The organism is Bacillus sp. CZDM1, from assembly GCF_055502545.1.
The window spans coordinates 1-55543 of the sequence record NZ_JBUESO010000022.1 but is presented as its reverse complement, the minus strand read 5'-3'; the positions used below and the strand labels follow the sequence as shown (position 1 = coordinate 55543).

The 55543-nt window shown below is 36.5% G+C and carries 65 protein-coding genes and 1 riboswitch; of the genes, 24 read left to right on the top strand and 41 right to left on the bottom strand.

Annotation, left to right across the window (positions count from 1 at the left end):
- Positions 1-47 precede the first annotated feature (47 nt).
- Entirely contained in the window at positions 48-494 is a 447-nt protein-coding gene (locus ACY3XC_RS27150) for a hypothetical protein (protein ID WP_179160212.1), read from the bottom strand.
- A gap of 70 nt (positions 495-564) precedes the next feature.
- Here ACY3XC_RS27150 and ACY3XC_RS27145 point away from each other — a divergent pair, with 70 nt between their 5' ends.
- The 3 genes from ACY3XC_RS27145 to ACY3XC_RS27135 all read left to right on the top strand — a co-directional run bounded on the left by ACY3XC_RS27145 (position 565) and on the right by ACY3XC_RS27135 (position 3567).
- The gene (locus ACY3XC_RS27145) at positions 565-1359 is read left to right on the top strand and encodes a nucleotidyltransferase domain-containing protein (RefSeq protein WP_464871341.1); all 795 of its coding nucleotides are present in this window, start codon (positions 565-567) and stop codon (positions 1357-1359) included.
- Positions 1360-1510: 151 nt separating this feature from the next.
- The gene (locus ACY3XC_RS27140) at positions 1511-2812 is read left to right on the top strand and encodes an NCS2 family permease (protein WP_464871340.1); all 1302 of its coding nucleotides are present in this window, start codon (positions 1511-1513) and stop codon (positions 2810-2812) included.
- Between the two features lie 455 nt (positions 2813-3267).
- Positions 3268-3567 carry a YfjL-like protein gene (locus tag ACY3XC_RS27135; protein WP_464871339.1) on the top strand — a complete coding sequence of 100 codons (300 nt, stop codon included), beginning with the start codon at positions 3268-3270 and terminating at the stop codon, positions 3565-3567.
- Positions 3568-3609: 42 nt separating this feature from the next.
- Here ACY3XC_RS27135 and ACY3XC_RS27130 read toward each other — a convergent pair whose 3' ends face one another.
- Entirely contained in the window at positions 3610-4653 is a 1044-nt protein-coding gene (locus ACY3XC_RS27130) for a GGDEF domain-containing protein (protein WP_464871338.1), read from the bottom strand.
- 198 nt (positions 4654-4851) lie between these two features.
- Here ACY3XC_RS27130 and ACY3XC_RS27125 point away from each other — a divergent pair, with 198 nt between their 5' ends.
- Positions 4852-5322 carry a hypothetical protein gene (locus ACY3XC_RS27125; RefSeq protein WP_464871337.1) on the top strand — a complete coding sequence of 157 codons (471 nt, stop codon included), beginning with the start codon at positions 4852-4854 and terminating at the stop codon, positions 5320-5322.
- 440 nt (positions 5323-5762) lie between these two features.
- On the opposite strand, the gene ACY3XC_RS27120 is transcribed toward ACY3XC_RS27125, so the two are convergent.
- Both ACY3XC_RS27120 and ACY3XC_RS27115 read right to left on the bottom strand, forming a co-directional pair.
- Complete coding sequence (locus tag ACY3XC_RS27120) at positions 5763-6440, bottom strand: AlkZ-related protein (RefSeq protein WP_464871336.1); 678 nt, start codon at positions 6438-6440, stop codon at positions 5763-5765.
- 1 nt (position 6441) lies between these two features.
- Positions 6442-7017: an HD domain-containing protein gene (locus ACY3XC_RS27115; RefSeq protein WP_464871335.1), complete on the bottom strand. Its 576-nt coding sequence runs from the start codon at positions 7015-7017 to the stop codon at positions 6442-6444.
- Between the two features lie 151 nt (positions 7018-7168).
- Here ACY3XC_RS27115 and ACY3XC_RS27110 point away from each other — a divergent pair, with 151 nt between their 5' ends.
- On the top strand, positions 7169-7354 hold the full coding sequence (locus ACY3XC_RS27110; protein WP_179160217.1) for a hypothetical protein: 186 nt from the start codon (positions 7169-7171) through the stop codon (positions 7352-7354).
- A gap of 139 nt (positions 7355-7493) precedes the next feature.
- The gene (locus ACY3XC_RS27105; RefSeq protein WP_464871334.1) at positions 7494-8270 is read left to right on the top strand and encodes an alpha/beta hydrolase; all 777 of its coding nucleotides are present in this window, start codon (positions 7494-7496) and stop codon (positions 8268-8270) included.
- A gap of 40 nt (positions 8271-8310) precedes the next feature.
- Here the strand turns inward: ACY3XC_RS27105 and ACY3XC_RS27100 are convergent, their stop codons facing one another.
- Positions 8311-8766, bottom strand: a complete 456-nt coding sequence (locus ACY3XC_RS27100; RefSeq protein ID WP_464871333.1) for a DUF2269 family protein — start codon at positions 8764-8766, stop codon at positions 8311-8313.
- Between the two features lie 147 nt (positions 8767-8913).
- Here ACY3XC_RS27100 and ACY3XC_RS27095 point away from each other — a divergent pair, with 147 nt between their 5' ends.
- Positions 8914-9303 (top strand): DUF454 family protein, encoded by a 390-nt coding sequence (locus tag ACY3XC_RS27095; RefSeq protein WP_464871332.1) that lies wholly within the window; start codon positions 8914-8916, stop codon positions 9301-9303.
- A 42-nt stretch (positions 9304-9345) separates the two neighbouring features.
- On the opposite strand, the gene ACY3XC_RS27090 is transcribed toward ACY3XC_RS27095, so the two are convergent.
- The 8 genes from ACY3XC_RS27090 to ACY3XC_RS27055 all read right to left on the bottom strand — a co-directional run bounded on the left by ACY3XC_RS27090 (position 9346) and on the right by ACY3XC_RS27055 (position 15174).
- On the bottom strand, positions 9346-10665 hold the full coding sequence (locus ACY3XC_RS27090; RefSeq protein ID WP_464871331.1) for an amino acid permease: 1320 nt from the start codon (positions 10663-10665) through the stop codon (positions 9346-9348).
- Between the two features lie 145 nt (positions 10666-10810).
- A complete protein-coding gene (locus tag ACY3XC_RS27085; protein WP_464871330.1) occupies positions 10811-11314 on the bottom strand; it encodes a GNAT family N-acetyltransferase in 504 nt (167 codons plus the stop codon).
- A 16-nt stretch (positions 11315-11330) separates the two neighbouring features.
- Complete coding sequence (locus ACY3XC_RS27080; protein WP_464871329.1) at positions 11331-12332, bottom strand: glutathione S-transferase family protein; 1002 nt, start codon at positions 12330-12332, stop codon at positions 11331-11333.
- 61 nt (positions 12333-12393) lie between these two features.
- On the bottom strand, positions 12394-12900 hold the full coding sequence (locus ACY3XC_RS27075; RefSeq protein WP_464871328.1) for an N-acetyltransferase family protein: 507 nt from the start codon (positions 12898-12900) through the stop codon (positions 12394-12396).
- A gap of 326 nt (positions 12901-13226) precedes the next feature.
- Positions 13227-13358, bottom strand: coding sequence for a hypothetical protein (locus ACY3XC_RS27070; protein ID WP_464871327.1), 132 nt, complete (start codon positions 13356-13358; stop codon positions 13227-13229).
- A gap of 55 nt (positions 13359-13413) precedes the next feature.
- Positions 13414-13851 carry an N-acetyltransferase family protein gene (locus ACY3XC_RS27065; RefSeq protein ID WP_464871326.1) on the bottom strand — a complete coding sequence of 146 codons (438 nt, stop codon included), beginning with the start codon at positions 13849-13851 and terminating at the stop codon, positions 13414-13416.
- 22 nt (positions 13852-13873) lie between these two features.
- The gene (locus tag ACY3XC_RS27060; protein WP_464871325.1) at positions 13874-14743 is read right to left on the bottom strand and encodes an NAD-dependent epimerase/dehydratase family protein; all 870 of its coding nucleotides are present in this window, start codon (positions 14741-14743) and stop codon (positions 13874-13876) included.
- Between the two features lie 161 nt (positions 14744-14904).
- The gene (locus tag ACY3XC_RS27055; protein ID WP_179160338.1) at positions 14905-15174 is read right to left on the bottom strand and encodes a YggT family protein; all 270 of its coding nucleotides are present in this window, start codon (positions 15172-15174) and stop codon (positions 14905-14907) included.
- Between the two features lie 351 nt (positions 15175-15525).
- Here ACY3XC_RS27055 and ACY3XC_RS27050 point away from each other — a divergent pair, with 351 nt between their 5' ends.
- The 3 genes from ACY3XC_RS27050 to ACY3XC_RS27040 are packed head-to-tail and all read left to right on the top strand — an operon-like array spanning position 15526 to position 19072.
- Positions 15526-16275, top strand: coding sequence for a DeoR/GlpR family DNA-binding transcription regulator (locus ACY3XC_RS27050; protein WP_464871324.1), 750 nt, complete (start codon positions 15526-15528; stop codon positions 16273-16275).
- Positions 16272-17198, top strand: coding sequence for a 1-phosphofructokinase (gene pfkB / locus ACY3XC_RS27045; RefSeq protein WP_464871323.1), 927 nt, complete (start codon positions 16272-16274; stop codon positions 17196-17198). The genes ACY3XC_RS27050 and pfkB overlap by 4 nt, the downstream gene beginning before the upstream one ends.
- A gap of 2 nt (positions 17199-17200) precedes the next feature.
- Entirely contained in the window at positions 17201-19072 is a 1872-nt protein-coding gene (locus tag ACY3XC_RS27040; RefSeq protein WP_464871322.1) for a PTS fructose transporter subunit IIABC, read from the top strand.
- Positions 19073-19120: 48 nt separating this feature from the next.
- On the opposite strand, the gene ACY3XC_RS27035 is transcribed toward ACY3XC_RS27040, so the two are convergent.
- Entirely contained in the window at positions 19121-19939 is an 819-nt protein-coding gene (locus ACY3XC_RS27035) for an HAD family hydrolase (protein WP_464871321.1), read from the bottom strand.
- A 97-nt stretch (positions 19940-20036) separates the two neighbouring features.
- Positions 20037-20480, bottom strand: coding sequence for a hypothetical protein (locus ACY3XC_RS27030; RefSeq protein ID WP_464871320.1), 444 nt, complete (start codon positions 20478-20480; stop codon positions 20037-20039).
- A 180-nt stretch (positions 20481-20660) separates the two neighbouring features.
- Here ACY3XC_RS27030 and ACY3XC_RS27025 point away from each other — a divergent pair, with 180 nt between their 5' ends.
- A complete protein-coding gene (locus tag ACY3XC_RS27025) occupies positions 20661-22478 on the top strand; it encodes a dihydroorotate dehydrogenase (protein ID WP_464871319.1) in 1818 nt (605 codons plus the stop codon).
- Between the two features lie 304 nt (positions 22479-22782).
- Here the strand turns inward: ACY3XC_RS27025 and ACY3XC_RS27020 are convergent, their stop codons facing one another.
- Positions 22783-22971, bottom strand: a complete 189-nt coding sequence (locus ACY3XC_RS27020) for a hypothetical protein (RefSeq protein ID WP_095248951.1) — start codon at positions 22969-22971, stop codon at positions 22783-22785.
- Between the two features lie 137 nt (positions 22972-23108).
- Between ACY3XC_RS27020 and ACY3XC_RS27015 the strand changes: the two genes are divergently transcribed.
- Positions 23109-23315: a zinc ribbon domain-containing protein gene (locus ACY3XC_RS27015; protein WP_179160232.1), complete on the top strand. Its 207-nt coding sequence runs from the start codon at positions 23109-23111 to the stop codon at positions 23313-23315.
- Positions 23316-23340: 25 nt separating this feature from the next.
- Positions 23341-23610 (top strand): DUF3949 domain-containing protein, encoded by a 270-nt coding sequence (locus ACY3XC_RS27010; RefSeq protein ID WP_464871318.1) that lies wholly within the window; start codon positions 23341-23343, stop codon positions 23608-23610.
- Between the two features lie 265 nt (positions 23611-23875).
- Here ACY3XC_RS27010 and ACY3XC_RS27005 read toward each other — a convergent pair whose 3' ends face one another.
- From ACY3XC_RS27005 to ACY3XC_RS26985, 5 genes are all read right to left on the bottom strand, one after another.
- The gene (locus ACY3XC_RS27005) at positions 23876-24277 is read right to left on the bottom strand and encodes a hypothetical protein (RefSeq protein WP_464871317.1); all 402 of its coding nucleotides are present in this window, start codon (positions 24275-24277) and stop codon (positions 23876-23878) included.
- A 3-nt stretch (positions 24278-24280) separates the two neighbouring features.
- The gene (locus ACY3XC_RS27000; RefSeq protein ID WP_464871316.1) at positions 24281-25678 is read right to left on the bottom strand and encodes a sensor histidine kinase; all 1398 of its coding nucleotides are present in this window, start codon (positions 25676-25678) and stop codon (positions 24281-24283) included.
- Positions 25675-26346, bottom strand: a complete 672-nt coding sequence (locus tag ACY3XC_RS26995; RefSeq protein ID WP_464871315.1) for a response regulator transcription factor — start codon at positions 26344-26346, stop codon at positions 25675-25677. The genes ACY3XC_RS27000 and ACY3XC_RS26995 overlap by 4 nt, the downstream gene beginning before the upstream one ends.
- A 90-nt stretch (positions 26347-26436) precedes the next feature.
- Positions 26437-26682 carry a hypothetical protein gene (locus ACY3XC_RS26990; protein WP_464871314.1) on the bottom strand — a complete coding sequence of 82 codons (246 nt, stop codon included), beginning with the start codon at positions 26680-26682 and terminating at the stop codon, positions 26437-26439.
- A gap of 293 nt (positions 26683-26975) precedes the next feature.
- On the bottom strand, positions 26976-27383 hold the full coding sequence (locus ACY3XC_RS26985; protein ID WP_464871313.1) for an NUDIX hydrolase: 408 nt from the start codon (positions 27381-27383) through the stop codon (positions 26976-26978).
- An 87-nt stretch (positions 27384-27470) separates the two neighbouring features.
- Between ACY3XC_RS26985 and ACY3XC_RS26980 the strand changes: the two genes are divergently transcribed.
- The 4 genes from ACY3XC_RS26980 (at position 27471) to ACY3XC_RS26965 (ending at position 30533) form a co-directional block, all read left to right on the top strand.
- Positions 27471-27620: a hypothetical protein gene (locus ACY3XC_RS26980; protein ID WP_464871312.1), complete on the top strand. Its 150-nt coding sequence runs from the start codon at positions 27471-27473 to the stop codon at positions 27618-27620.
- Positions 27621-27809: 189 nt separating this feature from the next.
- A complete protein-coding gene (locus ACY3XC_RS26975) occupies positions 27810-29063 on the top strand; it encodes a dicarboxylate/amino acid:cation symporter (protein ID WP_179160240.1) in 1254 nt (417 codons plus the stop codon).
- A 275-nt stretch (positions 29064-29338) separates the two neighbouring features.
- On the top strand, positions 29339-29971 hold the full coding sequence (locus tag ACY3XC_RS26970) for a chromate transporter (RefSeq protein ID WP_464871310.1): 633 nt from the start codon (positions 29339-29341) through the stop codon (positions 29969-29971).
- A gap of 19 nt (positions 29972-29990) precedes the next feature.
- Positions 29991-30533, top strand: coding sequence for a chromate transporter (locus tag ACY3XC_RS26965; protein ID WP_464871309.1), 543 nt, complete (start codon positions 29991-29993; stop codon positions 30531-30533).
- Positions 30534-30796: 263 nt separating this feature from the next.
- On the opposite strand, the gene ACY3XC_RS26960 is transcribed toward ACY3XC_RS26965, so the two are convergent.
- The 4 genes from ACY3XC_RS26960 to dcuS form a co-directional block, all read right to left on the bottom strand.
- Positions 30797-31360, bottom strand: a complete 564-nt coding sequence (locus tag ACY3XC_RS26960; protein ID WP_464871308.1) for a CBO0543 family protein — start codon at positions 31358-31360, stop codon at positions 30797-30799.
- Positions 31361-31521: 161 nt separating this feature from the next.
- The gene (locus ACY3XC_RS26955) at positions 31522-31782 is read right to left on the bottom strand and encodes a hypothetical protein (protein ID WP_464871307.1); all 261 of its coding nucleotides are present in this window, start codon (positions 31780-31782) and stop codon (positions 31522-31524) included.
- A gap of 96 nt (positions 31783-31878) precedes the next feature.
- Positions 31879-32592: a response regulator gene (locus ACY3XC_RS26950; protein ID WP_464871306.1), complete on the bottom strand. Its 714-nt coding sequence runs from the start codon at positions 32590-32592 to the stop codon at positions 31879-31881.
- Positions 32585-34195: a DcuS/MalK family sensor histidine kinase gene (gene dcuS / locus ACY3XC_RS26945; protein WP_464871305.1), complete on the bottom strand. Its 1611-nt coding sequence runs from the start codon at positions 34193-34195 to the stop codon at positions 32585-32587. The genes ACY3XC_RS26950 and dcuS overlap by 8 nt, the downstream gene beginning before the upstream one ends.
- 230 nt (positions 34196-34425) lie before the next feature.
- Between dcuS and ACY3XC_RS26940 the strand changes: the two genes are divergently transcribed.
- Entirely contained in the window at positions 34426-34932 is a 507-nt protein-coding gene (locus ACY3XC_RS26940; protein WP_464871304.1) for a DUF2269 family protein, read from the top strand.
- Between the two features lie 138 nt (positions 34933-35070).
- Here ACY3XC_RS26940 and ACY3XC_RS26935 read toward each other — a convergent pair whose 3' ends face one another.
- The 7 genes from ACY3XC_RS26935 to ACY3XC_RS26905 all read right to left on the bottom strand — a co-directional run bounded on the left by ACY3XC_RS26935 (position 35071) and on the right by ACY3XC_RS26905 (position 40347).
- Positions 35071-35964 (bottom strand): hypothetical protein, encoded by an 894-nt coding sequence (locus tag ACY3XC_RS26935; RefSeq protein ID WP_464871303.1) that lies wholly within the window; start codon positions 35962-35964, stop codon positions 35071-35073.
- A 138-nt stretch (positions 35965-36102) separates the two neighbouring features.
- Positions 36103-36618, bottom strand: coding sequence for a TetR/AcrR family transcriptional regulator (locus ACY3XC_RS26930; protein WP_464871302.1), 516 nt, complete (start codon positions 36616-36618; stop codon positions 36103-36105).
- A gap of 127 nt (positions 36619-36745) precedes the next feature.
- Positions 36746-37198, bottom strand: coding sequence for an SRPBCC family protein (locus ACY3XC_RS26925; protein WP_464871301.1), 453 nt, complete (start codon positions 37196-37198; stop codon positions 36746-36748).
- Positions 37195-37530: a MerR family transcriptional regulator gene (locus ACY3XC_RS26920; RefSeq protein WP_464871348.1), complete on the bottom strand. Its 336-nt coding sequence runs from the start codon at positions 37528-37530 to the stop codon at positions 37195-37197. Before ACY3XC_RS26920 ends, ACY3XC_RS26925 begins: the two co-directional genes overlap by 4 nt.
- A 70-nt stretch (positions 37531-37600) precedes the next feature.
- Positions 37601-38209: an FMN-binding negative transcriptional regulator gene (locus ACY3XC_RS26915; protein ID WP_464871300.1), complete on the bottom strand. Its 609-nt coding sequence runs from the start codon at positions 38207-38209 to the stop codon at positions 37601-37603.
- A 139-nt stretch (positions 38210-38348) separates the two neighbouring features.
- Entirely contained in the window at positions 38349-39281 is a 933-nt protein-coding gene (locus tag ACY3XC_RS26910; RefSeq protein WP_464871299.1) for an LCP family glycopolymer transferase, read from the bottom strand.
- A gap of 340 nt (positions 39282-39621) precedes the next feature.
- Positions 39622-40347, bottom strand: a complete 726-nt coding sequence (locus ACY3XC_RS26905; RefSeq protein ID WP_464871347.1) for a CAP domain-containing protein — start codon at positions 40345-40347, stop codon at positions 39622-39624.
- Between the two features lie 404 nt (positions 40348-40751).
- On the opposite strand from ACY3XC_RS26905, the gene ACY3XC_RS26900 reads away from it, so the two are divergent.
- Both ACY3XC_RS26900 and ACY3XC_RS26895 read left to right on the top strand, forming a co-directional pair.
- Positions 40752-41612: an AraC family transcriptional regulator gene (locus tag ACY3XC_RS26900; protein ID WP_464871298.1), complete on the top strand. Its 861-nt coding sequence runs from the start codon at positions 40752-40754 to the stop codon at positions 41610-41612.
- A gap of 241 nt (positions 41613-41853) precedes the next feature.
- On the top strand, positions 41854-42084 hold the full coding sequence (locus ACY3XC_RS26895) for an ABC transporter (RefSeq protein WP_464871297.1): 231 nt from the start codon (positions 41854-41856) through the stop codon (positions 42082-42084).
- 83 nt (positions 42085-42167) lie between these two features.
- Here ACY3XC_RS26895 and ACY3XC_RS26890 read toward each other — a convergent pair whose 3' ends face one another.
- The 4 genes from ACY3XC_RS26890 to add form a co-directional block, all read right to left on the bottom strand.
- Positions 42168-43478 (bottom strand): FtsW/RodA/SpoVE family cell cycle protein, encoded by a 1311-nt coding sequence (locus tag ACY3XC_RS26890; protein WP_464871296.1) that lies wholly within the window; start codon positions 43476-43478, stop codon positions 42168-42170.
- A 7-nt stretch (positions 43479-43485) separates the two neighbouring features.
- Positions 43486-43893, bottom strand: a complete 408-nt coding sequence (locus tag ACY3XC_RS26885; protein ID WP_464871295.1) for a PadR family transcriptional regulator — start codon at positions 43891-43893, stop codon at positions 43486-43488.
- A gap of 2 nt (positions 43894-43895) precedes the next feature.
- The gene (locus tag ACY3XC_RS26880; protein ID WP_464871293.1) at positions 43896-44429 is read right to left on the bottom strand and encodes a sigma-70 family RNA polymerase sigma factor; all 534 of its coding nucleotides are present in this window, start codon (positions 44427-44429) and stop codon (positions 43896-43898) included.
- A gap of 369 nt (positions 44430-44798) precedes the next feature.
- On the bottom strand, positions 44799-45794 hold the full coding sequence (add, locus tag ACY3XC_RS26875; RefSeq protein WP_464871292.1) for an adenosine deaminase: 996 nt from the start codon (positions 45792-45794) through the stop codon (positions 44799-44801).
- Positions 45795-45863: 69 nt separating this feature from the next.
- Positions 45864-45962: riboswitch (purine riboswitch) on the bottom strand.
- Positions 45963-46187: 225 nt separating this feature from the next.
- Here add and ACY3XC_RS26870 point away from each other — a divergent pair.
- The gene (locus tag ACY3XC_RS26870; protein ID WP_179160268.1) at positions 46188-46328 is read left to right on the top strand and encodes a dsRNA-binding motif domain-containing protein; all 141 of its coding nucleotides are present in this window, start codon (positions 46188-46190) and stop codon (positions 46326-46328) included.
- Positions 46329-46575: 247 nt separating this feature from the next.
- Here ACY3XC_RS26870 and ACY3XC_RS26865 read toward each other — a convergent pair whose 3' ends face one another.
- Positions 46576-47049, bottom strand: coding sequence for a hypothetical protein (locus ACY3XC_RS26865; protein WP_464871291.1), 474 nt, complete (start codon positions 47047-47049; stop codon positions 46576-46578).
- A 300-nt stretch (positions 47050-47349) separates the two neighbouring features.
- On the opposite strand from ACY3XC_RS26865, the gene ACY3XC_RS26860 reads away from it, so the two are divergent.
- Positions 47350-48708 carry a TrkH family potassium uptake protein gene (locus ACY3XC_RS26860; RefSeq protein ID WP_464871290.1) on the top strand — a complete coding sequence of 453 codons (1359 nt, stop codon included), beginning with the start codon at positions 47350-47352 and terminating at the stop codon, positions 48706-48708.
- Between the two features lie 288 nt (positions 48709-48996).
- On the opposite strand, the gene ACY3XC_RS26855 is transcribed toward ACY3XC_RS26860, so the two are convergent.
- From ACY3XC_RS26855 to ACY3XC_RS26845, 3 genes are all read right to left on the bottom strand, one after another.
- Positions 48997-49239 carry a hypothetical protein gene (locus tag ACY3XC_RS26855; protein WP_464871289.1) on the bottom strand — a complete coding sequence of 81 codons (243 nt, stop codon included), beginning with the start codon at positions 49237-49239 and terminating at the stop codon, positions 48997-48999.
- A gap of 51 nt (positions 49240-49290) precedes the next feature.
- Positions 49291-49728, bottom strand: a complete 438-nt coding sequence (locus ACY3XC_RS26850; RefSeq protein WP_464871288.1) for a VOC family protein — start codon at positions 49726-49728, stop codon at positions 49291-49293.
- A gap of 770 nt (positions 49729-50498) precedes the next feature.
- Positions 50499-51152 carry a uridine kinase family protein gene (locus ACY3XC_RS26845; RefSeq protein WP_464871287.1) on the bottom strand — a complete coding sequence of 218 codons (654 nt, stop codon included), beginning with the start codon at positions 51150-51152 and terminating at the stop codon, positions 50499-50501.
- Between the two features lie 457 nt (positions 51153-51609).
- Here ACY3XC_RS26845 and ACY3XC_RS26840 point away from each other — a divergent pair, with 457 nt between their 5' ends.
- Entirely contained in the window at positions 51610-52611 is a 1002-nt protein-coding gene (locus ACY3XC_RS26840) for a DUF3231 family protein (RefSeq protein WP_464871286.1), read from the top strand.
- Positions 52612-52923: 312 nt separating this feature from the next.
- Here the strand turns inward: ACY3XC_RS26840 and ACY3XC_RS26835 are convergent, their stop codons facing one another.
- On the bottom strand, positions 52924-53379 hold the full coding sequence (locus ACY3XC_RS26835) for a GNAT family N-acetyltransferase (RefSeq protein ID WP_464871285.1): 456 nt from the start codon (positions 53377-53379) through the stop codon (positions 52924-52926).
- A gap of 597 nt (positions 53380-53976) precedes the next feature.
- Between ACY3XC_RS26835 and ACY3XC_RS26830 the strand changes: the two genes are divergently transcribed.
- Positions 53977-54993 (top strand): DUF3231 family protein, encoded by a 1017-nt coding sequence (locus ACY3XC_RS26830; RefSeq protein WP_464871284.1) that lies wholly within the window; start codon positions 53977-53979, stop codon positions 54991-54993.
- Positions 54994-55543: the final 550 nt, after the last annotated feature.

Genomic DNA, 55543 nt, shown 5'->3' with positions numbered 1-55543 from the left:
AAATTTCATGGAAACAACAACACAAAACATTTTGTTTTTATAAAGTATTAATTTTTTATCCAGCGGTATAATGATGTGAAGAATGTTAATGAAGAAGCATAAATGAGGAAGGTATAGAAATTAACAAAAATCGTATTTGTGTATTGATTTAACCATGGAAAGTGATAAATTCGGGATGCTTCATTCGTGGGGGGACCACCTAATTTCTGTATCAACTCGTTAAAATAAGATATTTCTAACACACTTACGGCAAGAAGGACAATAAAAGCACAAACTACAACATTTCGCCAAGTAGTCCTTTTAAAGGCTGCATCCTTAAATTTTAGAAATAATTCATATCCAAATAGACCAAACGTTAGCAGGACAAATGGAAATAAAAGAATGACGGGATTTCCGTTACCAGAAAAGGATTCCGGACTAAAGGAAAATTCCCTCACCATTAAAATGGCAACTAAACATAGCAGAAAGTATACAATTAATTGCCTTGATAACATTTAATCACCCCCTATTAAAAGGTATAAGGTCCTAATGTTTATATATTCAGTAAAAAGAGAGGTATTACAATTGAGAGAACATATCTTAATGGTTCTGGAACAAATTGAAAAAGATTATGATATTAAAATCCTTTATGCCTGTGAATCGGGGAGCAGAGCCTGGGGCTTCCCATCGAAGGAAAGTGATTACGATATCCGGTTTATTTATATTCATAAAAAGGAATGGTATCTCTCAATTGACCAGCGGCGGGATGTGCTTGAGGTGCCCAAACATGATAAGCTTTCTATTCCAGTGGACAAATTACTGGACTTAAATGGCTGGGAACTTACGAAAGCGCTGCGATTATTTCGTAAATCAAATCCGCCTCTCTTGGAATGGCTCCATTCGAATATTGTTTATTACCAGGCTTACTCTGCCATCAATAAAATGAAAGAGCTAGAAAGCCAAATTTTTTCGCCCATTTCTGGAATCCATCATTATTTAAAAATGGCAAAAGGGAATTACCGCGATTATTTAAAATGCGAGGAAATTAAAATAAAAAGGTATTTCAACATATTCAGACCGCTCTTGGCGGCAAAATGGATTGAAAAGCATAATGAAATTCCTCCTAATGGATTTAATCAGCTGATCGGGGATCTCCTTCCAACGGGAGAGATTAGAAAAATCATAGACAACCTTATCAAACAAAAAATGGCTGGTGAAGTTCTTGCCCTTAATCCTGGGACTGAAGTCATTAACCACTTCCTAGAAAATGAGATTAATCATTTGGAGCAATATGTAAAGGAATTATTAGTCGATAAATCCGACCCTACCGAACATTTTAATCAGATATTTCGAATGACACTTGATGAAGTTTGGGGATAAACAAAGAGCGCATTGCTCTTTGTTTATTTTAACCTTACCTTCTGCCCCCGAAGATCCATGTTTTGTTTTATTTAAAGAAAGGTTGAAATTCTGTCTAAAAACGAATATTATATAAAAGTTAATAAATAACGTTCGTATTTTGGAGGATCCTATGTTTAAACTTAAAGAAAACCAAACAAATACAAAAACAGAACTACTCGCAGGAATTACGACCTTCTTTACAATGGTTTATATTGTTGTTGTGAATCCAGTCATTCTTGCAGACGCAGGTGTACCATTCGAACAAGTATTCACAGCAACGATTATCTCTGCAGTTGTTGGGACACTTTGGATGGCATTATTCGCAAATTATCCAATCGCCATTGCACCTGGAATGGGGCTTAACGCATATTTCGCCTATTCAGTCGTTGGCGGCGGGCAAAATATTAACTATGAAACAGCCTTTGCTGCTGTTTTTATTGCTGGTATTATTTTTGTCATCTTGTCTTTAACACCTTTTAGAGAAAAATTAATTGATGCGATTCCAGAAAACCTCAAACACGGGATTACAGCAGGTATTGGTTTATTTATTGCCTTCATTGGTCTGAGACTTACGCAGATTATTACTGCTCATCCTACCAATCTTGTCGGTTTGGGTGATCTTACATCTCCTTCAGCCCTGCTTGCAATCGTCGGACTGGCCATTACATTAATTCTGATGGTGCTGCGAATCAATGGAGCTTTATTTTTTGGAATGATTATTACCGGGCTAATTGCCTTTTTTACGAACCAGCTTTCCTTTGATCAAGGGTTTGTATCACTGCCTTCTCTTCCTGAAGGGTTAATTGTAGGGAACCCTATTACAGCCTTAAGTGATGTCATTCAGAACAGTCTATATGCCGTTGTTTTTTCATTTATTTTAGTAACGATTTTTGACACCACCGGCACAATGATTGGTGTTGCACATCAAGCAGGATTAATGAAAAACGGGAAATTTCCGCGCGCACGTCAGGCCTTACTTTCCGACTCTGTTGCAACATCAATAGGTGCCATGTTTGGAACAAGCCCAACCACAGCATATATTGAATCTTCTTCAGGTGTTGCAGCCGGAGGTCGTACTGGATTAACTTCGCTTACTGTTGCTGCCTTGTTTATCCTTTCAGCATTCTTCGGACCTCTTGTTAGTGCTGTGTCAGGGATTTCTGCGATTACCGCACCTGCTCTTATTATTGTGGGCAGCATGATGATGGGAAGTATAGCGAAAATTAAATGGGACGAATTAGATGAAGCTTTTCCTGCATTCCTTGTGATTCTGAGTATGCCGTTAACCTCGAGCATTGCAACCGGCATTGCACTTGGTTTCATCAGCTATCCGCTTCTTAAGATAGCCAAAGGAAAATGGCGTGAGGTTCACCCGCTTCTCTATGTATTCGCCGTATTGTTCTTTTATCAGCTTGCATTTTTACCGCATTAAAAAAATGGAGTCCAATTATTCTGTTGGGCTCCATTTTTTTCATCTTCACAAATTCCACATAACTTCTCTATAACTTTTACAAATGTTTATCTTATTATAAAGATAACTTATTAAGGACTTAGGTTTTAGGAACCTTATTCTTAAAAACTTCCCATAATCTGATTGGTACTGAGTGTACCAATCTTTTTTTGTCTATTTTTGCTCAAATTCATCTTCACAAATTCCACATAACTTCTCTATAACTTCTACAAATGTTTATCATATTATAAAGATAACTTATTTGAGTCTTAAGGTTTAAGGAACCTTATTCTTAAAACTTCCCATAATTTAGCCTGGTACAAGTGTACCGGGCTCTTTTTTTGCCCTTTTTCTTATTCCAATAACAAAAAGATACCAAAAAGTGTAATTTTACACTATAATGTAAATAAAGTGAGATTAAGGGGTGTATCTTATTTATGAAGGCAAAAGCTATTTTTTTATCAATTATTGTTATTGTGCTGCTCTTGTCTGGTTTCATCTATTTCTTTTTTAATGGAAACCCTGTCACAAAGGAAAATAGCAGAGAGATCGTCTCTGCCTACCTTCAGGAAAGTTATCCTGAAGAGTCCTTTAAGATTACAAACATCGCCTATTATCCCGGTGAAGGAACTTATATCGTCCATGTTATTTCTAAGGATGGAAAGGTAGAAGGAAATATTGATGTTAGGGATGGGAGAATTATTACGGAAGGTTCAGAGTCTCCCTTTGGACAATAAAGTAAATAAAATGGGTTGGTGCCTTAATATGGCACCAACCCTTTATTTGATATAACTAACTTGATTTCTTCCACTGTATTTACACGCGTATAAACCTTTATCAGCCCGATTCAATAAAGAATCAATACTGTCACCTGGTTTAGCATTAGTAACTCCAAAACTTGCTGTAAGGTTTCCCGCACCTTTGAAACCGTGTTCAGAAACAACCTTTCTTAAATGTTCGGCAAGCTTAACGGTATCTTCACCAACTGTATTTGAGATAATGATGAACTCTTCCCCGCCCCAGCGTCCAAACAGCTCTCGATTGGTAAGCTGATGTTGGATGAGTTCCGCTAACTCTACCAGTACTTCATCACCAATTTTATGCCCATAGTTATCATTGACCAGCTTAAAATGATCAATGTCAAAGAAAATAACGGAAAATCCTTCTTTCTTCTCCGCAAAAACCTTGAGCTTCTTTTCCAGCCATTCATCAATCCGCAGGCGATTAGCAATTCTTGTTAATGAATCATAATAAGCATGCTTTTTAAACATTTCGAGATCAGCATAAGTCTTAAACACATGCTGAGCATAATAGAGAACAATAATGTAAACAAGATTGGCAAAGTAATATTGACCTAACGAATCAATTGATTCAGAGGAAAGATTATTTAAATACATAATCCCCATAACAAAGGTGGTAAGAAATATGACAATAGAATAGTATAACCCTCTTTTCGTTCCTAAAGTTAAGAAAAAGAACAAGGTAATGACCGGCATCCAGATAATAAAATCCCCAAGAGACCCGCCTAATACTACCATGTAGTTGCGGACAGCGTCAAAAAACGTCGTAACATGATAAAAACTGACTAAAGCCAGATTGGAGTATTCAGTAAATTGGACAAAAAGTCTTTTGTATAGTAAAAACCAACTGATGATAAACCATATTGAGAGAGTATTATTAATAGTAAAATTAAATTTATAAATCGCATCAATATTTTGTAGAAGTGTATTAGAGATGAGAGCAATAATAATACATGGGACAACCCAGAGATAAATACGTATCTTAAGCTCATTTAGTGATCCGAATTTTATTAACATTGGCATTTGTTCATCTCCCAACTAAGAAAAAGTAGTGACCTTACAAGGACACTACTTCTATAAACTATTATATCAAACATATTATTAGGAAAACTATATAGGATTCACTGTAAAAATTTATATTTATATCTACTCTTAATGCTTATTATCATTTGCATAGTACCTTCCTTTATGGACACATTAAGTTAAAAAAAGGGAAATGTTATGATAGGACTTTTAATCGCCATTGTCACCTTTAACTATTTTGGTTTTAAAACAAATAAATTGTTATCGGGCAATCAAATCCTTCATATTTGGTTATTTACGATTGCCTTTCAAGTTCTTTTCGATCTTTTTATTGAATTCAAATATCATGCATACTGGTACTTTGACAAAGATTTAGATTGGCGGGGATTACTCCCTCATGTGTTTTTAGTTCCACCAGTAAATATGATTTTTTTAAATTGGTATCCTTATAAACGAGGGTGGATTAAACAATTACTTTTTATCATTGTTTTTGTTATTGCAATTTTATTTTACGAAGTCATTACTCTGCTTCCTGAACCATGGGGATATTTTCATTATGGCTGGTGGAAACTGTGGTACGCAGCTATCCTTGATCCCATTCTATTACTTATCCTACTGGGGTTCTATAAGTGGATTTGTAGATTGGAGAAAAAAGCCTGCCTAAAATAATTTTGGCTAGCATCTATTATGATGACCACATGTGAAACCGGTCTTTAGTTTCATGAATTTATACATGACATTTGCGTGTCTGCCCTTTTTTGTATGGGGATTGATTTTGGAATGTAGGCAATCCATAAATCGTTTATCACAGTAACAAGGGGAGTTTCCACGTTCCAGACATAAATCATGTTTGTAACAGCAGGAATCCACATCATTGATAGGTGTTCCTGGACCGCTACAGCCCGGTCCGCACCATCTGTAACCAGGAAAAATACAGAATGAAAACGTTTTTTTTCTACAACTCATATTTTTACAACTCCTTTTATATAAAATATGAAATTGTAGGAATTAGGGGACATGCTCGTATCACGGGTTGATGAAAAAATAGGTATGATTGGTTAAATGCCATTCTTTTTGAATATAAAAAAAGGAAATCGTAAAGATTCCCTCTAAATTCTAAATAGTTTATTAATGGTTTTCATTGCATCAGGACAGCAAAAGGCTGCAAAATGGTCCCGTACCTTCATTTTCGCGTCTTCCTTTTCAAACCAGCTTTCATCAATTCTATGACTCTTTGCCCAATATGTCATTGTTTCAAATGAGGTACTGCTCCAGCCGTTTTTTTCTCCAGCTTCGTTTGTTTTTGCCTTTGTCCCTGAAACGACTATATCCATTGAACCCTGCAACTCCAGCAGGGCGTTATCAAATTGCTTCTTCTTTTCTTTATCCTTCATTCCCGCTTCTACTCTCAATACTCTAGTGTCTATTCTTTCATTCTCCTTAATAAGCGCAAACAGCTCTACAGCTTCTCTTGACATTAGCCCATCCCGAAACCGTTCTTCTACCGAAAGAGGAGATCCCAAAATAGCACGTATGAAAGGTAATAGTTCAGTAGACAGTAAAACGGATTTCTTCTTAACAAATTTACCGTATGCGGCTGCTCCATCTCCCGGAAACTTTGCACGCCACATCCATGGATCCAGCTCGGAACCGGTATGCCAATGTTCCTTCACAGTTACACTGTCGAGCGAAGGGTAATTAGGGATGAGTTTCGCCAATGGCAGAAACCCAATTTCTCTTATTACATATATAGCTTCTTCATATGTATGAACCTTATATTCCTTCATCCTAGGCCATATCCCTAAAAAGTTTATTGACTTCATTTCTTAATTCTGTAAGTAAATCAAAAGTGGATTGGCTCCCCAAACTTTCTACTACATTTGTGTAATACCACTTTTGTTGTTCCTTCCCTGCATTAAATCTGCCCCAAACCTCTTCGCCCGCTTGTTCATAATCTCGTATGATGGACCGAATATTATGTAGCTTATCTGCACAAACCACTGCACGGATATCCTCTGAGGCTGTTTTTAAAAAATCAATCGTATGCTCTTTCCTTTCCTTCCATGACAATGATTTATCAGGTTCTGAACTGCCTTCCACTATCTTAGCAATATTTTCTCCAAATTCCTTTTTGATTTCTTCAAGGGTTATGGTTGTGTCCTCTACAGTATCATGTAAGATTCCGGCTGCAACAATTTCCTCTCTGTACCCGTTCTTTAATAACACCATTCCCACTGCCACAGGGTGTGTAATATACGGAATATCGGTATTTTTCCGATATTGTCCTTCATGACTTTTACTTGCAATCTGTAGTGCCTTCTCGACTATATCCATCTTCGACCTTCCTTTCATCCATTCAAACATTAATCTATTTTCACCTTATTTCAACATATTAAAACAAATCTCCTTCTTCATCTATCCGGTAAGTGATTTTTTAAAAAATATGTATTTTGTCCAATCACATATTTTTGAACAAGCATATTTTATAGTACAAGCATGAAAGGGGGGATATGGAATGTCTAATGAAAGAAGACGTCGTGATGATGATGATCGCGGAAAAGTAAGAAGAGTCTTTATTGATGCAGAAGAAGTTATTATCCGTGCTGATAGAGTAAGAGTTCTTGGCGATGAAGACAGAAGAGATGACGACAGAAGAGATGACGACAGAAGATGTAAAAGAGACCGATTCTGGTGGGTTTAATTGATTCTTTAAAGGGATAATTACAATTCCCGCAGGCTGGTGAGACAAATCGATCTCACCAGCCTGTTTTTATTTCACCGCTTTTCTTACTAATATGGTAAATTAATGAAATAGAGTATGACCAATTGGAGGTGTACTTATGTTAGAAAAGTTTAATGTTACTATGTCATCGTTCAATCAGGAAAGAATGATAAGAGTGTATTTGCCGGTAAGCTATCATGAATCTCACAAACGTTACCCAGTATTGTATATGCACGATGGGCAAAATGTATTTGAAGATGAAGGCGCCATTAAGGGCGTATCTTTAGGATTAATGGATTACTTAAATGAAAACAAAGTGGAGATAATCGTAGTAGCAATCGATTTAAATCCTGAAGGAGAAGAACGCATTAACGAATACTGTCCATGGGTAAATGGAGCAATCGCTGAGAAAATAATTGGTCACCCCAGCTCTTCTGGTGGAAAAGGTGAACAATACTTGGACTTTATCGTAAATGAACTGAAACCATTAATAGACGATAAATACCGAACTCTTAAGGAACATACTTCGATGGCTGGAATTTCATTAGGAGGTCTTATTTCTACATATGCTGCCTGCACTTATCCACATATTTTTAAGCGTATTGCTGCGATATCACCAGGATATTATCGCAACCAAGAGGAACTCGAGGTATTCGTTAGGAATTCCGACTTATCTGCAGTTGAGAGGTTTTATATGGATTTTGGTACTCTCGAAGTCAGCGATGATAAAGAACTGAATATCCAGCTTACAGAAATGATTCAGTCCATCTATGAAATTTTGAGCAGCAAAATTGAAGATACCCGCTACCAAACGATTAAAAATGGTGAGCACAATTATACTTCGTTTAAAAAGAGAATTGGTGAAGTATTATCCTATCTTTATTCCGATATATAAATAAAAAAGGTATGGCTGTATGCCATACCTTTTATTTATATTAAAATGGTTTTAAAATCATTAAAGCTATAATGATAATAAAAATAACGTTTGCTAAATGTTCATATCTGAATAGAAATTTTGATAATCGATAATATTCTTCAGGGATTTCCTCACCCTGATGAGATGCTAATAAGGCCTTTACTGGCTTAGACCTCGGTGATAACAAAAGCGGTCCACTTGCTAGCGCTACTAAATAAAGTACAAGACTTGATACATACCAGCCCATTCGAAACAGGCTTGGATTCATGAAGCCCATTAGTAAACCTGTGACGAGTAAAAGCGTTCCGCCCACCATCACAAAGATATGCAGTTTATGTCTAACGGCATAGGAATGCCTTAATTCTGTCATTGTCTTTCCCGACTTTACAACGGTCGTAAGGATAAAACCTGGCCCCATTCCAATAATCGCCGAAAAAATATGTATAACTACGATAACTTTATAGAATGTAATCATTTTATTAGCAGCCCCCATTCTCTAGACCTCATTATTTTAACATAATGGTGGTTAAAACAGTTTTAATGTACTTAATCTGTCAAAAAACTTTCTTTATTAAAGTGGTATAATATAGATGTACATTGAACGAACAGGGGACAAAGTGATATGAGTAAAATTGTAAAACTTCTATATATTATTATCGGTTTTATTGCCTTGGGCTTAGGAGTTTTGGGGCTTATTTTGCCAGTGTTACCGACAACTCCGTTATTACTACTAGCTTCCTACTGTTTTGTAAAAGGATCTGAACGTTTTGAGATCTGGTTTAAGGGTACCACTCTCTATAAACGTCACTTAGAGAATTTTGTAAAAGAGAGGTCGATGACGTTAAAGCAAAAGCTCATAATTTTGTTATTCGCTGATGTGATGATTGCCATTCCTTTTTTCATCCTTGATAGCCTCATGATCCGCGTCATGCTTGCAGCCGTTATTTTTTATAAATATTATTACTTCATCTATAAAATAAAAACAGTACGTCAAGCAACAACAGAAATATAGACAAAAACCTTGCCATTTTCAAAATGACAAGGTTTTATTTGATTATTCTTTTTTTCTAAAAGCTGAACATAGAATTAAGAAGATGAGCATCCCTAAACAAACAAGCATGCTAGCTTGATTTTGTTCGCTGAATGCAAATGCCACACAGCTTACACTTAACGCTATGGCAGTAAATAAGGTAACATACGGAAATCCCCAAACTTTAAAACTTGGCAGGTTTGTATAGGTTTTTCGAAGCTTCACTTGCGCTAAACAAATGCTAATCCACACCACTGATACCGTAAAACCGGGTATGGCCATTAAATATCCAAAAACACGGTCAGGCGAGAAGTACGCAACAAATGTGCCTCCGATAAGGATAACAGCGCTAAAGATAACGCTATATAATGGAACACCGTTCTTAGAAACATATGAAAATAGTTTCGGTGCTTCCCCTTCCGCTGCAAGTGAGTACATCATACGTGTACATCCATATATCCCAGAATTAGCTGCAGACAAAACAGCAGTAATAAGGACAAAGTTCATGATATGAGCAGCCCCATCAAAACCGACTGCAGATAACACTTGCACAAACGGGCTTGCTTGGCTGCCGATTTCATTCCATGGAATCAATCCGCAAATGATTAGAATCGGGAGTGTATAGAATATGACAATTCTCCCAATAACTCCTTTAATCACTTTAGGCAATACCTTTTCTGCATCCTTCGTTTCCGATAAAGTCAATCCAATAAGTTCAGTACCGCCGTATGAGAAAATGACGATTAATAAGGCAGAGAATACCCCAGACCAGCCCTTCGGGAAGAAACCATCGTGTTGGACATAATTTTGTAAATAGTCACTTTCATTGCTCGGGATGATTCCGAATAAAATACCGGCTCCTAACACAACAAATAGGACAATCATGGTAATTTTTATTCCGGCAAACCAAAATTCAAACTCTCCGTAACGTTTCACATTCATAAAATTAATAGCCACAATGAAAACAGCACTTATGAAACTTAAAGACCACAAAGACATAGCAGGAAACCAATATTGCAAAAAGCTTCCCGCAGCGATCACTTCTATAACACATACAACTAACCACATAAAACAGTAAAGCCATCCGATTACAAAAGACACATTTGTTCCAAATGCCTTATGTATAAACCCTTTCATATTTACTCCAGGAAAAGCGATAGCCATCTCGGCAATTGCACTCATCACAATAAGAAGTAATAAGCCTGCAAACAAATAAGAAAAAATAACTGCAGGTCCCGCAATCGAAACGGTTTCAGAAGTCCCTTTAAATATACCAGTCCCTATTGCTCCTCCGAGGGCCATCATACGAATATGACGTGGCAATAAACTTTTTTGTAATTCCATACATGCACTTCCTATATTTTTTTCAGATAATAAAAAAGCCCCTGCTGATTATTTAGCAGGGACAATAAACATAAGTTATATTATAGTAGTATAGTTAATATTCTGTCAATTGTATTTCTAAAAAACCTCTCTTCTCAATTTTGGTTCATTCAAAAGTCAGTCGATAGGCTTTTACAATGATACCGTCGTCTGCAGGTTGAAAGTCGTATTGTGGTAATCTTTTGAAACCAATTCGTTCATATAGTCTCATCGCATTTTCCATAAATTCGCCGGTATGAAGCCCGATGGAATGGTGCCCTTTCTCTATTGAAAGCTTTATACATTCAGAAAGCAGGGCTGTAGCTACTCCCTTCCCACGCGCTTCTGGAGAAACCGCGAGCATTCGTATTTCAGGATAATCCACAACTTCAACGTTGCCTTCATAGGCATCTGTCTTTGCCGGGAACAAAGCAACACTTCCTAGAATCATCCCCTCTACTTCTGCCACTAGCAGCTCAACTCCTGTTTCTGAATCCACCTCTGATGAAATTGCCTGCTTCAATGCCTGCCAATGACCCTCAGGGATTATGGCAGCATGCTCTTCGTAAGAGAGTACTCTTTGTTCTCGAATAAATGGTAATTCACTTTCTAAAGCTTTCCGAATCATCATTTCCCCTGCTCCCTCCTTATCGAATGCGAAATTTTTCTTCCTTGCCACCTAATTCTTGGCGGTTATGCTGAGAAAGCAGTCCTGAAAGGTCCGGTCCTTTTGGCAAAATACCATTATGCCCCTTTTGATCATTGCTTGCTATATGATTCGATAAATGATAATGCTTTTTAATTGCGTCGAAATCTGTGGTATCACCAAAACCAGGAGTTTGATATAAATCTCGTAGATAACCCCATAGATGTGGGAAATCAACAATTCGATTTCGGTTTGTCTTAAATGCGGAGTAATAGGCAGCATCGAAACGGACTAATGTAGCGTATAGCCGTACGTCGGAATCGGTAATAAAGTCTCCAAATAAGAAACGTTGTGTTGAAAGACGCTTCTCTAATTCATCTAGTCTCGCAAACAAAGTATCATATGCCTGCTCATACGCTTCCTGAGATTGGGCAAAGCCGCATTTATACACGCCATTGTTCACTTCATGGAAGATGACATCGTTTAAGGTATCAATCTCTTCACGTAAAGATTCCGGATATAAATTTGGAGCATTTTCTTTATGAAAAGGTGCCCAGGCTGTTTCTAGATAGTTTGTTAGTTTAAAATAATCATTGTTCACAACTTTTTGTTCCTTCACATCCACGAAGACAGGAACAGTGGGTCTCCCCGAATAATCCTGATCTGTTTTCTTATAGATTTCACTCATATAGCGAATTCCTAATACAGGGTCTACCCCGCCCTCATCTAAAGAAAATTCCCAGTCTACATGTGGAAGTTTGGGACGCATCGGACTAGCCGTGCCCAAACTGATTACAGTCTCTAACCCTAGTATTTTTCGGACAATTACGGAGCGATGTGCCCAGGGGCAGACGGCTGACCATAGTAGTCGATATCTCCCTGCTTCAATAGGCAGTTCACCTTCACCTAATCCAAACGGTGTACTAAATCTATTTTTCTGCCGGTTAAACGACCCATCAGCCTTGATTTCAGCTGCTATACTTCCCTGTTTATTTTCTGTCATTGTATACACCTCTTTATTCTATGTTCATCTTGAACGGTTTCTCGTCTAATGGTAAGTTTCTTCATTTTAAATGCAGCACTCTATGTTCATCATCCAAATAAACACCATTCAGTTTCATTGCTTTTTCTTCAAGTCCAAATACTTTAAAGCCAAGTTTCGTATATAGCTTCTTCGCTGGTTCATTGCTTGCAACGACCGATAAATTAATTTTTTCAATTGCCTGGATTGATCTTGCTTTATTAATTGCTTCTGTGAGTAATGCTTCCCCCACGCCTGCTCCTTGTTTCCTTGGAGTAACATACATAGCATAAATGTTTGCCCTGTGCTGTATTTTTTCTGCCTTTTCTTGAAGGAGTGTTACAACTCCAATTAGGTTGTCACCATCAAATGCCCCATAAGTATAATTACCTTCTGTTGTGAGATTACTTACTACCTGAGCAATCGGATTTTCCCTTTTCATAGCATCTTCATAACTAGTTAAAAATGCTTCTGGAGCTTCCTTTAAGGCTTCTAACCTAAGAACCCAGTATTTTTCTGCATCTGAAGAGGTAAGTTGCCTAATTACCATGTGACACTCTCCCTTTACTTTTAAATGGTATAACTAATATATTACTAAAATTCGAAAAAGATAGATAATATAATTTATTTTATCTCCCTGGCTGGAATCATTCGATAGGAAACCGTTCATGGTGACCACTTTCTTCTTTTTATATGATTTTCGGTCACCATAGAGCCTTCATGGTTACCACTTTCCTCTTCTTAAATGATTTTCGGTCACCATAGAGCTTTCATAGTGACCACTTTCCTCTTCTTAAATGATTTTCGGTCATCATAAGCACTTCAATTATAAACGTCAAAAATAAAAAGAGGCTGTTCAGCCTCTTTACACTCATATTATTTTTCCTTCTTATTATGTGTTGAACTATGCGGGTTCCCTTCTGTTATGACTCGGTCAATATCAAGATAAGGCTTACCACGCAATGCATCATTAGAGATAATCTTATCAGTTTGTTGTTCGTTATTCATTCTAGCTACCTCCACATATTTTTTATTTAAAGGTAGTATGTGTAATCTTATCCAATTATAAAGAGAAATAGTAAAAGTAATTGGATTCCTTTTTGAAGCCAATTTTTTCGTATAGTCTTTGCGCTGTTACATTTTCCTGACCCGTTTCTAATGCTACCCCTTTGGCACCTGTCTCTTCTGCAAATTCAATGGCCTTTTGAATTAATTTCTCGCCAAAACCCTTCTTGCGAGCAGTCGTATTTACATATAAATCATTAAGGACCCATGATCTTTTCATACTAACAGAGGAAAATGTCGGATATAGCTGAACAAAGCCAACCGGATTACTCTCATCATAGGCCATGAAAACGACTGAATCCTCATTTAATAATCTTTCTTTTAAAAAAGCTCTTGCACCTTCAATATCAGAATCCTGTTTATAAAACACCCGATAGGAATCAAATAACTCTGTAAAAGGATTTAGTTCATTTAATGTAGCCTTCCGAATACTCATGATATTTCCCCCTTTATTTAAACTATGAATAGTGATGGATTAATTTTTTCAAAAGATTATCTAATGAAGAAAAACTGAACCCCATGGACTGAGCAAGACTTGTATTGACTGACCATGATCCAGGCAAATTATAGGGAGATGGGTCACCATCTACATTTAAGATCGCTTTAGTGCCAATTAGTTCCTCAATTAATCCGTTTAATTCACTCAAACTGATATCTTCCTCAGAACCTGGATTAATCGGACCATGATAGTCCGACTTCGACATACTTAATAAAAACGCAGCGGCTTCCCCTGAGTCGATAAAACTATATCTAAAGTTAGGTTGCTTAATGAACATCGCTTTTCCTTCTTTCACATGCTCAACATGGAAGTTTAACCGATTGGTATAATCGTCTTTTCCAATAATAATCGGAAAACGGACGGCCACCACTGGGAAGTCTGCATTCTGAAAAAGGATTGCTTCCGCCGCTCGTTTTGCTTCCTGATATCCTACATACCCTATGTAATCTCTCCTCGATTTTAATACAGGCTGAAACTCTATTGGATTAAAGCCTTCTTCCGTACTATTCGTCCCAAAATCATAAACGGCCTGGCTAGAAGTAAATATATATTTCTTAACCTTGCCATTCATTGTTTTTAACGAATCAAGGGCTTCTTGAGAGGAATAGCAGGTTTGATCAAATACAACATCCCATTTCTTATCCTTAAAAGCTTGACCCAAAGACTCTGTATTTTCACGGTTAATAATCAATCTAGTAACTTGATGACCAAAGGAATCAGGCGTCAAACCTCTTGTTGCAATGGTCACTTCTACCCCTTCATCTACTAATAATTGCACCAATCTTTTGCCAACAAATTGCGTTCCCCCGAGTATTAAAGCAGACTTCATCAAAATCTCCCCTTTTAATCATCCTATATCTAGAATAACTTAGACTACCAGATAAGTGATACTAACAGCATTACCTGATTGTTAGAAAAATTTCAGTATAGAAATAGGACTTTACCTACACCTAAATGTAAGTAAAGCCCTAACCTCCATTTCAAGATTAATTAAAAGGCACCTGCCATGATTAACAGCTGCTGTAGACCTGCGAGAGCAAATCGCCCGATAAAGCTGTAGGCCAAAATCGCAACGATTGGTGAAAAGTCAATCATACCTAAAGGCGGGATGAATTTTCTAAAGACAGACAAGTAAGGATTTACAATTCTGCCTATCAAGAGACCGACTTTGCTTGTTTGAAATTGCGGGAACCAAGATCCAAAAATATTAATCAAAATTAACCAATAATAAATATCATAGATATAATCTGCTACTATCATTATATTTGTGCCCAAATTTATTCTTCCTATCTATAAAAATTTTTTACACTACCTCTACTTGTACATATACGTATTATACTCAATAAGGTTTCAAATATATCTATATTTTTAACTAAAACTGTTTAATTTCAAAAATTTTCGTTAGAACCTTTGTATTATTAAACTATCAGAACTATTTTTATTTCATTTGGGAATAATATCTGTTACAGGGATGCTAAAAATAGCATCCTTTTTTATTTGGTGTTTTTTGACCGAAAAAGAATGTTTTTGAATTTTTACGATTGATTTTCACCGTTTTTAATTGTAGAATGAAATTAGAAAATAATGAAAGCGTTTTAGGAGGCGGTATCTATGTTAGAACCAGAACGCCATCAAATCATATTAGAAGCATTAAAAGTAAAGAATTCTGTTAAACTTCAGGAACTCGTTGAATTAACGAATTCCTCAGAGTCAACGATCCGAAGAGATCTTATACAGCTAGAAGAAGGTAAATTTCTCAAGCGAGTTCATGGTGGTGCTGCTAGGCTGCAAGGAAAGCTCCAGGAACCAAGTATGACGGAGAAATCCTCCAAAAACCTTCAAGCAAAACGTCAAATTGCTCAGTTTGCCGGAGGTTTAGTGGAAGAAGGTAATTGTATTTATTTGGATGCCGGTTCTACTATTTACGAAATGATTCCTTTTCTTCCAGACAATATTGTGGTTGTTACAAACGGACTATCACATGCAAATGAACTTTTAGAAAAAAACATAAAAACATTTTTAATAGGCGGTTATGCGAAGCCCACTACTAAAGCCTTAATTGGCCGAGGGGCATTAGATAGTCTGGGACATTACAGATTTGACAAGTGCTTTATGGGAGTGAACGGGATTCATTCGCAATTCGGTTATACAACTCCTGATCCTGAAGAAGCAATGGTCAAACAACTGGCGATTTCATTATCGAGTGAAGCCTTTGTAGTGGCGGATGAATCAAAGTTTTCGGAAGTCGCTTTTGCAAAAATCACCGATCTTCATCAGGCAACGATTATTACAAATGAGTTAGACCCTGATACGAAGGAGCAATATCACAGCAAGACAAAAATAAAGGTGGTTCCATCATGATCTATACAGTTACGTTAAACCCATCACTTGATTACATCGTAGAAGTTGATCAAGTAACGCTAGGTGAGTTAAATCGAACAAAAAATGAATCCAAATTCCCAGGCGGAAAAGGAATCAATGTCTCACAAGTATTAAAGAGATTAGATGTAGATAGTTACGCTCTCGGATTTTTAGGCGGTTTTACCGGTGACTATATTGAAGGCTTCTTAACCTCACATGGTATTCAAACTGGCTTTGTGAAAGTCGATGAAGATACGAGAATAAATGTAAAACTCAAGTCTGACAAAGAAACCGAAATAAATGCAAAAGGCCCCAACATTACAGAAGAAAACTTTGAATCCTTAAAAGGAAAAATTAGAGAACTAACAAGTGACGATGTTCTCGTTCTCGCTGGCAGTATTCCATCCACTATGCCGGAGAGTACGTATGAAGAGCTTGTAAAACTATGTAATGAAAATGGCACAAAATTTGTGGTCGATGCAGAAGGAGAATTACTGAAAAAAGTACTTCCCTTACATCCCTTCTTAATTAAACCAAATCATCATGAGCTTGGTGACTTATTCAATACCGTTATCAACTCATGCGAAGAGGTTATTCCTTACGGTAGAGAGCTTGTCAAACAAGGTGCGCAAAACGTGATTGTATCTCTTGCCGAAAAAGGAGCTGTCCTCATTAATAAGGACATAGCCTTAATCGCTACTAGCCCCAAAGGTGATGTAAAAAGCTCAGTGGGTGCTGGGGATTCCATGGTGGCCGGTTTTATCGCAGCCTATGAAAAAACAAAATCGATAGAAGAAGCTTTTCGTTTTAGTGTGGCAGCTGGCAGTGCGACTGCCTTTTCGATCGGATTATGTACACGCGAAAAAATGGAAGGCTTGCTCCCTCAAGTAAAAATAGAAAAGACAAACCAAAGAGGAGAATGACGATGAGGATTACAGAGCTATTAACCAAAGAAACCATCAACCTTTCATTAACTAGTTCAACAAAGACCGGCGCCATTGAAGAGTTAGTATCAGTTCTAGATCATGCAGGCAAGTTAAATGATCGCGCCGAATATAAAAAGGCCATTATGAAAAGAGAAGAACAAAGCACAACAGGTATTGGTGAGGGAATTGCGATCCCCCATGCAAAAACAAACGCTGTTAAACATGCAGCTATTGCGTTCGGGAGATCAAAAGCAGGTGTAAACTATGAATCTCTTGATGGTCAGCCCTCCCACCTCTTCTTTATGATTGCAGCTACAGAAGGGGCAAACAATACACATTTAGAGGCACTTTCTCGACTTTCAACCATTCTATTAAAAGATGAAGTACGCAAACAGCTTTTAGAAGCTAAAAATGCTGATGAAGTCTTAAACATTATTAATTCTCATGATCAAGAAGAAAAAGAAGAAGTACAATCCATGGCTGGCAAGAAACAGTTTATTGTTGCTGTAACGGCTTGTCCTACAGGGATTGCCCACACCTATATGTCTGCTGATTCGTTAAAAGCAAAAGCAGCAGAAATGGGTGTAGATATTAAGGTTGAAACAAACGGTTCCGGCGGTGCTAAAAATGTGCTAACAGCTGAAGAAATTGAAAATGCTGTTGCCGTTATAGTAGCTGCTGATACAAAGGTTGAAATGAACCGATTTAATGGCAAGCATGTCATTGAAACGGCTGTTGCCGATGGTATTCGTAAACCAAAGGAACTAATTGAAAGAGCTTTAAAGCAAGATGCTCCGATTTATAGCGGCAGTGGAAAATCCAATCAGGAAAGTGAACAAAATGGAAGAGGAGTCGGTTCCACTATTTATAAGCACTTAATGAACGGTGTTTCTAATATGCTTCCATTCGTTGTCGGAGGCGGTATCTTAATCGCCATCAGCTTTATGTTCGGGATTAATTCAGCAAATCCTGATGATCCAACCTATCATCCTATTGCTGAAGCATTAATGACCATTGGCGGTGGAAATGCCTTTGCGTTAATGGTTCCCATTTTAGCAGGATTTATTGCCATGAGCATTGCGGACCGCCCCGGTTTTGCAGCAGGTATGGTCGGCGGAATGCTGGCAACAAGCGGCGGTGCTGGATTCTTAGGCGGGCTTGTTGCAGGTTTCTTAGCAGGTTATTTAGTAGTAGGATTGAAAAAGCTTCTATCTGGCATGCCATCTTCTCTTGAAGGAATTAAAACCATCTTGTTATACCCTTTATTAGGGATTGCTTTAACCGGATTCATTATGTTATTTGTTGTAAACAAGCCTGTTGGTGCATTAAACACCGCTATTTCTGAGTGGTTATCTGGTTTAGGTACAGGAAATGCTGTTTTACTTGGAATTATTTTAGGATTAATGATGTCCTTTGATATGGGCGGTCCAGTTAACAAGGCAGCTTATGTGTTTGGTACTGGGTTATTAGCAAATGGTGTCTATGAACCCATGGCTGCCATTATGGCTGCAGGTATGGTTCCTCCATTAGGAATTGCGATTGCAACTACACTATTTAAGAAAAAGTTCAGCAAGCAAGACCAAGAAGCAGGTAAGGTGAACTATATTATGGGATTATCCTTTATTACTGAAGGAGCTATTCCATTTGCAGCGGCTGATCCGCTTCGTGTCATCCCTTCTGTTATGGCTGGTTCAGCAGTTGCAGGTGCTTTATCAATGATGTTCAGTATTGGACTTCGTGCCCCGCATGGTGGATTATTCGTTATTCCACTCGTTGACGGAAGCTGGATCATGTATTTAGTTGCTGTTGTGATGGGTGCAATTGTTTCTGCATTATTAATGGGATTCTTGAAAAAGCCCGTAAACATTTAAAAAACGAAAAGCCCAATTTCCTTTATCAGTTGGAAATTGGGCTTTTTATTATTTTACGGCGCTTTCTAGATGAAGATTTAATAAATGACGAACTGCATGAGCAAATCCATCTTCGTCATTTGATTTTGTAATAATGTCTGCTTTATTTTGAACATTTAGTGGAGCATTGGCCATCGCAACAGAAGTAGTTGCTACCTCGAACATGGCAAGGTCATTCCCGCCATCACCAAAAGCAATAATCTCTTCGAAATCAAGATTCATCATTGTCTGGTATCGCAATAATGCTTTTCCTTTATGTGCTTCGTTAGAAGTGATTTCTACATTATTGGGGAATGAAGAAGCCATTGAAATATCAAACTTCCCCTCAAGCGCCTTCTTAACCACTTCGACTTTTTCTAATTCATCATGATGGGTTAAAGCGATTAATTTATAGATTTTCAACTGATCTTTTTCAAGAACTTCATCATAGTTGAATTCCTTAAAAATAGTATTGAGTTCTTCTTTACTTTTTTTATGGAGCGGCGGTAAGGTGGATGGAAAGCCTCCATAATTGGTATAGACTAAAATGCCAACACCTAATTCCTTTAAGATTGGAAACAGTTCTTTGTATGTTTCAATGGAAATAGTTGCCTCATACAAAAGCTCTTTCACTGCCGAGAATAATACAGATCCATTGACACAAAAAATAGGAATCTCTAAATTTTGTAATGCTTCTATTTTTATGACATCTGCATAAGCGCGGCCCGTGTTCAAAATAACAGCATGACCTTTCCCACGCAATTCATTGATGGTTTGAAGGTTAGCTTCAGATATATCATGTTCAGAATTTAATAGCGTACCGTCTAAATCAATCGAGAAACATTTCATATAGTAGTCCTCCTATCTATCTCAAAGACTACTATATCAGATATTCGACGATTAAAAAAAGTTTAATTTTGGAAGGTACATGAAGACTCAGGGGACATTAGTTTGTGGAATGTCCCTGAGTATTTTCATTTTTTCTTTCCTTTAATATATCTTGAATGATTTCCATATGAAAAGCAGCCCAAGCTTTTTCGCGAAAATGGATTATCACACTAATCCCTAACATAAGCAGATAGACGATACAAAAGCCTGCCCAAAGCCAGGAGCCATCTTTGAATAGGTAGGAAGCTAATTGCTTCGAAAACAGCAGTAACAACCAAGGAGCAGAAGATACCAAGATTGGAATCATGCCTGAACCGTTATATTCTTTTATCATTCGGTAATGGATTAATTGCAGTGTATCACTATCTAGAGACAGATATAGAGTTTGAATCTCTTCAATTTCTTTAAATTCCTTTGTTTCCCTGATGATTTCGCCATTATGTATTGTCTTTTTCAATCGCAGAAAAACTTTATGGGCATCCCCTTTTAAAGAAAAAATCACCCGCACATCCCCTCCCTATCTTTAGGGTTTCCTAGAGGTCTATTCTTTTATTACTAATTTTTTGAAATACTGGATTCAATATTACCACTTGAGTTTTCGTAATTTTACAAAATCTACACCACTTGTTATTATTATCCACGATAGGAACTTTACAAATGATTAAAATAGAAGGTGTTGTGTATGCCGGATTGGTCTTATCATCCTTTAAAAAGACTTTTACTAGATAAATTACGGCCGAAAACGAGCCGAGAGTTTATTCATAACTCCATGAGCACCATTGCCTCCCTTCCTGGCGGCCGGAAACTTATTGGATTTTTAGGACATATGCAGCCCCCACAGGAATTTCAAAAAGAATGGAACGATACTACATTTCCGTCTCCTATTGGATTAAGCGGCCATATCGACCCTAATTTGTCAGGTATTAACGCCTTCCAAGAGTTAGGCTTTGGATTTGTAGAAATTGGACCCATCGTGCTAAATGAACCTAAAGCACGAATAGAACCCAGAATGGATAATGGCACTATTCTGTTTTCTGAGCATCAAGAGAAGGTTCCACTCAAACTAGTGATAAAAAAATTAACAAGCCTAAACATTCAAATCCCTATATTCGCTAAGATTGATGAACAAGTTAACAAAAATGAATGGGATATAATTATTCAGCATTTAACACCTTTTGTAGACGCTTTTATCGTAACAGATGAACAAGTGAGTGCATGTCTAGATAAAGGGGAGCGCAATTTTTATGTTTCAATTTCAACTGAGGAAATGAACAAAGAAATTGGAAAGTTTAAAGAGCATCCATGTATTAGTGGAATCGTCATAACCTCTCCTCGCCGAACCATGGACAGCTGCTGGCATGAAGCTGCTAATGCCAATGAATGCCTAGCCAAAACAATTAAACAGGTTAAAGACCTGCACCCTGAGCTAATCGTCATAACCTCCGGCGGGGTGGAGACACCAAATCAAGCTTGTACTTTGGTTCGTGCAGGTGCAGATTTGTTGATACTAACAGAAGGCTATGTAAAAGCTGGTCCAGGGTTACCAAAGCGGATTCATGAACGATTATTATATGAAGAATCTCGGCCTCTTAAAAAACCAAACTGGTATTGGTCATTTTTGTTTGGTCTATCCATCCTAATTGGAGGAATCATTGCCTTATATTTTGCATTCACAAGTATTATCCTCCCTTATGATGAAACCTTCATCGGTTTGACAAGGACAGAAATTTTACAGGTAAATCCACTCATCTTATCCTTTATGTCACATGATAGAATGGCGCTAGCTGGAACCATGATATCGGGAGGAATATTGTATATCCAGCTTGCTCGTCATGGAATTAAAAATGACATGCATTGGGCTAAAGTTGCTTTTCATAGTGCAGCAATCATAGGATTTATTGGGATTATTCTTTCAATCGGTTACGGTTACTTTGATTGGCTGCATGGTTTATTTTGGCTTATCTTATTGCCGATCTATTTTTTTAGCTTTAAGGAAGGTAAAAAAGTGGCAGGTTCCCCTTTTTCTAGTCATGGAAGTAATGATAGAGCATGGCAATACGGGCTTTATGGACAGCTCATGTTTATTATCATCGGATTTTTGATAGTGGCAGGCGGTATAGTGATTTCTACAATCGGTGTATCTAAGGTTTTCGTTTCAACTGACTTAAACTTCCTTTGTATGACACCTGAAATGTTAGAAAGTATTAGTAACAATTTAATTCCCGTTATCGCACATGACCGAGCAGGGTTTGGCAGTGCCCTTGTAAGTGTTGGTTTGCTTATTCTAATGCTTTCCTTGTGGGGTTTTAGAAAAGGGGAACGATGGATTTGGAATACCCTTGCAATTGGAGCTTTACCTGCGTTTATCGCTGGGATTGGAACGCATTTATATATTGGATATACAGATTTTATTCATTTACTTCCCGTTTACTTTTTAGTCATTTTATATTTGTTAGGATTAGGATTGTCTTATCCTTTTTTAAAAAAGAAGCTTCGTTAAATTTCATTTGTTGATTATTAGTAAAACGGTATAAAAGGTCGATGAAAGACAAATCTGGAGAGTCCCCAATGAGATTTGTCCTTCATAAGCATGATGAAAGACAAATCTAGAGAGTCCTCAATGAGATTTGTCCTTCATAAGCGGGATGAACAACTAATCAGAAGATTACTCTTTGAGTTTAGTACTACATAAGGATTTCAGTGAGATAAATCAACGTCTGTCTTTAACAGAGGCAAAAAAGAAATAATAAAGCCGTATCGACAACTCGATACGGCTTTATTTAGGTAATAGTCAGAAAGAGTGATTATTCCCCTTCATTGACGATAATTTTATAACCCTCTTGTTGCGGTCCATCTTCGTAAACTTCTCTTGAAACGATGTAATAGGTTTCTTCCTTTTCGTCAGTGATCACCATTTCACTTGGGCTCTTATCGACGGCCGCAGCATCTAAGCTGAAGTAGCCCATACCCAACATTGAAATATCAAATGGCATGTTCATCCCTCTTTTCTAGTTTTATTGCATTTTACCTTTTTTCATGTAAGGGAACAAGCTAAAATGTGGGATTATATGAAACATTTTGAAATCCAATACGTAAATAAGTGGAAAGGTTTATAACTGGAGGGATAATAATGAGCGAAAAAGGTTGTATAAAATGCGGTTCTAGAGATGCCGGACAAAAGGAAGTTGCCATGACTGGAACGGGATTATCAAAAATATTCGATCTTCAGCACAACACGTTTATCGTTATTTTCTGTAAAAAATGCGGGTATTCCGAATTCTATAATAAGAAATCATCCACTTCATCCAATATTCTTGATTTATTTTTCGGGGGCTAAGGTATAAGGAAAGGGGAAATTTTAGATGAGTGAAATATTATTGATATTTGTAGCTGGATACATTCTATTATCTTTAATATTAGTACCTTTTCAATATCGATATATAGAGCAAATGGCAAAGAGGCGCATAGTGAATGAGAAAAAGGGCAAGAGTCAAGGTGAAATGATGGAGGATATGGAATTTGAGGAACAATTATTGCACGCGAATGTGCAGGGGAACATGCTATTCATTCTCGCTAATATTATAGCTACGATAGTATATAAGGTAAAACATCGGAAAAAAGCGGAAAGATAACTACCATGTAGAAAAACGGTTCCACTTGTAAAGGGTTCCATTTTGGGGTGCTTTCTAAAAATTCAATCCAAATTGACATCTGTTTTGGTATAACAATTAGCATATAAAAAAGCAAAACTCACCACATAGATGTGGCGAGTCCTGCTCGATTATTATCCAACTTCTTCTTATATGATCTTGAACTTTAAAATGTTATATCATCTGTATCAGCTAAAGATAGTCCTATCAAGGAATGCACCCTATTGCCGAGTTATTACTTGAAATTTTAATTTTTATTTTCCTGTTTATTAATGAGAAAAGTGATTGGCACGAATAATAAAAAAGCAAGTAAAAGTAAGCTTCCGCCTACAATAAAGAACACCATTAAAAAGGTCTCATTAAGATTGAATGGATTTAGATTGTACATCCACATTCCTACGGTCAAACCCAAAGCCCCCACCATTCCTAGTATACTGTGAATGGGTACAAGTTTTTTGTATTTAATCGTATATACCTTATAAAATATCCCCCAGGCAAATACAGACAGCCATCCTACTAATAGAATATGAGCATGAATGGGTCTCAATGAATAATCCATATTTCCTGACATATGTGAGCCAAGAAAAGTACCGATTATACCGAATATTGCCGAGAATCGAATTAGCCGTATACTCCAAGTTTGTTCCATTATTTATTCCTCCAATTTTTTCTTCATAATAGGAAGTATAATTGTGAAGGTTGTCCCCTTTGCATCTTTGCTATCAACCTTTACTTCTCCTCCATGCAAGTCAATGATTTGTTTAACGATCGATAAACCAAGTCCAGTACCGTCACTTTTTCTAGATGAATCTACACGATAAAAACGGTCGAAAATTTGGGTGACGGCTTCCTTGGACATTCCGATCCCTGTATCTCTAACAATGATAGTTAGAAAGGATTCGTTTCTAGATAAGCTAATCCAAATACTGCCTCCATGTGTATTATACTTTATCGCGTTTGTTATCAAGTTGTCCCAGACGTTGCTCATAAGTTCCGCATCAACCTTCATCCGAACAGATGGCAGTTTATAAGAAACTTCAATTTCCTTCTCCTGCAGCCGCCATTGATACCTGCGGATAGTTTGTTTAATTTGTTCATCCAATTGGACCTCCGATATCATCATCGGATAAGCTTTCTGGTCAAGGGATGTTAATAGCAATAACTGCTTTGTTAGAATCGAAAGCCGCTTTGATTCATGATCAATAACCTGTAAGTATTCTCTGAATTCACGATCATTTACTTTTTGTGACAATAGAAGTTCTGCATAGCCTTGAATATTCATTAGTGGTGACTGAAAGTCATGTGACACATTATTGATGAAGGATTTTCGGGCTTCGTCATTATGTTGTAACTGCTTCTGCATGGTGTTAAAGCTTTCTACTAATTGTCCAATCTCATCATTACGATCATTTGTTAACGGATAATGAAAATTCTCCCGTGTAATCTCTTTGGTCGCTTCCGTTAACTTTGTAATCGGCTGGATAAGATGCTTCGCAAACAGGATTACCCCGCTGATACTGACAACAGTAACCGCTACAAAAAACCATGCTAGAATCATATGAATATCGGAAAAGAGTAGTTTATTATTTGGACGCAGGAACAAGCCGTATTGTTCCCCACTCATTGTGAATGGAATACCTACCGTATTCTCTACATCATTTGAGAAGTGTCCCATCATTAAAAACTTATGGGAAAAGTGGTTCATACCATGGTAGATTTCTTTTTTCGAAAGAACCTTCTTGGCTTCTGTCGGTAGATCCGTTTTGCTAAAAGGCATGCCAAAATAAGCTTCTTCCCCGGATTCGTTTACTACATATATCTGATATCCAAGATTTCCAATCGATTCCAAGAAAAGCTCAAAGGATGAACGATCAGAATGCATATTCTCAAGGTTTAGTGTAACATTTTGTGCAATCTCTACATTATGCTGATCAATCTTTTGTTTTGTAGATGTCATGTAAATAAAATTTGCTAGTATCATTCCAATCGTGACGCTTATCGTTAGGATCAATAGCGTTGCAACAATGAATTTCCGATATAAAGTTCTCATTTCGTTACCTCTAGCTTATAACCGATTCCTCGAACCGTTTGAATTTCCACCGTTGCATCGTATTTTTTTAAACGTTCTCGGATTCTGTTGATATGAGTATTTAGCGTTTGTTCTCCCCCTTCATAATCAACTCCCCATCCTTGTTCAACTAGGACGGATCTAGGGGTAATCTTATTTACACGTGATGCTAATAAACTTAATAGTTCAAATTCCTTTAATGGCGGAAGGACGGTTTCTTGATTGATCATTAATTCAAAGTTTTTCCGATCTATCATGAGATTTCCAACTTTTATGACCGTTTCCATGGCACGTTCGACACGTCGTAAAACAACAGCAACACGGAATAGGAGTTCCTTCACCTCAAATGGCTTAACGATATAGTCCTCTGAACCAGATAAGAAGCCTCGTTCCTTATCATCGATTTGTCCTTTGGCCGTAAGTAGAATAACGGGGATAGAAAAGTCGTTTGATAGGATCTTTGTCAATTCAAATCCATTCATCCCGGGCATCATGACATCGACAATCGCTAAATCAACTGTTTTTTCTTCCAACAAGTCTAATGCTTCTTCGGCATGATTCGCTCTATATACTTGATATCCTTCTCGGCTTAAGTGGATTGATACAAGCTGTTGAATATAGACATCATCATCGACAACAAGAATCTTCATAATACAAACCTCCTAAAAAATAGAATACAATGGAAGCCCAATGTATTCTATTTTATTGTCTATTTATTATGCGATGCTTGCTTGTCTTTTTCAAATAACAGTATCAAAGCCGGCAGGAGCATCCCGCGAACTAGGAACGTATCCCTTATCTGCAATCTTATTCCCTATCTCTGACGCCTTGTCATTGATTTTGGAAAACTCACTATTGCCAAGTCCCTGCTCTAATTCCATCGGAACAATCATCGTTGAACCATCTTCAGAGATAAAGCCTGTTTTGGTCCCGCACTTAATCCTACCATCAGGACGAGCCAAGCGATAATCGTAATCCACATCCACGTTTAGTTGAGACCCAATCTGTAATGGGAACTAACAGTTTTCTCAAAATGTAAACCTCCTTTGATATCTTTCAATTATGATCTTACTAATGGAATATAAATTTAATATCAACTTTTGTTTACATTTGTCGAGAAACGGATATTAGTTTAACAATAAATCCCACAAAAAAATGCGTTAATCCTTCCTGGATCAACGCACAGTTAGTTAAACTATATATTGTGACTTACTGATTCGAACCCCAAAATTTTGCATTTAATCAGGAAGTTCATCAGAAGCCACTTCGTTTTATGTATTTAAAAACCAATGTAAAAGGGATGATGTTTCTCATCTAAGCAATATTCAATTCTTTGCCTAAAGTTATTCCAGGTGACCATTTCTAAAGCTTCTTCTAGTTTGTAGAAACCTACTTCTAGGCTCTCCGGACTGGTTGTTAATTCCCCACCGATGGGTTTTCCTAAAAATAAGGTATTACAAATCGAATTCTCGATATTTTGAAAGATTCCACAAAACTTAATAACTTCTATATCTATTCCAGACTCTTCCTTTGTTTCCCTGATCACAGCATCCGTCAAGGATTCCCCTTCTTCCACCTGACCGCCAGGCATTTCCCATCCTCTAAGTGGTCCTTTAATCAGTAATAGTTCATTCTTTTCATTTAATACAATGGCCGCAGCTGAAACAATGTGTTTTGGTGTCACCATTATTTTCCACCCCCCTCTGTCTCTATATTATACTTCTTGAATTTGTCTTTTGCATTTCAACCATACTATTACTTGGAGGTGTATAAAATGCCAAAAAATAATCCTATTGAATATACTGGGAAAGTTCTTAATGAAAGGAATCAACTTACTGGTCCAGATGATTCAGGCAAGGCGTCCTATCCAGAACGACCGAACAATGTTTCAATTCAAGATTCAAACAGTAAAAAGCGACAATAAGATTCAAGCTGGGCTGCCAATCGATTTTGGCAGCTTTTATATTTTTTCATTTAAAATACCTCACTTACTTTAATTACAAAACGATTTATAAAGTAATATAAACTATTTTATATGTTCACAAAATTGTAATATATTAATAATTCAACAAATTGAAATCGTTTTCAAAAAACTTAATTAGGAGGCGTGGATATGAAAATTAATTTTAAGAGTCTCACTACCCAGGTTATTCTGGGGATTTTTCTTGGTATTTTGGTAGGTTTTGTTTTTCCTGAAATTGGCTCACAGCTAAAGGTGATTGCAGATGTTTTTATAAAACTAGTAAAAATGGTCATTGCTCCAATTATTTTCCTTACAATCGTCATTGGCATCGCAGGTATGGGGGATTTAAAGAAAGTTGGTAAAATCGGCGGGAAGGCATTACTCTATTTTGAAATCGTCTCCACCATCGCTCTTGCCATCGGAATTATTGTGGCCAATGTTTTTAAAGCAGGAAAAGGGATTGATGCAGAAGCAGGAAAAGGAGATATCTCGCAGTACACCGAAAAAGCGGCTGAAACTAGTCATGGGTTTATGGATTTCATCTTATCGATCATTCCTGATAGCTTCATCGGTGCCTTTGCTAATGGTGAACTTTTACCTGTACTTCTCCTAGCAATTTTATTCGGAGTTTCATTAGCTCATTTAGGTAAAAAAGGAAAACCAATTATCGAGTTTTTTGAAAAAACAGCTGATGTGTTTTTCGGAATTGTTAATATCATTATGAAAGTTTCTCCATTCGCAGCATTTGGCGCTATGGCTTACACAATCGGAGAATTTGGAATTGGATCATTATTGTATCTTGGAAAATTAATGGGCTCCGTTTATCTTACAATGGCTCTATTCATTATCTTGGTTCTCGGTGGAATTGCTAAAATGTTCGGCTTTAGCATTTTCAAATTCATTGCCTATATAAAAGAAGAAATCCTTTTAGTGGTTGGAACTTCATCCTCTGAGGCGGCGTTGCCAAAAATGATGGAAAAGCTTGAAAACTACGGCTGTTCAAAGCCTGTCGTCGGGTTAGTTCTTCCAACAGGATATTCCTTTAACCTTGATGGAACGTCCATTTATCTTTCGATGGCGGCATTGTTCATCGCACAGGCATACGGAGTGGATCTAAGTATTTGGCAGCAAATCACCCTGCTTGCGGTACTGATGTTGACCTCAAAAGGTGCGGCAGGCGTCACAGGATCAGGATTTGTTACACTAGCAGCGACTCTAGCCGTTTTCCCTTCCATCCCTGTCGAAGGAATGGCACTAATTCTTGGGGTTGACCGATTCATGTCAGAAGCACGTGCCATCACAAACCTCATCGGAAACGGAGTAGCAACCGTCGTCATCTCCAAAACAGAAGGCGAATTCAACCCCGTGCACCAAGTACCAGACAAAAAACAAATCACAGCCTAAACAAAAAAAATGTGAGCCCCACCGGCTCACATTTTTTTATTCCCTCCTCCCCTTCCTTCTCCCCTCTTATTCACTGTCCGCCTGAGGTGGACACTGTCCACGAGCGGTGCCTGTCACCAAATAATATTTCACCTAATTATGTCACTAAATTTCTATAATTTACATATCTTGCTATTTACCCACAGACTCTATTTTGATACCTTTATTATATTGTTAGATTCATAGGTTGAAGGGGGCTTTGTTCTCTTTAGATCTTATGGGAAGAAGGATTTATTATGAAGGTGAAGTTCCAATGGAAGTTGTTGTTTCAAATTTTTTGGTCGTTTTTTAAGATTAGTCCTGTTACGTTTGGCGGGGGTTTTGCGATGATCCCTTTCATCATAAAAGAAATAGTGGAAAAGCGAAAATGGTTATCTCATGAAGACATTACCGATGTGATAGCTTTATCTCAAACCGTTCCAGGTGCGGTTGCGGTGAATTCAGCCACGTTTATTGGTCACAGAATTAGCGGGATAAGAGGAGCACTAGCTGCGATGATTGGCGTTTCCCTGCCTACCTTTTTAATTGTTCTATCTTTAGGCATTTCTTATTTTTTCGTTCAAGATAATCCAAAGCTAGAAGCCGCATTTGTTTCCATAAGAGCGACAAATGTAGCCATCATAGTCTATGCAGCTATTAAAATTGCTAAAACTGCGATTTTCGATAAGACCACTTTCTTTATTATGGCTTTCGGTGTCCCGGTACTGTTTTTCATCCATCCTATAGTTGCCATTTTTCTAGGTGCAATTACGGGGTTAGTGGTTGTAAAAATCAAAGAGAAGTTAGGCTACACGATAGACTTGCATAAGAATAATAAGAAAGTGGATCCATCCACTGACCCTGACTATTTCATGGGTGCGGGCATTTAAGAGCGAGGAGGTGCTTAGAATGATCTTGTGGGAACTGTTTCACACATTTTTTATTATGGGATTTGTCTCATTTGGAGGAGGCTATGCCATGATACCTATCATTGAGACAGCTGTTACGGACTACGGATGGATGACTGCGGAACGGTTGACGAATATGATTGCGATTGCTGGAATGTCTCCAGGTCCGGTCGCTGTAAATAGTGCCATTTTAGTAGGATATTCTGCTGCAGGAATCAAGGGGGCTCTCGTCTCTGCGATGGCCATTTTGCTGCCCTCGCTGATCTTAGTCATTCTTGTTGCTGCTCTATTTACCAAACTCCATCATAATCCAGTGGTTGAAAAGATTTTCTATGGTTTAAAGCCTCTCGTAACGAGTTTAATTATCTTTGCTGCTCTTAAATTTGCGCTGGCTAATAACCTGATTACCATAAATATCTCATTCCGTTCAATAAGCTTAGCCATCATCTTTGGGCTCTCTCTGTTTGCCTTATTGAAACTCCGTTGGAATCCTGTCTATGTAATCGTACTTTCTGGGTTGGTAGGGATAGCCCTCTATTCTTAAAAAATCTCTATCATGAAAAACAGGTGGCTTAGCCTAACGGGTTCTGGGAAAATAATAGGTTATTTCGCACACAAAAAACACCGCAATTAACACGGTGTTTTTGTGTATATATAAATTTTTCTTGGTTTTATTAAAGCACCCCGTTTGTTTATTTTAATACTTCACAATCAACACCATTAATTTGATAAAATGAATTATGCAAATTTCAAAAATTTTTATTTAAGTATATTTTAGGAAACGCCTCTGTGGCTGAAGTAAATTAATTAGGAAATCGGTTCAAAATTTTTAACTTTACTTATTCTATTAGCTAATAAGTAAAGGATGAAATATATAGGGATGGAATAAAGAATATTCCAATCCTTTATAATGTAAAAACCTAGCCATAAAAAAAGTGGTTCGCCTATGAATGTACTTACACTTGCAAAAATCAATCCTTTTAGGATAGGAGAACTTTTAGGTTTAAATTGAATCAAGGTCATAACAAAAACAGGAAGTAGAATCCAATCCCAAGGTACATACGAAGGGATTGAAGGAATTACTTTTCCTGTATAGTACCACTTTCCGTATTGCACTCCTAAGAAATCTAACCATGAAGAAATAATAAAAACAAACATTCCTGTAAATAAAAGACGGCTTGAGCTTTCTTTTTTGCGAATTTTAATCCAAAAAATTATTGGTATAATAGTAAAAAATAAAGATAACCAAAAATCCCAATGAAACAACGTATGATCAAGCCAATATTTTAAGTAGTCCTCATTAGCTTTCGAGACTTCATTATAAAATTCACCGACTTTTTTTATTTTCTCTTTTGTTTGCAATGTTTTCATTTTAATCTTTCCTTGTACTTTTTTTTTAGTATTCGAAGAACATAGGAAAGATATTCCCTCTTAAACTAACCTGCTTCATTAGCTGCATAAGAAAAAAGCGTCTCAGTCTTGAAGAAATGCCCCTATCCTATTCATGTTTAACAGCAAGCTAGAATATACCATTACTCCGTAGGTGCTTGTTCAAATGTTTCTAGTAGTTTTTTGATTTCTTCTACCGAACATCCTTGGCTAGACACCTCATAAATAACCCCGTTTACTTTTGTAGAAAATAGATTATTATACGGAGCATGTCCATTATTAAGACTGTATTGAACCCATTTCATACCATTGGAAATAAATTCTCCGACTTTGTGGTTGGGGTCATACTGAAAATCACCATTGTAATCAGGATGGTTCCCATCTAAATCTTCAAATACATGCATTTATCCTTCTATAAATAAACTGCTCCGGGCACTTATGCAGCTGCGATGCACTGGATGCAAAATCAAAACAGAACCCGTTAAGCTGAGCCGCTATTTTTAAAGATACATATTTACTTGACTAAGCTTATCCTTCTTCAAAGTGTAATAATAAACCGGTCTGCCAATCCCATAGGTTAATGATTCTTCGAGGACACCGAGATGGGTTAAATATTTCAAGTACTTTCGGACTGATACTCTTGATATATAGGTACTTTCTGCAATATCATCGGTCGAAAAAAGGGCGCCTTCTTTTGATTTAATCACATGTATGATATTCTGCAGCGTACTACTGGTTAAACCCTTTGGCAAATCATTGATTGTTTCCCCAGCCGGCCTCTGCTCCGAATGAAGTATTCGATCATCTAATTCTTCCTGGTTAAAAACTTGTTTTTTTTCAAAGAAGGCGTATTTATCTTTATATTTCACCAAGGCCTGGTTAAACCTTTCAAACTCAAATGGTTTAATCAAATAATCGACTACGCCCATCCTTAGTGCAGTTTGTATTTTTTCTGTGTCTGCTGCAGCGGTAATGAGAATAATATCGATTGCCATTTTTTGTTCCCTAATAAAATGAAGCAGTTCAAGACCATTCGCCCCTGGCATATAGACATCCAGTAAAATGAGGTTAACTTGTTCCTTGTTTAAAAACTCCCTTGCATCCTTTACGTTATGGACAATGCCAGACAAACTAAATCCATTCATTTCTTTCAGATACCGCTTATTAAACTCCGCAACCATCGGATCATCTTCGACTATTAGAACCTTAATCATGATTCCCCCCCTTTGCCTCATATGGAATTCGTATATGAATCACTGTTCCTAGTAATGACTTAGAATCAATTGTCCATTCCCCGCCTAAGTTTTCAATACTTTTTGTAACAAGATATAGACCATAGCCACGATTTTCCCCTTTTGTGGAATAACCTTTTTCAAGAACGTTCTTTTGAATCTCATCAGGAATTCCTGGTCCCGAATCCAAAACTTCCATTGTTAATAATTTATCCGAATAATGAAGCGTAACTTCAAGTGTTTTATCGCTGGAATCAGCCATCGCTTCAATCGCATTATCAATTAAATTACCAAGAATGGTGATTAACTCATGGGCAATCCTAGGGTTCGCCGGCTCAGGAATCACAGTATTTACCTCAATGATAAACTCCACATTTTCTTCCCTGGTATAGCTTAATTTTCCCATCAGAAATCCGGCTAGAGCAGGGTCTTTAATATGTTGAGTGATGTTTCCTAATTCTTGATTTTGGTGGCCGACTAAAGTGCGAATAAAATCAGATAGTTCATCGTAATACCTCATTTGGACCATTCCAAGAATAACATGCAGGCGATTCATAAACTCATGAGACTGCGCACGGAGTGCTTCCGCATAGGTTTTCACGCCTGTTAATTGCTCCGCTAATTGCTTGACATCGCTCTTATCCCTGAAGGTTGAAATCGCACCAACCACCTCGCCATTTACAACTAATGGAGCTCGATTAACGAGGATGGAAACACCGTTAATCGTTTGTTCTTCATCTAGTTCTGGTTTACCTGTCTCAAGAACCTGATTAAGTTTGGTTGATGGCAAATATTCGTGGATTTTCTTCCCAATCAGATCTTCAGATAGCCCTGCCTTTTGAAAAATTTGTCGTGCTGATTGATTGACCAGTGTAATGGTTTGTTCTTTATCAACGGCAATGATTCCCTCGCGTACGGATTGAAGCATCGTACTCCGCTCTTCAAAAATCTTGGCAATGGCAAAGGGTTCAAGTCCGAATAGGATTCTTTTAATATACCTCGCTAGTAAAATCGCACCAATGATCCCAATAAATAAGCCTAATACCGTAACAGTAAGAATACTTCGATGACTTCTGCCGAGAGCTTCCTCTACACTTGTTAGGGATATGCCGACAGCAGCCACACCTATCTGTTCACCAGTCTTGTTATAGATAGGTGTAAAGGCACGCAAAGATTCGCCTAATGTCCCCCGGGAGCTTGATACATATTCTTTTCCCTTAAGTGCTTCCTTCTCATCCCCGCCGACAAAGTGCTTGCCAATTTGTTTTGGATTCGGATGCGATTGCCGTATTCCGTTCATATCCATGACAACGATAAACATCATATCAGTGGCAGATTGAATTTCCTTTGTATATTCTTGAATCTCATTTGCCTTCTGGTCGTCCTCCAAGGCGTCTATAATAATCTGAGAGGCTGCAACAGATCTCGAAACCATCCTCGCTTTCTCGTCTTGATGTTTTCTAATATTTTCACTGACTGTATTGCTTATTAATAAATCTGTAATCATTAAAGACACAAGTACTACTAAACAAACAAAGAATATGATGATTGTACTTAACTTAAACTTAAAACGTTGAGTTTGCATCGTAAAACCTCCGCAATTGGACCATTCAGCTTGCTCTATCTACTATTGTAACAATATTTTCACTGTAGATTAATTATTTTTAAGATAAGACCACAGAAGTAGAGAGAATTAAGGCTGTGGTTCATTATAAGATTATTTTCTCCCTATTATAATGAATAGTGCATGAAGCGGTATGGCACATTTCGATAAGGAAACTATTTTAAACAATGGGCAGCTTGGGGGTTTGAAAAATGAAGAAAATAGGACCTAAAGGTATGAAGTGGCTGAAGATTATCCACGTTTTTCTAGTAGTATTATTTTTCGGAGGAATTTTAAGTTCTTTGGCTTTAAATCTTCATATTGATTTCACAAAATATGATGAGTCCTATCTTGGCTATAAAAACATTATCATCATTAGCGATAATATTGTCAGATGGGGCGCGATTGGAACTTTATTAGTGGGTTTCACTTACGGATTTTTTACCAGCTGGGGGTTTTTCAAGCATAGATGGGTTGGTGTGAAATTTGTTCTATATATGATTCAAACAATCGTTGGAATTTTTGTTGTGGACGAATTAATGGTAGCTAATATGGAATTATTAGAAACTCAAAAGGAAATGGCCTTAAGTAATCCAATCTTTATTCAAAATCACGAGATTAGACAATATGCGGTCTACTTTCAAGTTCTTGTTACAATTTTCATATTTATTATTTCGTTTTTAAAACCTTGGAAGAAGAAAAAACTTCATTCAAAATAAAATACTTTATCAATCCAATGAAGGACAAAACCCTGTAGGAATACAGGAGAAATGTCCTTCATAAAGCCAATAGCGAACAGTGCCTGTCACTGTTCGCTAATGACCATGAGCTCTCTGCTATTTTGCATTTCGGTCACTCTAGCACCTCTGTGTAACTGTAATCTCTTCTCTTTTTTTGATACGAAGCATACATGCACCTACTATTGTTCCGAACCAGATAATAAATAATAGGCATGCAATAATTGGTAATGGTGTTAAAACAAAAACTGAGTGCCCCAATGCAGTTTGGATGCCTATCATAACAATCATCAGCAGCCAAGCAATGCAGCCAGCATGAATCAATCTTTGTTTTAAGCTTACATTTATCACAGCCTTTTCCAAAATCCAAGCAGGCAGAATCAATGTTTGCAGTGCATGAAATCCAATTCCATGTAGAATAATTATATTTCCAGTCACTCCTGTTAGCCGGTCCTGAAGAAGAATCATCCATAGACCAGCAAGATTCGCTGCTAGGACCGAGATAAATGCATATCGAATCCCCATTATTAACAAGGGGTGTTGAGAAGACTTTTTCATTCGAAAGAAATGGACTGTAAGTACTACCGCCAAGATTACTAATACTAGTGAAACAACTCCAAATAGGATTCCCGCAGCCATATCAACAACTGTTCCTTCACGAGAAAATCTCGGACTTATTCCTCTAAAGTTTTGAACCGTCTCTATGGTATAAGAATATAAGCTTGTAATAATAAATAACCACCGCACCGCTTTCCTTTTGGCAGTATTCAGTCTAGTTAAGGGCAGAATGGCAGCGATTGATAATATATAAATTCCGATAGCTGCATTAAAAGAAAAGGCATCCTTCACGTTTCCTTCAGGTAAAATAATCGAACCTCGAAAAAATATATAAATGGCAATTCCTGCCGAAAGTATAAATCCGATTATACCTGTGATAACTAGAGCCCTTTCTCCTTCAAAAAGTTTAACAGTTGGGCCATTTTCAATTCGACTAGCTTTCAATAACTTCAACATAAAATATCCCTGCTTTCTAATGTAATTTATTTATTTATCAATCAATAAATCGCTATTCAAAAAAAATAATCCGCATTTCATTTATTTATTAGTCAATAAATAAAACTTTTAAAAAAAGAGAGCCATAAAGCTCCTTTTTTAACAATGATCTTTTCCATGGGTTAATTGGGGTAAATTCAATACTTCAGCTAGAGTAATTAATAAACCAGTACCAATAAAATGGGCCGCTGTTTCCTTTGCATTTGGAATACCTGCATTTTCAAATTTCGAGGTTAAGGATTCGAAAATGGTAAGAAATAATTGACTGACATGTTCTCGAATTCCCGGTTCAGAAATGGCATGTGCCTGCATAACCATCAATACTTCATCACGATGGGTTTGGATAATTTGTTCAAAAGCATGCCCCATGGTTTCGATTAATTGATCGGCAGGTGCATGAACTTCAGCAAAAGTGTCATAGATGCGGCCAAATGCCCGGTCAATAACCGCCTTAAATAGTTCTTCTTTGTTTTCAAAAAAGTGAAACACATAAGGCTGTGTTACTCCAGCTGCCTTTGCAACCATTGCAGTGGTTGCTTTATAATACCCCCTTTCGGCAAAGACTCCTACAGCGTTTTCTATTATGATTTCTTTTTTATCTTCTCGGACTGCCACGTTTGCTCCAACCCTTTTTAGTTAATTTATTTATCAATAAATAAATAGTATTCAAATCTAAGGTATTTGTCAATCTCAAATGAACATAAAAATAAAGCGAACAGTGCCTGTCACTGTTCGCCATTCACTAAACTTTTAGCGCTTCCTGTTCAACCTTTTGCAGGAATTCCTGCACCACCTTATTGTTGCTTTTCTCGCTGCCGAGCTTCAACATGGCCCTTCCAACGAAATTAACTCCCTCGTTTTGTCCCTCATAAATAAATTTCGTTTGATTATCATTGATTTTAAGTAAGGTAAAACTTAGAGAAATCTTAAAAGCCTTACCTAAAACAAAACTTATTTGCTTATGCTTTTTATCTGGTTGATCTTCAAACGCTAATGTTTCTACAATATAAGTTTCTACACGCTTGCCTTCTCGGTATTTTTGCTCGTGCTTTGCCCCCACTTCTACTTCCGTTTTTTCAATAAGGGTATGTTCCTCGACCTTAGGCATTATTTTCTTAATATTTTCATCAAAAAATAATCGCCACACTTTTTCAATATTGGACTCTATTACCGTTTCTTCTTTCCACTGGATCATTCCTGTTCCTCCCTCCCAGACGCAATAAAATCATCAATTTCTTCAACCTGAAGACGAAGGTCTTCGATTTGCATCTTGATATTATCTCTTTTTTGTAATAATAAATCCTCTAAATGTGCGAAGGATTCATCTTCCATCACTGAATTCATTTCCTGTATTGTAAAACCAAATCTTCTTAGTTTTACTAAGAGAATCGCCAAAAAGTAGCTTACATCATCATAATAACGGTAATTATTTTCTGGGTTAATGTAGGCAGGTTCCAGCAACTTTACCTCTGAATAATATCGTAACGTTTCTTTACCTAACCCGGTCATCTTCGAAAAATCACTAATCTTGTACAGATATCTCCCTCCCCAGCTAAATAATAAACTGTGTGGTGCACCACACAGTCAACCATTACTTTTATTCAATATTTTTCTTCATAAGTTGTGCTATATGTATATCATTTTGATCTGCACTATTTTCTAATTGCTTAATGATTAACTCTTGTCTAGCTTCCGGATGATTTTGACTTAGTTTGGCTTTCCCCTCTATTTTGTTTATATTGATTTTAAAACCCACAATACCTTTACCCATGCCCTTAATATAATTTTCATCAACATTTTCTAAATGATAGGAACTATCTGGCCTTTCATATTTTTTTACCATGTCTGACAAACCCTCAAATAATTCCTGCTCATCCTCGCCAATCTCCAACTGTCCATAAACATGAATAGCAACATAATTCCAAGTTGGTACTGCTTGATTGGTCTCGTACCAGGATGGTGAAATATAGCAATGGGGACCTTGAAAGATAACGAGCACTTCCTGATTAGAGATATCCTTCCACTGCTCGTTTGGCCGGGCAAAATGTCCATACAAAAAACCTTTTTCTTTATTCAAAAGCAGTGGCAGATGAGTAGCGTACGGTTCACCATTATGCTGAGAAAACAATATAGCAAAGCTATTTTTTTCAATAAAGTCGTACATTACTTCATCATTATCCATTTTAAATTGTTTAGGTATATACATATCTTTCATCTCCACTCTAAAGGTATTTGAATTATTTCTCTTTCGGCTAATCAAAACCCTTTTAAGCCATGATAGTTTTAGAAATAGAAAAGGACTGGGGAGGTTAATCGCCAGTCCTTTGGGAATTCTATGCTAAAAATCAGCTTTCACTATTCAATTCCAACTGTGATTTCAATTCATCCTGAATACGCTTTTGTTCTGCGAGCGTTACAAGTCCATAATAGATATTTTCAATCATTTTTCCCTCTGAGTGTAATACCAGCTGTTCAATGTTTCTTCCCGCATCTTTATAATTCTTTTGGATATCCATCATTTCATCAAAAGTAAGATTCGTTTTGACATTGCTGCCAATCGCATGGAAGATATCTGGTGCTTTCGCTAAGCTTGATAGACTTGCGCCCTCTTTGATCACGGCTTGAATCACTTGGCGCTGGCGTTCTTGACGGCCGAAGTCCCCATTCGGATCATCGTATCTCATTCTAATAAAGGTTAGAGCTTCCTCGCCATTCAGATGAATCTTTCCAGTGGGAAAATTATATTCACCAACATTAAATGCAAAATCATTCTCGACATTAATCCCACCCACGGCATCAACAATATCCTTAAATCCTTCCATATTGATTTTCACATAATAATCAATCGGAAAATCAAGGAATTTCTCCACAGTATCTACCGCCATTGAAACACCGCCAAATGCGTAAGCATGGTTGATCTTATCTTCTTTCCCCTTACCGACAATCTCTGTCATGGTATCCCTTGGAATACTCAGCATCTTTACAGAATTATTATTTGGATTTACTGTTAACACAATCATCGTGTCCGAACGTCCACTATCTCCTTCACGCTCATCCACACCAAGCATTAAAACAGAAAATGGTTCTTTCTTTTTTATAGCTTCAGTCTGCTGCTCCTTACTTTGCTTGTCACCGAGCGGTTCATGCATGGTTGCTACTGCTTTATTAAAAGATTTATAGATTGTAAATCCATAGATGCCGCCAGCGATTAAGATCATAAATAAAAACAACCCTATTATATTTCGCCAGTTAAGCCTCCGCCTTTTTCTTCTTCTCATTTCATTGTCTCCTAAATAAAATCAGCATTATTAAAATAGGTTACCAAAGAGTTGTGTCAAAGGAATTACAGGGATATGTCGATTTATTGTTTTTTACTTTACATAGTAACTAGATTATCGACATGAATTGAAGGAAATATTGTTAAACAAACGTTTGATTACAATCATCATCGAACCTATTGTAAAACGAAATTTTATTTATTTCCTAGAAAATTTTTTGTCGATTAGGGAGTTTCACTTTTTGGCTATAAATCTACAAATACTACGAAATAAATAAAACTTTCTAGATTCACAAAAAAGCTTGAGGAAAAAATTTTCCCCAAGCTATAATGACTAGATCCTATTTACCAATAAACTCCTGTGTCCAATAATTGCCTTGGGAGACGTAACCAACGCCAATATAGTTGAAGTTTGGGCTAAGGATGTTCTTGCGGTGACCTTCACTGTTCATCCATGCTTTTACCACTTCTTCAGGAGTTCGCTGCCCCATGGCAATATTTTCACCAGCATAACGATACGAGATCCCGTATTTTTTCATCATATCAAACGGTGAACCGTATGTTGGGCTTGTATGGCTAAAGTAGCCATTCGCAGACATATCACGAGATTTTTCATGTGCCATTTTGCTAAGTGTCAAATCTACTTTTAGTGCAGGCAACCCTTTTTTTGCACGTTCTTGATTGGTAAGGTCGACCACCTTTTGCTCATAAGCACTTAAAGTACTTGTATTTTGTGGTGCAGCTGGTTGTGTTGATGCCTCAGATGGCTGCTCTACAGGCTGCTGCTGTACTGGTTGTGGAGTAGTTGTCTGAGCAGGCTGTTGTGTTGGTTGACTTGGTTGTGTCTGGACAGGCTGCTTTACGGTAGTTTTCGGAAGTGTAATTCCAAAGCTAGCAAGATATTTTTCTATTACAGTATTAATCTCATTCATATTTGTTCCTTGGTATACATAGACCTTTTCCTGTACTACTGGATTAAAGGTAGCAGCATCTGCTTTATTTAGTGCTGGATTGGCCATTACTACTGCCGCCGCAGCTACTACGGTTAAAAGTGCTTTCTTTTTCAACATTTTTAAATCCTCCTTAAAAATTTCCGTTATTTGCAAATTCATCGTACCATATGATTTTCGTCATATTTAAGGAAGGATTTTACAGGCGAAAACACGAAAAGTTCTCTCTACTGCCGTTATATTTCTTTTACGCTTACAATAGTAGCCTTTGCAAATACTTTGTTAATATAGCTCCTCTATATCTAAATCTACCAGTTCCTTGAAACACTACCAGTAATTATGGTAAAAAAGGAGATTGACAGCAATCTAAAAACGGAACCTTTTTAACAAATGTTTCAGAAAAATATCAGTATTAACAGAAATATTATTCAGTTATTATTGAAAACACTGTTAGAATAGAGCAGAAAATGACAGGATTTAAAAATAAGGCGTTGTTACGATATACATAAGGAGTGAGCGATATGGGATGGGTAGAATCATTACAACAAGCAATCGACTATATGGAGGAACATTTACTAGAAGAAATATCGATTGAAGACATTGCTAAGCAAGCAAATGTATCAGAGTTTCATTTTCACCGTATTTTCTCTGTGCTTACAGATATTACTGTAGGTGAATATCTTCGTCGCAGACGTCTAACACTGGCGGCCCAAGAACTTTCTACAACTGAAGGCAAAATTATTGATATCGCCCTAAAATATGGCTATGACACTCCCGAATCTTTCTCAAAGGCTTTCCGCAGGCAGCATGGCATCACACCCAGTCAGGCACGTAATTACACTGGAAAGCTGAAATCTTATAACCGCCTGACCATTCAGGTGAATTTGAAAGGAGCAGAACCTATGAATTACAAAATCGTGGAAAAAGAGAGTTTTAAGGTTGTCGGTGTAAAGCGGGAGTTTTCATGCCAAAATGGGGAGAATTTAGCCGGAATCCCTAAAATGTGGGATGACGTCCATGTGGATGGAACCAATGATTTATTATTTAAATTAAATGATGGTCAAATTAAAGGGGTACTTGGAGTATGTGTCGATAAACGCGCACCTGGTTCTCCGTTAATGGATTACTGGATTGCCACTGCTCATACTGGAAAAGCTCCAGAGGGCCTTATGGAACTTGAAATACCTGCTTCAAAATGGGGGGTATTTGAAGTTCACGGTGCTATGCCTGATGCCATGCAAAATGGTTGGAAGCAAATCATCTCAGAATGGTTTCCATCTAGTCATTATAAACATGCCGGTACGCCCGATTTAGAAGTCTATTCAAATGGAAATCCATCAAGCCCTGATTATTACTCTGAAATTTGGATACCTCTGAAATAAAGATACTAAATAAATCGGCTGCCATTGTCCTATATTTAGAATTTTTAATAAGCCGAAAAAATACAAGTTTTTTTCATCGCTTGTATCTTTTCGGCTAATTTTCATTCAATAAATATAATGTTATACCCACTTTTGAAACATTAGTGCCTTTTTTGAGCCCTTTTTTGAGTTTTTTATAAACAAGCTTCCTAGAACCCCCATACAATAATGTTGAACAACCATTGACTGGAGGTGAATTTCTATGAGTCATCATTGTAACTGTAGCATTTTTGGAATTTTCCTTGGATTTTTAACAGGTTTGTTATGGCTGCTGTTCGCATTATTGGGATTCATAATTGATTTCTTTGTATTAATCGGTCTTGGAGGAGTTCTTGGAAATATTTTAAACATCCTAATTGCGTTAATTGGATTCTTAGCATTTCTTTTCTTTGGATTTTGCTTATTCAAGAAAGCGTGGAAATCTTGTAAGTAGGTTATTTTAAACGGTTTTATTCATTTTTTAAAATAAACAAAAGATTAATACACTTGGAGTAGAAATTCCAAGTGTATTCCTATTTAATTAAAGTTATTTGACTTTTTCTTACTAAACGATACCAAGTCTTTTCGTCGGTATACACTTAACACAACCCCTATTAATATTGCATTAAGCAAAGTAGGCATTAACCCATAACTAATAAATGGCAGAGACATTGAGGTCAAAGGGAAGAATCCAAGCACCATACCAATATTGCTAACCAGCTGGATACCGTAAAGGGCAACCCCGCCTATAAGAAGTAGTTTTCCATAAGGATCCTTAATCTTTGGATGGATGGCAATCATTCTAGCTGCAAAAAGCAGGAGAATCGTGATAAGTAAAACTCCGAAAAGCCAGCCGTAAGAATAGGTAAAGCTTACAAATACAAAGTTCGTATGCGCTTCGGGTATAAATTCCCCTATCCTAGGTTGTCCGAACCCGCCAAACCAGCCAAACCAGCCAGCTTTTGCCATGAGTTCCTGACTCTTTAGGATTATGAATCCTGCCCCATCTGAATACTTTTCAGGTTCGATAAACGCTAACAATCTTTCAATCTGGTAAGGTTTTATCAATGGCCAAACGATTATGCCTGTTAATATAATGGAGCTAAATGTGCCAGTTGTCATCATCCATTTAACCTTTTCACTAAATTTACTCCACCATAGCATCACAAATACCATCACAGAATATAGGTAGATGGTTGATATACTCGGTAAGGCGAGAAATAGCAGGATTGGGCTGAGAAACAATAATAGAAACTGCCAAATCCTGAATTTTTCATTGTTGAAAAACGATGCCCAAGCCAGATAGAAGAACGGCAAAGCCATCAGACTTTCAATTGTAACGGGTCCAAGCTTTATTATCTTCAGCCCATTTATCATAGTGTTGGAGAAAAACGCAAGGAAGACTAGCAGCAAAATTCCTATTATGTAAAATAACCATCCGAGACTTCTCCATTTTCGATAATCAAACAGCATTACACCCACTGTTGCAATAAATCCAAGAACGACAATGAGAATTTTATAGATGATATAGTGAGAGTCATTCATATATCCAAGCGAAAACATCGGAAGAAAGCTTAATCCCATAGCTGTAGTTACAAGGAAAACCAGCCACCAATCCACCTTTGGACGATGGAGCTTGTTCATTTGAATACCTAGTTTTGTAGGGCTTCCCATTTGCTCCACCGCTTTTTCTTCCGCCTCAGTCTCTGATAACCCCTTCATCATCCATGTATTTTTCGCTTCCTTTAAATGATAATTCAACTCTTTTGCGACATATGTCTTTGCTTCCTTTGATTTAATTTGATTAGTGACCTCATTTAGGAAAATCTGCTTTTTATTATTCGCCAATGACCGCTCACCCCTCTAGCAATTCTTTAAATACAACTCGTTGTTTTGTTCGCTTTTGTTCAGCTTTGTTTAATAACTTCCTGCCTTTATCCTTTAACCAATAATATTTAGCCCCAGATTCGTCCCAGTTGGTTTCGATGCACCCAGACTGCTCTAAACGATGTAACAGGGTATACAAAAAGCCCTCGTTATTTTCGAATTTCTGGATTCCCCGCCCTCGAAGAAGCCCTATTAATTCATGTCCTGTTTTTTCTTGAACAAGAAGCTGCATGACTGCAAGAAGAATTTCCTCATTGCTTACCTCCAATTGGTTTATTTTCTTGTGTACTGCCTTTTGGTGCTGATCTGAAAATTCCAAGTCTCTAAATGTTCTTTTATCCATTACTTTCTTTAAATTCTTTAAGCGATCTTCCACACCTATTCCTCCAATCTTTCTTTCAGAAGTTCCTTGGCCCGCCTTAGTCTTGTTTTCACAGTATTAATACCTGTATCCGTTACCACTGCGATTTCCTTAAGCGGCATCTCCTCATAATAAAATAGGTAAATTACTTCCCGATATTTAATCGGCAGAGTCATAATCGCTGCTATTAATTCATCGTCTTCTTCCTGTTGGATAACTGCCTGCTCAACAAGCTCTTTTTTGGTACCATTACTAGGCATTTCTTCACCGGCAATGACCACATTTTTGTTGTACCAGCTTCTATGAAAATCCTTACAATGATTGATGGCGATTCGCCACAGCCATGTCCTCAATTTAGATTTTCCGCTATATGTATGGAGGCTTTTATAGCATTTAACGAAGATATCCTGCGTTAAATCCTCCGCAACCGCTCTATTATTCACATAGGAATAGGTCAGCTGTAAGATCTCCTGACCATACTGACTCATAATTTCATCTATTAGGAGCTCTTTATTTTCTGATAAAAATCCATCTAAAATCAAATCTTCCACTATCTTCACCCCTTCCTATACTTAGACGAAGTGTCCTGTAAGAAGGTTTTTTAGATTTTTGTTATTTTGGCTCTGTTATTATTCATTGTTGATTTTCGTGTAGGGTTGAGAATTCATAGGCGGAGAATTTCCGGCTATTGTATATAGAGCATGCGTAAGAAGGTGATATAAACGGAGATATTCCGGTTAACTGCTTAAAATATGACTAAATCTATGGATTTGGATACAATAAGCGGAAAAACTCCGCTTATTTTTAAGGTAAATTGGCTATTTCTCAATTTAAACGGAAATTCTCCGCTTATTTTCTAAACACAGTGAAATCAACATTCAGTTTTAACAGAGCCTTTATTTTATAAAAACCACTAAACCTCATATATATTTTCCCAAGCACCATTCTTTAGTTTCTTGGTCGGCAAAGGATGCTTCTACACTATTTAAATACATTTGCCGGTAATCTTCTTCGCTAAGATTAAATTCTTTGTTAACTAGATGGATTTCTTTTGCCATTGTAGTATCAGATACTGTTCTGTTATCCGTATTAATCGTCACTTTTACACCATCTTTATGAAACTTATAAATTGGATGTTCAGAATAATGTTGAACAGCTTTCGTTTGCACATTACTGGTTGGACACATTTCAAGCACTACCTGTCTTTCTTTCACGATCTTATAAGCCTCATCACATTCTTTAATGAATACTCCATGTCCTATTCTTTCAGCACCCAAAAGTTCAACAGCTTCTAGGACGTTGTTGCCAATTCCCGTTTCACCAGCATGAATAGTGACTCTGTAGCCATATTCTTTGGCTAAGCGAATCGGATCTACGAATCTTTTACAAAAACCTTCTTCCTCTGAAGCACATAGGTCAATTGCCACTACACCTTTTCCAAGGAACTTTTTCCCCTTCTCAACCACCTCAAATGCGCTTTCTACCGACATCGTCCTCATGCAGGATAAGATTATATTTCCTTTTATTTCGTAACAGCCTTCAGCTTCCCTCATCCCCTCTATAACAGATTGAATAACTTCTTCAACACCAAGATCTTTTAATGTGTGAAGTAACGGGGCAAATCTGACTTCCATATATTTCACATTTTCCCTTGCTGCATCCTCAAATAGCTCAAAAGTAATTCTTCTTAAATTCTCCTTGGACTGCATGACCAAATTAGGAAGAGAAAACCTTTTTAAATACTCATCAAGGGATTCACATTCTAACGGAGCAACCAGTTCCTTTTGCAGCTCATCCTTATCATAGGAGGGTAACTGAATGCCTTCCTTCTGGGCAATATCGATAATCGTTTCAGCCCTAAGGCTTCCATCCAAATGACAGTGAAGTTCAATTTTTGGCAATGCTAAAAAGTTCATTTTTGTCCTCCTGAAATAATTTTTAGATTAGAATTCAGAAAAAAAAAATTCCTGACTACGAAGAAAATACAAATCTTGTACTTTCTTCGTAATCAGGAATTTCGGTTCCTGGTAGAGACCTCCAAACCATATTATTGGAGTTATACGAAATTTTATTGAATTCTTTAACGTTTTTTAAAGGATAATAAAAAAAGTTTAGATTGTCAACAAGGTGCCTACACGAATAATTCATTTTGTTTATTGTAAAAGCATTTTCTACAATAACAATTATTATTTGCCTTCCAACAAACCTGACACTTGCTATTTCTAATATTTCACCTGATTCATACTTGCAAAAACTAGAATAAGAAGCGGCGCAGGACACAAACTATGCTAAAAAGGAGGGTGTATATCATGGATGAAAAGGGTTTAAAACAGAACGCCAGCAATACTTTACGCACGAATAAACTGAAACCTTTAGATAAAATAGCAAGCATTGATGAGCTGAAAAAAGAGCATGAACCAGAGTATGTATTCTTATATTGGGATCAATGAAGATAAGTATCTTCAGAAGAGAAAATGAAATGGATTATGAATAGAATAATACCAAAATAAAGCAATTCTTCTTATAGAGAATTGCTTTCAATCTGCCAAAATTAGCAGGAGGATATTAAATTAATGCACCCTTACTTCAATAAGCTATTTGTTTCACTAAATATTTTTTCCGAAAACCTGTTGAATCTACTTTCAATATGTAAACAGTGTCTAATATTGTTTTTCTCCATCACTTAAGTAAATTATGCTAGTTGTCTGAGAAATTCCGTTTACCTTCAATAATGTATTGAATCCCATACAACAAAGGGGCTTTGTAAAAGAAATACAGAAAAAAAGGAAAATTATTTATTCGAACTAATTTAGCTACTTTTAACTTTTCCAGTAACTTTATTAACATAAATGCAAAAAATGCATTAACAGTGGCATTAAGTAAAATAAACTGTTTAAAATTCCCATATGTCCATTTTAATATCCACATAGACCCTATCAAAAACGGACCAATATTAAAAGGAAATTCGTTAAATAAATAAGAATTGGGTTTATTATAAAAAACCCACCATTTACGTCTTTTCCCAATTAGTACATTAATAAATTCAAAAAATACAATCAGGAGTGAAGCGGGAGCAAATCTTTTTATAGTATGTAACCCTAAAAAAGGTAGTGTAGACCACGCCAGTATGACCATAGCAAGATTTAACAACCTACGAATCGTTATTGACACATTTATTAACCTCCCATTCCAAAAAGCTATTCCTACCTGATAAAATCTCCAATCAAATATACTTGTATGTAGTTATTCTTAATTAAACCTGCTGCGTTTGTTCTATAAAAAATTCAACAAAAAAGGCGGTTAATCCTTCCTGGATAAACGCACCTGTTACTTAATGTGAAACCGAAAGTCAATATGAATATGATAATACAATCACTACTGTTATTGATATAGCTTACAATGTCATTGCTTATACTAGGCATGTACCATAAAATGATTTAGTAACAAGATAAATGATAAAGAGGTAAAAAAATGAGATTAGATTCACATTCTAAAAAGAAGATGCGTTTTACATCCGTACAATTGCTTGTATTGTTTTATTTTGCAGCAGTTATCCTTTCGACTATATTGCTTCTTTTTCCCATTACATTGAAGGACGGAGCAGAACTATCACTATTAGATGCTTTATTTATCTCTGCAAGTGCTGTCAGTGTTACAGGGCTATCGACTGTATCATTAACAGAAATACTCAGTGTTCCAGGTACGTTTATTTTTGCATTTATATTGCAATTTGGCGGAATCGGCGTAATGACGCTTGGAACCTTTATTTGGCTATTAATGGGCAAAAAAATTGGCTTAATGGAAAGAAAACTAATTATGACGGACCAGAATCAAACGAATCTCTCAGGATTGGTTATTTTAATGCGTCAAATCCTTCTCATCATGATTGCAATTGAGTTAATAGGGACGTTGATTTTAGGGTTTTATTTTTTAAACTATTTCCCTACATGGGAAGAAGCGTTTCTCCAGGGCTTTTTCGCTTCTATAAGTGCAACAACGAATGCAGGCTTCGACATTACAGGTGAATCATTGATACCCTTTGCCAACGATTACTTCATTCAAAGTATTAATATCCTATTAATGATTTTTGGCTCCATCGGCTTTCCAGTCCTTATTGAAATAAAGAACTATTTTATTACTAAGCGGAAGAGATCTTTCAGATTTTCACTTTTCACAAAATTAACTACCTTTACTTTTTTTGCATTAATCATAGTCGGATCTCTATGTATTTATATCTTTGAGTCCAATCATTTTTTTGCTGATAAAGCTTGGCATCAATCTTTGTTCTATTCTCTATTTCAATCCGTTACCACACGCAACGGTGGTTTAGCAACAATGGATATGAATGAATTTTCTACACCGACGCTTTTGGTTCTTTCATCTCTCATGTTTATTGGTGCATCTCCCAGCAGTGTTGGCGGAGGGATTCGAACAACGACGTTTGCTATCATGTTATTAGCTATTTATAGCTACGCAAAAGGAAAAAACAGTATTAAAGTTTTTAAGAGAGAGATTGATCCTCAAGATGTGACGAAAGCATTTGTTGTCATTACAACTGCTGCAATGATTTGCGGAGTTGCAGTTGCTCTATTGACCTTTCTAGAACCGAAAATGAGTTTACTTCAACTTTTCTTTGAAGTCTGTTCTGCGTTTGGTACTACAGGTCTTTCTATGGGAATCACGGCAGATTTAAGTATTGGTGGGAAAATCATTATTATTCTACTAATGTTCATTGGGCGTATCGGTATCTTTTCCTTCCTATTCCTATTAAGGGGTGAAACAAAAGAAGAGCACTACCGTTATCCTAAAGAAAGAGTCATTATTGGATAGGTTATTCAGCTAGGGTAAGTACGGTAAGCACTTTCTAGTTGTATAGGGTGATTAATTACCTTATACAAACACTCTATTATCATTATGGCTTCTGTTAGCAGTAACAAAACTTAACAATGTTTTAGCATATTGTATTTAATAGATATAAATAAAATAGCCTAGCTCTCGCTAGGTTATATTTCATTTAGCATTAACTTAATCGACTAACCTTCCCCGTTCGCCTAACAAGGATTAACAAAAAGGTGCGTTAATCCTTTACAGATAGACGCACCTCTTAAAATTGTATTTTTATTGTAGATTAAAGAAACAGTGTCCATCTAAAATATCTTGATAACGTAGTTGGGTTTTTTCGCCAATCTTCACTAATCCTGCAATATAACATTCTTGCTCACTACCTACATATAATTCAAAACTAAAGTCTGGTTCAGTTGTTGGTACGATATCACCACTATAAATATCTCCACTTTCACTTACCATATTAAAATTCATAATGCCATCAATCATAAAAGGCAGATTTTGCTTCTTCCCCACGTATAACCTCAGAAACAGTTAAATCGAATTTAATTAAGTCCCATTCATTATTTATCCGATTTTCTCTGCCAACTCTAAAATAATTCCCTCTGGACCACGAACGTAACATAACTTATAACTTTCTTTATATTGCTGTATCTCACTAAAGATTTCAGTGCCCTTCTTTTTCAATTTAGCAACAATAGCTTCAATATCCTCAACGGCAAAACAAATATGTCGGATACCCAGCGTATTTGCACAAGGTTGCTGAATATCTTTTTCATCTGACGGCTGATAAAATTTAACTAACTCTATCCATGCCTGACCACCTGGCATTCCCAATCCTACACATGCCGTTTTAACATCTTTAAGCCCCACTATTCTGTCCAACATTTCTCCATCCAATTCCCATTCCGCTTGCACTTCAAGTCCAAAATCAAGAAAAAACCCTTTAGCCTCTGAAAAATCATTAACGTTTATACTCACATGATCTATTCTATTGATCCTCATATCTCCTACCTCCTATGTTCCTGTTATTATCAATACCTGTATTCGTGTTAGTTTTGTTTGGTATTATTTCGCTTAAAACAGAAAATATCCTTCTTCAACAAACCTGGTCATTTACTTCAATGAGAAAAAGCCATTCTCCTTCATGAAGAATAGCTACCCGTATACATAAAGAAGGAATTGCGTATAGAAGTCCTTTTTTGTCTTATTGTTATAATACTCAATTCTTTCGTTCTCTTTTAGGTTCATCTCTCCCAACCGCTAATCCAAAAAGACCACCTGAAAAAAAGATTATAAAATTATTTAACTTTATTTCTCCTGTAATAATGGTTGTTATAATTAAAATGATTAAACCAAGCCCCATTATGATTAAGACTTGTTTCGCCCTAGCCCACAAAGTAACACCTCTTATATTTTAATAAATAATTCGGTATCAATCCTTCTTTTAGTAGCCTGCCCCGTTAATCGAATAAGAAAAAGTCTGCCTTTTTGAAGCCAGATCTTAAAGGAAACCACCAGTCAGTGAAGTAAGCATTACTTATCTTGATTAATATTTTTCATTTCGTTTTTAAAAGGCGATATAACCCATAACCAATTCCCCCCAAAATTACTAACCAAAGAATAAATGGAAAAATAGCACCAACCGTTTCCATTTGCTTCATTCCTTTCCTCTAAAGTCCGTTTTCCACTAAAGGGTTAGTTCAATAACAAAAAAAGATCTCCGCAGCGATCTCGTTCTTTAACCCTTGCCACCCGTTAGTTTAATAAGATATTTATTTAGTTCCATTAACAATTAGGTCTGCTCTTTCATAAGGTTTTTGTTCTTCAACATAAATGTCTTCTGAAATCATCCAATTATTTTCCCACATATCACGAGCCTCTTCCCCGTCTCTTTCAAGACCTCGTGAAAGTCTTAATTCTCGTGGACATTCAACCCATAGTGTAAAGTCGTATTTATTGGCTAATTCATTGCGAATGGAATATACACCTTCTATTATGACAATTCCTCCGATTGGAACAGTATGCCATTCTGCTAAATCATCCGTCTCCCAATCATATCGCTGATAACACCCCTCTTTGTTTTGACTAATAGGTTCAAGAACTTGATTTAGTACACGTTTCCAATCAATATCCGCACCAATGTTTTTTTTTGCTGGATGTGTTTTTATTAGTTGTGAGGATGGTAAATAAAAATCATCCATATGTACAACAGTTACATTTGAACATTCATTTTTTAATCTATTTGCGAATGTACTTTTTCCTGAACCCCCACGACCATCTATTCCAATTAACAAGGTCGATTGTTTTTTGGGAATTGAATTAATTGAACGAACCAATTGTACAAAATTATTAAATTCACCTTTTTTAATTTTGAAACTCACTATATCACCACTTTTAAGTTTGTTAAATATTAGTTCTTCAAACATTTCTCAAAACCTGCTTATTGAAGTAAACTGCACCTTTAGTTGAAGAAGAAAAAAGCCTTACTCCTTATTGAAGTAAAGAAGCAGTTATATACAGTATCGGCAACAAAACCTTCGAATGGTGCACCTTTTATCTTTGTTTATATGTATCCATAGATAAGCGATTAAGATCTTGTCTTTGAGCCTATAGATGTATTGGGAAAAAATACGCTGTATATTTCGGAATATGTTTTTTGAAAGTAAAAAAAGCTAAAATATGCAAGTTGTGCATAAAAACCTGTATATTTTAGGCTTATTAATTTTATCCCTTACTGTGCTAAAGCACCCTTTAGTTTAAGTACATTGCTTCACAATCTTGCTATCAAAAAGTTACCACTGCATCCTCGGTTTGAAAAACCAATTTTATTAGAATTTATTTTTATGGATATATTAAGTATAAAATTAGGAGGGGTTACCATTAATGACTTCGAGTAGAGCTCCAATTACATCATCAGAATTAGCAAATTTATGGATGGCTTTTCAAGAAAAAACTATGATCATTAGAATATTGGAGCATTTTATGGAACACTCCAATGATACAGAAAAACCTTTATTACAGTCACATTATAATGGTGCTGCTAAAGCCGTTGAAATCATTACAGGTATTTTCCAAAAAGAAGGATGCGTATTTCCCATTGGTTTTACAGAAAGTGATGTACATAAAGGGGCTCCAAAGTTGTATGATTTCTTGTTTGATATCATGTATTTGCATATGATGACAAAGGTGGAAATGAGCCTTTATGCACTTTTTACTGGCATGTCCTATCGAAAAGATATTGAAGATTTTTTTATAGGTTTAACTGCAGAATCTCAAGCGATGAACAGCCAGTTAACTCAACACCTTTTAGAAAAGGGGGTTTTAGCACGCCCACCATATGTATCAATGCCAAAAGAGGTACATTTTGTAGAGGATAAAAATTATATGGGTGGATTTAATTGGTTTAGTGAAAAACGCTCACTAAATACAATTGAAGTTTCACTTATCCATCACGCGATTGAAACCAACCTTGTAGGTATGCAATTAATGATTGGATTTGCTCAAGTTGCTAATGATCATGAGGTGAAAAACTATCTTGCCAAAGGAATGAAATTATCCAAAAAAATCGAAATCGATTTAGGAGAATTTTTACGGAAAAGCTTTATTGAACCCCCAGCAACTCACACTGGTAAAGCAACTGCTTCAAATGTCGCGCCATTTTCTGATAAACTGATGATGTACAACACCAGCTTATTAACTTCATTTGGACTCGGTAGTAATGCCTTAGGTGGTGCATTTAGCTTACGAACTGACTTGCCAGCAAAAATGGCTCTTCTTGCATCAGATATTTTCACTTTTGCTCAAGAAGGTGGAAAGATTATGATCAAAAATGGCTGGATGGAAGAACCTCCACAGATTGAGGATCGAAACCAGCTAACTAAATAATCGTTTTATAAAACAGATAAAAACTAAAATAAGCCTTATAAGTAGTCCTTAAAAGATAATGTCTATATATCAGGAAACAAAAATAGAATCCAATCATTATTCCTGATTGGATTCTATTTTTGTTTTTGATTTTAAAGTTTAGATTTAAATCGTTATTTTGAGATTGGTTGCTCTTATTGCACTAACCTGCTCTTTAGTTTAATAACTTCAACAAAAAAGTGCATTAATCCTTCTTGGATCAACGCACTCCGTTAGCAAAATAAGAAAGGACCAAAGAATGGTCCTTTCTTATTGAAATATTCTATTGACCTATCATTCAGTTATATTTTTTATAACTGCCATTTCCTTACCGTACCTATCACCATTATCAATAAATCCCAAACTTGAGTATAAATTATGTGCTCCCAAATTTTCAGGATGATAACCTACAACAATATTTTTCGCATTGGGTAATTTAGCCATCTCTGAAAACATTAACTTTGTTGCAGCTTTGCCTATACCCTTGCCTTGGAATTCCTTATCAACCATTATTCTATAAACCCAATAACCATTAAGTTCTTCTTGAACAGAATTGTACATTAAAAAGCCAACTACTTTTTCTTCAGCATAAATAGCATATGGCTTTAATGTAGGCTCAAACTTTGACTGAGCTATTGATATAGCATTGGTCTCAATGTATTCTTTTTGTTCTGTTGATACTTCTAATTCACAACAGTCATACCAGTTTTCTGCATTTAATTCTACGATTTTCACATTTTCTGTACTCATAATTTTCCCCTTTCAAAATTCGGGGAAACGCTAAACAACTTCGTTAATTAGTCGTTTTCCCCTTGAAGTCATTAATAAGAATAATACTTTTGTTTGTCATAATGAACGCCTCCTCTAACAACTATTGTCTAAAAATTATACCAATTAATTTTTGACTTTTTAATTATACTATTTTTTCCTATTAAATTTCTTCTTATAATAATTTTTATTTTCTTCTTGAACTAACCTGCACGTTAGTACAATAATTTTAACAAAAATAAGCGTTAATCCTTCATGGATCAACGCCCCTGTTACTTTAAGTGCACTATTTCACAATTTTTTTGTGAGATTAGAAAAAGGCAAACTACATCTTGAAGAATCACACCAGTTAAGCTATAAATGTATCCCGATAATAATCGGAATTACTGAACCACCCGCATCGAACCATGTTGAAGTTTCTTTATAAAAAACTTCCATAAATACTGTTTTTATCAAAACTACACCTTGTTTCTCATCAGTAAGATCTTTTGATTTAAGAGGTTTCTAATTTTTTACATATTATTCACCTCTGAGAGAACAATAAAAAAATGTAAAAGTTCGTTTATTGGAGGAAAAATCTTGGAGACAAATAACCCCATTCGATTAACTGCTCCAGAAATGGCAAGCCTTTGGACTCAATACATTTTTGATACCATGTCCATTTGTTTTTTTCGTTATGCACTGGTGCATATCGAAGATCCTGATGTCAAATCGATTTACCAAACATCCTTGGGAATATCCCAAAAGCATGTTCAAAAAATTACAGAATTCATGTTAAATGAAAATTATCCTATTCCACATGGGTTTACAGAAAAAGATGACGTAAACATTCAGGCACCTCGTCTTTTTCAAGACCCGTTCTACCTAAATTATATTTATATCATGACTTTGCAAGGCATGACTGGATATTCTTTGTCTGTTGGTACTTCCGTTCGTTCTGACTTACGGAAGTATTACATAACCTGTATGTCCGAAACGATGGAGCTTTTTGATCAATCCATTGATTTAATGCTTTCGAAAGGACTTTTTGTACGACCTCCTGTTATTTCACCACCCGAATCAATCGATTTTGTAAAGCACCAAAGTTTTTTAACGGGATGGTTGGGAGATCGTCGTCCTCTGAATGCTATCGAAATAGGAGATATTACTTTCAACATGCTAAAAATGCATTTACATGCTGCTTTAAAAGTGGGATTCATACAAGTAGCCCAATCCAAAGAGATTCGTCAATATTTCATGAGGGGTCTTGACATTGCCAATAAACACATAAAAATATTTGAATCGGTATTTAAGGAAGATAAATTGAATTCGCCTGTTTCTTGGCAATCGATGATCACGAGCTCTACTTCTATGACCTTTTCAGATAAATATATGATGTACCAAATTCTATTGTCTACACAATTATCCCTTTCATTTTATGGTTCCGCATTGAGTGTCAATTCAAGAAGAGATTTAGGTGCTCATTACATACGACTAATTTTAGAGCTTTTACAATTTGCAGAAGACGGAGCAAACCTAATGATAAAAAATGGATGGTTAGAGCAGCCTCCAACAGCAAGTGACCGTGACTCGCTCGCCAACAGGAAGGAGAAATAAATAATATGTAAAAACTGGACGCTAGGAACGATTCCTAGCTTTTTCATTTGCTGCTCATAGGGCAAAGAAAACAAAAATTCCATCTCCCTTGTTCCACTAAACTGCACCGTTAGTACAGTAAAGCTGCTTCAGAAATATGTATAAATATTAACAATTATACAGTTGCTCTTGGAGATTTAATTCGTAAGATCAATAAGAATACTGCCAAAACAGACATCATTTAATTGCCAGAAACACCATGTTTGTTAATGTTAATAACTATAATTACTTACTGTATATAATGCTTCTACAAAGATAGTAAACTCACCATTTTCGTATCTTTGTTTACGTTTAATACGGTGGAAAATCATACTGTATATAACTGCCCTATAGTTTAAGTACATTTATTCACAATGTTAGCTTTCATAATATAAAAAGCGCTTATTTCTCATCTCAAGCTTTATTTCATTTCACTAATTTTCACATCAAAAATGCTTAATAACAATACTATAATTATTATTGATAATAGCCAAGCAAACAAAGGTTTTTTGTAATGAATAGGCAAGATAAA

What these genes read in the sequence shown, in the direction of transcription:
- ACY3XC_RS27090 (WP_464871331.1), bottom strand. Translation starts at nt 10,665, where the DNA reads ATGGAATTACAAAAAAGTTTATTGCCACGTCATATTCGTATGATGGCC.
- ACY3XC_RS26980 (WP_464871312.1), top strand. Translation starts at nt 27,471, where the DNA reads ATGCCAAAAAATAATCCTATTGAATATACTGGGAAAGTTCTTAATGAA.
- ACY3XC_RS26915 (WP_464871300.1), bottom strand. Translation starts at nt 38,209, where the DNA reads ATGTATATACCTAAACAATTTAAAATGGATAATGATGAAGTAATGTAC.
- ACY3XC_RS26895 (WP_464871297.1), top strand. Translation starts at nt 41,854, where the DNA reads ATGAGTCATCATTGTAACTGTAGCATTTTTGGAATTTTCCTTGGATTT.
- ACY3XC_RS27080 (WP_464871329.1), bottom strand. Translation starts at nt 12,332, where the DNA reads ATGACAGAAAATAAACAGGGAAGTATAGCAGCTGAAATCAAGGCTGAT.
- ACY3XC_RS27025 (WP_464871319.1), top strand. Translation starts at nt 20,661, where the DNA reads ATGCCGGATTGGTCTTATCATCCTTTAAAAAGACTTTTACTAGATAAA.
- ACY3XC_RS27120 (WP_464871336.1), bottom strand. Translation starts at nt 6,440, where the DNA reads ATGAAGGAATATAAGGTTCATACATATGAAGAAGCTATATATGTAATA.
- pfkB (WP_464871323.1), top strand. Translation starts at nt 16,272, where the DNA reads ATGATCTATACAGTTACGTTAAACCCATCACTTGATTACATCGTAGAA.
- ACY3XC_RS27000 (WP_464871316.1), bottom strand. Translation starts at nt 25,678, where the DNA reads ATGAGAACTTTATATCGGAAATTCATTGTTGCAACGCTATTGATCCTA.
- ACY3XC_RS27075 (WP_464871328.1), bottom strand. Translation starts at nt 12,900, where the DNA reads ATGGTAATTAGGCAACTTACCTCTTCAGATGCAGAAAAATACTGGGTT.
- ACY3XC_RS26955 (WP_464871307.1), bottom strand. Translation starts at nt 31,782, where the DNA reads ATGCATGTATTTGAAGATTTAGATGGGAACCATCCTGATTACAATGGT.
- ACY3XC_RS27005 (WP_464871317.1), bottom strand. Translation starts at nt 24,277, where the DNA reads ATGGAACAAACTTGGAGTATACGGCTAATTCGATTCTCGGCAATATTC.
- ACY3XC_RS26900 (WP_464871298.1), top strand. Translation starts at nt 40,752, where the DNA reads ATGGGATGGGTAGAATCATTACAACAAGCAATCGACTATATGGAGGAA.
- ACY3XC_RS27100 (WP_464871333.1), bottom strand. Translation starts at nt 8,766, where the DNA reads ATGATTACATTCTATAAAGTTATCGTAGTTATACATATTTTTTCGGCG.
- ACY3XC_RS27085 (WP_464871330.1), bottom strand. Translation starts at nt 11,314, where the DNA reads ATGATGATTCGGAAAGCTTTAGAAAGTGAATTACCATTTATTCGAGAA.
- ACY3XC_RS26935 (WP_464871303.1), bottom strand. Translation starts at nt 35,964, where the DNA reads ATGTTGAAGTTATTGAAAGCTAGTCGAATTGAAAATGGCCCAACTGTT.
- add (WP_464871292.1), bottom strand. Translation starts at nt 45,794, where the DNA reads ATGAACTTTTTAGCATTGCCAAAAATTGAACTTCACTGTCATTTGGAT.
- ACY3XC_RS27050 (WP_464871324.1), top strand. Translation starts at nt 15,526, where the DNA reads ATGTTAGAACCAGAACGCCATCAAATCATATTAGAAGCATTAAAAGTA.
- ACY3XC_RS26940 (WP_464871304.1), top strand. Translation starts at nt 34,426, where the DNA reads ATGAAGAAAATAGGACCTAAAGGTATGAAGTGGCTGAAGATTATCCAC.
- ACY3XC_RS26970 (WP_464871310.1), top strand. Translation starts at nt 29,339, where the DNA reads ATGAAGGTGAAGTTCCAATGGAAGTTGTTGTTTCAAATTTTTTGGTCG.
- ACY3XC_RS27040 (WP_464871322.1), top strand. Translation starts at nt 17,201, where the DNA reads ATGAGGATTACAGAGCTATTAACCAAAGAAACCATCAACCTTTCATTA.
- ACY3XC_RS27070 (WP_464871327.1), bottom strand. Translation starts at nt 13,358, where the DNA reads ATGAATAACGAACAACAAACTGATAAGATTATCTCTAATGATGCATTG.
- ACY3XC_RS27055 (WP_179160338.1), bottom strand. Translation starts at nt 15,174, where the DNA reads ATGATAGTAGCAGATTATATCTATGATATTTATTATTGGTTAATTTTG.
- ACY3XC_RS27020 (WP_095248951.1), bottom strand. Translation starts at nt 22,971, where the DNA reads ATGCCATTTGATATTTCAATGTTGGGTATGGGCTACTTCAGCTTAGAT.
- ACY3XC_RS26840 (WP_464871286.1), top strand. Translation starts at nt 51,610, where the DNA reads ATGACTTCGAGTAGAGCTCCAATTACATCATCAGAATTAGCAAATTTA.
- ACY3XC_RS26985 (WP_464871313.1), bottom strand. Translation starts at nt 27,383, where the DNA reads ATGGTGACACCAAAACACATTGTTTCAGCTGCGGCCATTGTATTAAAT.
- ACY3XC_RS27110 (WP_179160217.1), top strand. Translation starts at nt 7,169, where the DNA reads ATGTCTAATGAAAGAAGACGTCGTGATGATGATGATCGCGGAAAAGTA.
- ACY3XC_RS27095 (WP_464871332.1), top strand. Translation starts at nt 8,914, where the DNA reads ATGAGTAAAATTGTAAAACTTCTATATATTATTATCGGTTTTATTGCC.
- ACY3XC_RS27010 (WP_464871318.1), top strand. Translation starts at nt 23,341, where the DNA reads ATGAGTGAAATATTATTGATATTTGTAGCTGGATACATTCTATTATCT.
- ACY3XC_RS27015 (WP_179160232.1), top strand. Translation starts at nt 23,109, where the DNA reads ATGAGCGAAAAAGGTTGTATAAAATGCGGTTCTAGAGATGCCGGACAA.
- ACY3XC_RS27060 (WP_464871325.1), bottom strand. Translation starts at nt 14,743, where the DNA reads ATGAAGTCTGCTTTAATACTCGGGGGAACGCAATTTGTTGGCAAAAGA.
- ACY3XC_RS27115 (WP_464871335.1), bottom strand. Translation starts at nt 7,017, where the DNA reads ATGTTTGAATGGATGAAAGGAAGGTCGAAGATGGATATAGTCGAGAAG.
- ACY3XC_RS26950 (WP_464871306.1), bottom strand. Translation starts at nt 32,592, where the DNA reads ATGATTAAGGTTCTAATAGTCGAAGATGATCCGATGGTTGCGGAGTTT.
- ACY3XC_RS26960 (WP_464871308.1), bottom strand. Translation starts at nt 31,360, where the DNA reads ATGAAAACATTGCAAACAAAAGAGAAAATAAAAAAAGTCGGTGAATTT.
- ACY3XC_RS27035 (WP_464871321.1), bottom strand. Translation starts at nt 19,939, where the DNA reads ATGAAATGTTTCTCGATTGATTTAGACGGTACGCTATTAAATTCTGAA.
- ACY3XC_RS26975 (WP_179160240.1), top strand. Translation starts at nt 27,810, where the DNA reads ATGAAAATTAATTTTAAGAGTCTCACTACCCAGGTTATTCTGGGGATT.
- ACY3XC_RS26870 (WP_179160268.1), top strand. Translation starts at nt 46,188, where the DNA reads ATGGATGAAAAGGGTTTAAAACAGAACGCCAGCAATACTTTACGCACG.
- dcuS (WP_464871305.1), bottom strand. Translation starts at nt 34,195, where the DNA reads ATGCAAACTCAACGTTTTAAGTTTAAGTTAAGTACAATCATCATATTC.
- ACY3XC_RS26925 (WP_464871301.1), bottom strand. Translation starts at nt 37,198, where the DNA reads ATGATCCAGTGGAAAGAAGAAACGGTAATAGAGTCCAATATTGAAAAA.
- ACY3XC_RS27105 (WP_464871334.1), top strand. Translation starts at nt 7,494, where the DNA reads ATGTTAGAAAAGTTTAATGTTACTATGTCATCGTTCAATCAGGAAAGA.
- ACY3XC_RS26850 (WP_464871288.1), bottom strand. Translation starts at nt 49,728, where the DNA reads ATGAGGATCAATAGAATAGATCATGTGAGTATAAACGTTAATGATTTT.
- ACY3XC_RS27135 (WP_464871339.1), top strand. Translation starts at nt 3,268, where the DNA reads ATGAAGGCAAAAGCTATTTTTTTATCAATTATTGTTATTGTGCTGCTC.
- ACY3XC_RS26835 (WP_464871285.1), bottom strand. Translation starts at nt 53,379, where the DNA reads ATGAGTACAGAAAATGTGAAAATCGTAGAATTAAATGCAGAAAACTGG.
- ACY3XC_RS26965 (WP_464871309.1), top strand. Translation starts at nt 29,991, where the DNA reads ATGATCTTGTGGGAACTGTTTCACACATTTTTTATTATGGGATTTGTC.
- ACY3XC_RS27140 (WP_464871340.1), top strand. Translation starts at nt 1,511, where the DNA reads ATGTTTAAACTTAAAGAAAACCAAACAAATACAAAAACAGAACTACTC.
- ACY3XC_RS27065 (WP_464871326.1), bottom strand. Translation starts at nt 13,851, where the DNA reads ATGAGTATTCGGAAGGCTACATTAAATGAACTAAATCCTTTTACAGAG.
- ACY3XC_RS26995 (WP_464871315.1), bottom strand. Translation starts at nt 26,346, where the DNA reads ATGAAGATTCTTGTTGTCGATGATGATGTCTATATTCAACAGCTTGTA.
- ACY3XC_RS26860 (WP_464871290.1), top strand. Translation starts at nt 47,350, where the DNA reads ATGAGATTAGATTCACATTCTAAAAAGAAGATGCGTTTTACATCCGTA.
- ACY3XC_RS27130 (WP_464871338.1), bottom strand. Translation starts at nt 4,653, where the DNA reads ATGCCAATGTTAATAAAATTCGGATCACTAAATGAGCTTAAGATACGT.
- ACY3XC_RS26845 (WP_464871287.1), bottom strand. Translation starts at nt 51,152, where the DNA reads ATGTTTGAAGAACTAATATTTAACAAACTTAAAAGTGGTGATATAGTG.
- ACY3XC_RS27125 (WP_464871337.1), top strand. Translation starts at nt 4,852, where the DNA reads ATGATAGGACTTTTAATCGCCATTGTCACCTTTAACTATTTTGGTTTT.
- ACY3XC_RS27150 (WP_179160212.1), bottom strand. Translation starts at nt 494, where the DNA reads ATGTTATCAAGGCAATTAATTGTATACTTTCTGCTATGTTTAGTTGCC.
- ACY3XC_RS26910 (WP_464871299.1), bottom strand. Translation starts at nt 39,281, where the DNA reads ATGAGAAGAAGAAAAAGGCGGAGGCTTAACTGGCGAAATATAATAGGG.